Below are 57,671 nucleotides of genomic sequence, written 5' to 3'. Positions count from 1 at the left end.
CACCGGCCAGCTCGACGCCCGCACCGGCGACGAGGTCTTCGCCGCCCTCCGCGCGGTGAACGAGTCGCTCGGCTGCACGATCCTGATCGTCACCCACGACCCGACGGTCGCCGGCCAGGTGCAGCGCGCGGTCGCGATCCGCGACGGCCGGATCTCCTCCGAGACCCTCCGCCGCGACGAGCTCGACGCGAGCGGCGGCACCACCACCTCCGAGGAGGAGTTCGCCGTCCTCGACCGGGTCGGCCGGCTGCAACTGCCCGCCGAGTACCGCGACGCGCTGAAGCTCGAGGACCGGGTGCGGCTGACGCTCGAGGGCGACCACGTCGGCGTCTGGCCCGAGCGCCGCGAGATCCACCCGGCCGCCGACTCCGCCCCCGAGGAGCCCCCGCGATGACCGACGTGCTCGTGGTCGAGTCCCTCACCCGCACCTTCCGCACCCCGGCCGGCGACGTGACCGCCCTGCACGACGTCTCGTTCCGCATCCCGCGCGGCCAGATCGTCGCCCTCTCCGGCCGCTCCGGCTCCGGCAAGACGACGCTGCTGAACTGCATCAGCGGCCTCGACGTGCCCACCTCCGGCACCGTCCTGCTCGACGGCGAGCCGGTCACCGGCCTCGACGAAGCGGCCCGCACCCGCCTGCGCCGCGACTCCCTGGCCTTCGTCTTCCAGACCTTCGGGCTCCTGCCGCACCTGACGATCGCCGAGAACGTCGGCCTCCCGCTGCGCCTGCGCCGCGAGGAGCCGGCCCGCCGGGACGAGCGCGTCGCCCACCTCCTCGACCTGGTCGGGCTCGCCGGCCGCGGCCGCTCCCGCCCGGGTGAGCTCTCCGGCGGCCAGCAGCAGCGCGTCGCGATCGCCCGCGCCCTCGCCGCCTCGCCGCGGCTCCTGATCGCGGACGAGCCGACCGGCCAGCTCGACGCGGCGACGGGCGCGGCGATCATGGACCTCATCCGCGCGGTCGTGCACGCCGAGTCGGCGACCGCCCTGATCGCCACCCACGACGCCTCCGTCCAGGCCTCGGCCGACCGCGTCCTCCGCATCAGCGAGGGCGCGCTCGCCACCCGCGGCCGCCACGCCGCCCCCGGCACGGGCCCCGACGACGCGCCGACCCCGCCCGCCTGAGCCTCCGTCCGCGCCACCTCCGGCACGCGGAACCACCCCCGGCACGCGGGTACCCCGCGATCCGACGAGCCCGACTCCGTTCCGCGAGCCGAACCTCCGCCCGCCCCACCTCGGGCACGCGAAACCGCCTTCGGCACGCGGAAGCCGTGCACGTACGCGAGCCCGGCCCCGTCCCGCGAGCCGGACCTCCGCGCACCCCCGCGTCCCCCCTGAGAGGGGTTCCGCCCCGCGGGAGACGTAAGGTGTGCTCACACGCGCCCGCGGACGGGCGGGCCCCGCATCGCAGCGGCACCCGCGTCCCTGCGACGAAGCGCCGCCCGATCACAGGAAGCCACGGTGCCCGATGCCGGAAGACAAGCCCGCGCCGCGGGCCCCGAGCATCTACGACGTCGCCCGGGCCGCCGGAGTGTCGCACCAGACCGTCTCCCGGGTGCTCAACGACCACCCGAGCCTGCGCGCCGAGACCAAGAAGCGCGTGCTCGGCGTGATGGCCGAGCTCGACTACCGGCCCAATCTCGCCGCCCGCGCCCTGGTCACCAGCCGCACCCGCACCATCGGGGTGCTCTCCTCGCAGAGCCTGCAGTTCGGCCCCGCGTCGAGCATCCAGGCCATCGAGGTCGCCGCCCGCGACGCCGGCTACCTCGTCGTCACGGCCAACGTCGACGGCACCGACGGCGACTCCATCCAGGCCGGGATCCGGCACCTGCTGAACCAGGCGGTCGAGGGTCTCGTGGTCATCGCCCCGCAGATCCGCGTCTTCGACATCCTCTCCGGCGTCGCTCTGCGGATCCCGAACGTCACCCTGCAGACCACCGACGCCGAGCGCGGCGACGCGCTCTACGTCGACCAGATGGCCGGCGCGCGGATGGCGACCGCGCACCTGATCGAGCTCGGCCACACCGAGATCGTGCACCTCTCCGGTCCGCAGGACTGGATCGAGGCCGAGGCCAGGATGCGCGGCTACCTGGTGGAGCTCGGCGACCGGAACCTGCCGCTGCGCCCGCCGATCCTCGGCGACTGGAGCGCCGAGCGCGGCCACCACGTCGGCCTCGAGCTCAGCCGCCTCCTCGACGTCACCGCGGTCTTCGCCGCCAACGACCAGATGGCGCTCGGCGTGATGAGCGCGTTCCACGAGCGCGGGATCCGCGTCCCCGAGGACGTCAGCGTCATCGGCTTCGACGACATCCCCGAGGCCGCCTACTACTGGCCGCCGCTGACGAGCGTGCGGCAGGACTTCGCCGAGCTCGGCCGACGCTGCGTGGCCACGCTGCTGAGCCTGATCGAGGGCGAGCGCCCCGAGGCGTCTCCGCCGATCGACCCGCAGCTGATGGTCCGCGGCTCCACCGCCGTTCCCCGGTCGCTCGCGGCCGTCGTGCGCGCGGCGCACCGATGATCCGCGCCGTTATCGAGTCGAGACATCCGTGGTGGCACGATTGCCGCCAGCGGGTCTAGCATCACTCCATGTGATCGCTCACATGAGCGTCCCGCCGCCGCTGGCACCCCGCGGCAGCCCAGCACCCGCTGCATTCAATGACGAAGGAATCACAGTGACCACAATGAAGCGCGCTCTCATCGCCGGCCTCGCCGGCGGCGCGATGATCCTCTCCCTCGCGGCCTGCTCGAGCGGCTCCGGCGACTCGGGCTCCGGCTCGGGCGACGGCGGCCTCGTCGGCGTCGCGATGCCGACCAAGTCCTCCGAGCGCTGGATCGCCGACGGCAACAACGTCAAGTCGCAGCTCGAGGACGCCGGCTACCAGGTCGACCTGCAGTACGCCGAGGACGACATCCCCACCCAGGTCTCGCAGCTCGAGAACATGATCACCAAGGGCGCCAAGGCCCTGATCGTCGCCTCGATCGACGGCACCACCCTCACCAGCGTGCTGGAGGAGGCCAAGGCCAACGACATCCCCGTCATCGCCTACGACCGCCTCATCCGCGACTCGCCGAACGTCGACTACTACGCCACGTTCGACAACTACAAGGTCGGCGTCCAGCAGGCCACCTCGCTCCTCGCGGGCCTCGGCCTGACCGACCTCGAGGGCACTGCCGCGGCGAGCGCCCCGGCCGGCCCCTTCAACATCGAGCTCTTCGCCGGCAGCCCCGACGACAACAACGCCACGTTCTTCTTCAACGGCGCGATGGACACCCTCAAGCCGTTCATCGACGCGGGCACCCTCGTCGTGAAGTCGGGCGAGACCGAGTTCAACACCGTCGCCACGCTGCGCTGGGACCCCGAGGTCGCCCAGAGCCGCATGGAGGACATCATCACCAAGACGTACTCCGACGGCTCGAAGATCCAGGGCGTCCTCTCGCCCTACGACGGCCTCAGCCGCGGCATCATCTCCGCGCTGACGGACGCCGGCTACACCGTGGGCACCGACTTCCCGATCATCACCGGTCAGGACGCCGAGCTCGACTCGGTCAAGGCGATCATCTCGGGTGAGCAGTACGCGACCATCTACAAGGACACCCGCGAGCTCGCCAAGGAGGCCGTCTCCATGGCCCAGGCCGTCCTCGAGGGCACCGAGCCCGAGGTCAACGACACCGAGACCTACGACAACGGCGAGAAGGTCGTCCCCTCCTTCCTGCTCGAGCCGGTCATCGTCACCAAGGACCAGATCCAGTCCGTGCTGGTCGACGGCGGCTACTACACCGACGCGGAAGTCAACGGCTAAGCCTCACTTCCACTGACGACAGCACGACCCCGGGAGGGCGCCCATCGGGCGCCCTCCCCCACTACGAAGGAAGGGAGGCACGCGTGACCACGAACATCCTCGAGATGCGCGGCATCACCAAGACGTTCCCGGGCGTGAAGGCGCTCCAGGACGTCACGTTGAACGCCGAGCGCGGCGAAGTCCACGCGATCTGCGGAGAGAACGGCGCCGGCAAGTCGACGCTGATGAAGGTGCTGTCGGGCGTGTACCCGCACGGCACGTACGAGGGCGACATCGTCTTCGAGGACGAGGTGATGCAGTTCGCCAGCATCCGCGACTCGGAGGCGAAGGGCATCGTCATCATCCACCAGGAGCTGGCCCTCAGCCCCTACCTCTCCATCGCGGAGAACATCTTCCTCGGCAACGAGGTCCGCGGCTTCGCCGGTCTGATCGACTGGAACAAGACCAACCAGGAGGCGGCCTCGCTGCTCGCCCGGGTCGGCCTGAAGGAGAACCCCACCACCAAGATCCAGGACATCGGAGTCGGCAAGCAGCAGCTCGTCGAGATCGCCAAGGCGCTCTCCAAGCGGGTCAAGCTGCTCATCCTCGACGAGCCCACCGCGGCGCTCAACGACGAGGACTCCGACCACCTGCTCGACCTGATCCTGCACCTCAAGGAGCAGGGCATCACCTCGCTGATCATCAGCCACAAGCTCAACGAGATCAAGAAGATCGCCGACACCGTCACGGTCATCCGGGACGGCAAGACGATCGAGACGATCGCGCACGACGACGTGACCGAGGACCGGATCATCAAGGACATGGTCGGCCGCGACCTCGACCACCGCTACCCGGACCACACGCCGCACATCGGCGAGGAGATCCTCCGCGTCGTCGACTGGACCGCGCACCACCCGCAGGACCCGACCCGCGTCATGGTCGACAAGGTGAACCTCACCGTGCACCGCGGCGAGATCGTCGGCATCGCGGGCCTGATGGGCGCCGGCCGCACCGAGTTCGCGATGAGCCTCTTCGGCCGCTCCTACGGCAGCCGCATCTCCGGCCAGGTCTTCAAGGCCGGCAAGGAGATCAGGATGCGCAACGTGTCGGAGGCGATCGCCCACGGCCTCGCCTACGCCACCGAGGACCGCAAGCACTACGGCCTCAACCTGATCGACGACATCAAGCGGAACATCTCGCTCGCGTCGCTGCCCAAGGTGTCCAGCGCCGGACTCGTCGACGACAACCGCGAGTTCGAGGTCGCCAACGAGTACCGCGGCAGCATGAACATCAAGTCGCCGACCGTGCTCGCCAAGACCGGGAAGCTCTCCGGCGGCAACCAGCAGAAGGTCGTCCTCTCGAAGTGGATCTACTCCGACCCGGACGTCCTGATCCTCGACGAGCCCACCCGCGGCATCGACGTGGGTGCGAAGTACGAGATCTACACCATCATCAACAAGCTCGCGGCGGAGGGTAAGGGGATCATCGTCATCTCCTCCGAGCTGCCCGAGCTGCTCGGCATCTGCGACCGCGTCTACGCGCTGTCGGAGGGCCGCATCACGGGCGAGCTGCCCATCGCCGAGGCCACGCCCGAGGCCGTCCTCACCCTCATGACCCAGGAGAAGCAACGATGACCGATCTGCAGAACACCCCGCCGACGGCGGCGGGAGCGCAGGTGAACCCCACCGAGAACGCGTTCACCAAGCGCCTCAGCCACGTGCTGGGCGACCTGGGCAAGAACGGCATCTTCATCGCCCTGATCGTGGTGGTGCTGCTGTTCCAGATCATGACCAACGGGATCCTCCTGCGTCCGCAGAACATCTCGAACCTGATCGTCCAGAACGGCTACATCCTCATCCTCGCCATCGGCATGGTGATGGTCATCGTGGCCGGGCACATCGACCTCTCGGTCGGCTCGATCGCCGCGTTCGTCGGCGCCATGTCCGGCGTCTTCGCCGTCAACATGGGCCTGCCGTGGTTCGTCTCGATCGTGCTCTCGCTGCTCATCGGAGCTCTGGTGGGCGCCTGGCAGGGCTTCTGGATCGCGTTCGTGGGGATACCCGCGTTCATCGTGACCTTGGCGGGCATGCTGATCTTCCGCGGCCTGGCGCTCGTCGTCCTCGGTAACGCGAACATCGGCTCCTTCCCGATCGAGTACCGCGCCCTGGGCAACGGCTTCCTCACCGACCTGTTCGGCGAGACCACCGGTCTCGACCCGCTGTCGCTCGGTGTCGGCGCGCTCGCGATCGTCGCGTTCACCGTCCAGTCGGTGCGCACCCGCCGCGGCCGCCAGAAGTACAACCAGGGCGTCGAGCCCGGCGCCTGGTTCGTCACCAAGCTCGTCCTCATCGCCGTCGTCGTCGCCGCGTTCGCCTTCGCGCTCTCGTCGTTCAAGGGCATCCCGGTGACCCTGATCGTCCTGGCCGTCCTCGTCCTCGTCTACGGCGTCGTGATGAACCGCTCGGTCTTCGGCCGCCACGTCTACGCCATCGGCGGCAACCTGCACGCCGCGGAGCTCTCGGGCATCAAGACGCGCAACGTCACCTTCTGGCTGTTCGTCAACATGGGCGTCCTCGCGGCGCTGGCCGGCCTCGTCTTCACCGCCCGCCTCAACCTGGCGGGCCCGAAGGCCGGCGACGGCTTCGAGCTCGAGGCCATCTCGGCCGCGTTCATCGGCGGCGCGGCCGTCCAGGGCGGCGTCGGCACCATCGGCGGCGCGATCCTCGGTGGTCTGATCATCGGCGTCCTGAACAACGGCATGTCGATCATGGGCATCGGCATCGAGTGGCAGCAGGCGGTCAAGGGCCTCGTGCTCCTGCTCGCGGTCGCCTTCGACGTCTACAACAAGCGCCGCTCCGGCGGACGCTAGCCGCTCCGGTCGTGGCCGACTGGTCGCGGTTCCTGCCGCTCAGCTCCGGAGCCTCGGTCGACGAGTCGGGGGTCAGCAACGACTGGCGCCCGCTCGTCGCGGATCGGCTCGACCGGCTCGCCGTCCTGGCCGCCTCCCCCTCCTTCGCGGAGGGCGGGGCGGCCAGTGCCGTCTCCACCCCTCTTCTCGGCGCCCTCGTCGTGCGGCTCTCCAGCAGCACGACGCAGCGGCTCGCCTCCCGCCTCGGCGCTCGCGAGGCCGCCGATCCCCCCGCCCCGGCAGCGCTGCCGGCGGCGCTCACCGCCCTCGCCACCGCCCGCCGCGCCGGTCGCGGCCCCACCGGCGTCGCCGAGCTGGTCGAAGCGGTCCGGGTCGAGCTCGCCCTCGCCCCCGAGACCGTGCTCCCCGAGAAAGTGAGCGGCGCCGTGGCGCTGGACCGCTCCCTCCGCGCCCCGCTGGCCATCCGCGCCGCGGCCCGCGGCAGCTCCCTCGTGCCGACCGACGCCTCCTGGTCGCTCGGCTCCGGCCCCGCCGTCCGCGCCCCGGCCGGCGAGATCCTCCGCTTCCTGCTCGACCTCGGGCCGTTCCCCACCTCGGCCGGCTGAGAGGCGCGTCTCGCGCCACAGGGAACGACGGGCGCGATCCGGGTCGACAGCGGATGTGACAATGTTTCACATCCTCTGTTCACCCTCACGTCAAGGAGCGCCATGACCCCGCGACACAGTTCCCGCAGACCCACCTCCGGCCGCCGTCACACCGCACGGGCCCTCGACATGACGGTTTCGGCAGCGCTGTCCCTCGTCCTCCTCGGCGGCGCCGCGACCGCCGCGCACGCCGATGAGCCGTCGCCGGGGACGGCGACCGTCACCGCGCACACTGCGACCCCGTCGCCCGCGACCGTCCCGGTCCAGCACCCCGGCGTCAGCGCACGCCTCGTCGGCACCCTCGACAAGAAGGACGGCGAACCCGCCAGCACAAGCACCACGGTCACCTGGCGCATCGAGGCCACCAACACCGGCGACGTCACCCTCAAGGACTTGAACGGCAGCCACACCGACCTCGCTCCCGGCGAGACCACCACCCACCTGTTCTGGCAGACCAAGCTCACCCAGGAAGAGATCGACGCCGGCACCGCCACCTTCACCGCTGGCCTCTCCGCCACCACCCCCGACGGCGCCCCCTACACCTCACCCACCCTCCACGGCACCCTCACCCTCCCCGTCGAGCACCCCGGCGTCAGCGCACGCCTCGTCGGCACCCTCGACAAGAAGGACGGCGAACCCGCCACCACCAGCACCACGGTCACCTGGCGCATCGAGGCCACCAACACCGGCGACGTCACCCTCAAGGACTTGAACGGCAGCCACACCGACCTCGCTCCCGGCGAGACCACCACCCACCTGTTCTGGCAGACCAAGCTCACCCAGGAAGAGATCGACGCCGGCACCGCCACCTTCACCGCTGGCCTCTCCGCCACCACCCCCGACGGCGCCCCCTACACCTCACCCACCCTCCACGGCACCCTCACCCTCCCGGTACAGCACCCCGGCATCGACGGGCACTTCACCGGCGTCCTCGACACCAAGGACGGCGAACCCGTCACCGCCGGCGCCTGGATCACCTGGACCGCCGAGCTCGCCAACACCGGCGACGTCGAGCTGAGCACCATCGACGGCATCGACGTCGACCTCGCCCCCGGCGAGACCACCGACCACTTCTCCTGGAGGCGCCAGGTCACCCAGGCCGACCTCGACGCCGGCAGCGTCAGCTTCAGCAAGACCTACGACGCCACCACCATCGCCGGCACCCGTTACACCTCCGATGCCATCACCGGGACGATGGCCCTGCCCGCCCCCGCCGAGCGCCCCAGGCTCTCCGGAGAGTTCGAGGGACACCTCGAACTCAAGAACGACGAAACCGTGAAGGTGGGCACCCGGATCACCTGGATCGTCCGCCCCGTGAACACCGGCGACGTCGAACTCCGCGCCATCAACGACACGACCATGGTGCTCACCCCCGGCCAGCCCGCCCCCGCTTACCAGGTCCGAGCCCAGGTCACCCAGGCCGACCTCGACGCCGGGAGCATCACCTTCAGCCGCACCTTCTCCGGCACCACCCCCCTCGGCACCCGCTACTCCACCCCCTTCACCGGCACCCTCACCCTGCCGACGGGACCGGCAGCGGGCTGACACGAGCCCTGGAGGCGAAGGCCGCTGACGACGAGACCGTCGGCGGCAGCGACCCCGCCTCGGCGGTGAGCGCGCCTGCGTAGCATCGAGGCATGACGCGCTCACTGCCGAGAAGCTCCCCCTCCACCCACTCCCTCGACGCCGGTGGCGTCCTCGATCTGCTCGACGCGATCGAGGCCGCTCCCGGCGTCGAGCTGCACGGCCTGATGGTCGTGCACGCCGGCGCCGTGGTCGCCGAGGGCTGGTGGGCGCCGTACTCGGCCGAGCGGCTGCACCTGCTCTACTCGCTCAGCAAGAGCTTCACCGCCGCGGCGGTCGGCCTCGCGGTGGGCGAGGGGCTGGTCGATCTCGACGCGACCGTCCTCTCCTTCTTCCCCGAGCTCGACGCCGAGGTGACGGATGCGCGCTCGCGGGCCATCCGCGTCCGCGACGTCCTCGCGATGGCCAGCGGCCACTCCGCCGAGACCATCGACCGGGCGCGAGAGCTCGATCCCGTCGACATGGTGCGCGGCTTCCTGCTGCTGCCGCCGGAGCAGGAGCCGGGCAGCGTCTTCGCCTACAACCAGCCCTGCACCTTCGCCGCCGCGGCGATCGTGCAGCGCGTGAGCGGCCTGCCACTGACCGAGTACCTCCGTCCGCGGCTGCTCGACCCGCTCGGGATCGGCGAGGTCGCCTGGATCCGCGACGCCTCCGACCGCGAGATCGGCTTCAGCGGGCTGCACACCACGACGGAGGCGGCCGCCGCGCTCGGGCAGCTCTATCTGCAGGAGGGGCGCTGGGACGAGACCGCGGTCCTCTCACCGGAGTGGGTCGCCGAGGCGTCGACCGCCCACGTCGACACTCCCCCGGCCGACTCCCCCGACTGGGAGCAGGGCTACGGCTTCCAGTTCTGGCGCTCGCTGCACGGCTACCGCGCCGACGGCGCCTACGGGCAGTTCAGCCTGATCCTGCCCGAGCACGACCTCGTGGTCGCGATCACCGGGCAGAGCACCGACACGGGCGCACTCCTCGCCGCGGTCTGGGAGCACCTGCTGCCGGCGGTCGGCCGCGGCTCGACGGCCGAGGCCGACGCCCGGCTGCTCGAGCGCCTCGGCTCGCTCGGGCTCGCGCCGCTCCCCGCGCTGTCCGCGGCGCCGGAACCCGGGCGCTTCTCGCCCGCGCCCGGGTCGGCGATCCGCTCGCTGACCGCGCTGGAGATCGCGGGCGACACCGCCGGCTGGACCCTCGCGCTGATCGAGGGCGAGGAGCGGCTGCTGCTCGCCCCCGGCTCCGGCGAGTGGACCGTCACGGGCGCGTTCGCGGCGAGCGCCGGCGCCGGCGAGGGCGGGGCCCTCCTGGTCGACGTGATCTTCCTCGAGACGCCGCACCGCCTGCACCTCGCGCTCGACCCCACCGCCGGCACCTTCACGTCGCGCTGGAAGACGGAGCCGCTGCACGAAGGCCCGCTCGCGCAGCTGCGCGCCCCGCGCTCCCTGCTGATCGAGTAGCCCCGCAGGGGCGTATCGAGACCCACCATCCTCAGTAGGCCGGGCCTGCAGACCTGACTCCGAACGGTGGTGGATCTCGACACGCCCGCTCCGCGGCCTACTCGATCAGCATGGACTGCCCACCGCGCGACCGGCGGACCCCGAGACGCGCCCGCGTGCTGGTCGAGCAGCCCCGCAGCGGCGTCTCGAGACCCGCGTCGACCAGCGGAGCAGCACGGACCCCTCGCTTAATGTTGACGTCGCCATGTACGGTCGAGGTGCGATGTTTGCGTGAACATCGGTCCGGCGTGCAAAGGAGCACAGCATGAGTCCTCGACAGCGATCCGTGGCGGCGGGAGTGGCGGCCGTCCTCGCGGCCGTCCTCCTCGGAGCGGGAGTGTCGCCCGCGGCGGCCGCCCCCTCCGGCGTGGTCACCGACCCGAACGACGGCGTCCCGCGGACGAGTCCGCCGCCCGTCTACACCGACTACCCCGCGATCCAGGACCCGGGCCGCAGCGCGGCGGGCTACTTCCAGCCCTCCTGGTACGACACCGACGGGCGCCACATCCAGGCGCACGGCGGCCAGATCGTCACCACGCAGGAGAACGGCCAGGAGGTGCAGTACTGGTACGGCGAGGACCGCACCAAGGGCTACTGGAGCAGCCCCGGCGTCGCCGTCTACCGCTCGACCGACGGCCACAACTGGGAGAACAAGGGCGTCGCGCTGCGCAGCGTCGCCGCGCCCGAGGATCTGCAGGACCCTTACTTCGACGCCCTCTACGACACCGTCGACGACGCCGGCCAGCCCCGCGCCGACCGCATCGCCGAGCTCGACTACCACCTCGACACCACCCAGGCCTCGCCGAACACCGCGATCTTCGAGCGGCCCAAGGTGCTCTTCAACGAGAAGACCGGCAAGTGGGTCATGTGGTGGCACTCCGACGGCCGGATCACCCCCGGCGGCAGCACCTACGCCCGGTCGATGGCGGGAGTCGCGACCTCCGACAGCCCGACCGGCCCCTTCACGATGCAGGGCGTCTACCGCCTCTACAACCGGTCGAACTACCAGGCCTGCACCACCTCCGCGGTCCCCGGCCAGGCGCGCGACATGACCGTCTTCCAGGACGAGGACGGCACCGCCTACATCTCCTACTCCTCCGAGGAGAACTACTCCCTCTACATCGCGAAGCTCGACGCCGACTACACCAACGTCGAGCGCACGACCACGACGGACACGCTCGACGCCGGCCAGTACTCGGCCGACGGCACCTACCCCTACGTCTTCGCCGACGGCAAGGCCGGAGCGCCGGTCCGCGGCACCGACTTCCAGATCGTCAAGGAGTGCGGCCACCTCGAGGCGCCCGCGATCTTCGCGAACGGCGGGAAGTACTACACGATCGCCTCCGGAGCGACCGGCTGGGCGCCCAACCCGCAGACCTACTACACGGCCGACTCGATCCTCGGCTCGTGGATCCGCGGAGTGGAGAAGGGCGACGTCAACGAGAACGTCGCCTACAACGCGATCCCCGAGGGCGGCGACGGGCTCCTCTCCGTCGGCGACACCCGGAAGACCACCTTCGGCTCGCAGGCGACCAACGTGCTGACCCTCGCGCCCGGGAAGTACGTCTACATGGGCGACCGCTGGGCCGACGGCGAGTCGAACTCGAACTACGTCTGGCTGCCGATGACCATCGGCGAGAACGGCCGGCTCGAGATGCGGAACCCGGCCGTCGAGGACCCGGCGCGCTGGGCCGCGGGCTGGAACGAGTCGTACTGGGACGACAAGGGCGTCGGAGCCGGCACCTGGTCGGTCGTCGACGACCGCCTCCCCGCCGCGGTGCGCCGGAACGCCGACGTCGCCGCTGTCCTGCCCGCCACGGTCTCGGTGAAGACCGACACCGCCACCCTCGACGTCGCGGTCACCTGGGCACCGACCGCCCCCGCGCTCCTCGGCACGCTGACGGTGACGGGCACGCTCGCCGCCGACTCCGAGTTCGCGCGCGGCCGCACCTTCACCCGCACCATCGAGGTCGCGGAGCCCGGGATCGCCAACCTCGCGCCCGGCGCCTCACTGACGGTCTCAAGCCGCACCGACCTCGCGCCGACGCTGATCGACGGGAACGTGAAGGCGAAGGGCTGGGACGACTGGACCGGCACCGGCTACCCCCGCGACAGCCGGCTGGCCTTCTCCTGGAGCAGCCCGCAGAACCTCGACTCGGTGACGGTGCACGCCTTCAAGGACGGCGCGACGGCCACCTGGCCCTCGCGCATCGAGGTCGAGTACCAGGTGAACGGCGCCTGGACCACGAGCACCGTCGCCGCGACCCTCTCGCAGGCCGCGACCGACGCCGCACCGACGGTCGCGCTCGACCTGTCCTCGCTGCCGGACACCACCGGCCTCCGCCTGCACCTGACGAGCGCCGCGAACACCTGGCAGTCGATCGCCGAGGTGCAGATCTGGGGCACCGCGCCGCCGGTGAACGTCTGCCGGGTGAAGGGCGCCGCCGTCTCGGCGTCCTTCAGTCAGACGAAGTGGGCGACCCTGCCCGCCGGCAACGCCTGCGACGGGAACGTCGCGACGGCGTGGTCGACCTGGACCGACCAGGCGTTCGCCGGCAGTGCGGACTTCACGCTGACCAACACCGAGGCGCACCGCGTCGCCGGGCTGTCGTTCACGAACACCGAGGGCACGCTCGCCTCGGTGAGCATCGCCTACCGCGGCACCGACGGCGTCTGGCGCCCGACGTCCGCGCAGAACGTCGCTCCGGCGGCGAACGGCGCGCTGACGACGATCCCCTTCACCGCGGTCGACGCCACGGGGCTGAAGCTCAGCTTCTCGACGCCGAACTCGTACCTGAAGATCACCGAGATCGTCGTGCCCGAGGCGGCCGCTCCCGCTCTGAAGGTCCCGGCCGTCGTGTCCTCGCGCTGCATCGCCGGCAAGGCGGTGCTGTCGGCGACGGCCACCAACGGCGAGACCGCGCCGATCGGCGTCACCGTCTCGTCCGCATACGGGCAGAAGGCCTTCGCGAGCGTCGCGGCCGGCGCGAACGCCGCGCACAGCTGGACCACGCGCCAGGCGTCGATGCCGGCCGGCGAGGTGCTCGTCACCGCGACGTCCGGCCCGTCCACCCTCGAGCAGAAGGTGAGCTACCCGGCCCGCACCTGCTGACCCGGCCCCTCCATCCTGGTCGAGTAGCCGCGCAGCGGCCCCGTCCATGCTGGTCGAGTAGCCGCGCAGCGGCCCCGTCCATGCTGGTCGAGGAGCCGCGCAGCGGCGTATCGAGACCCACCGTCCTCAGCAGGCACGTCTGCAGACTCGTCCTTCTGACGCCGTGGATCTCGATACGCCCGCTGCGCGGGCTACTCGATCAGCATGAAGCGCAGCCGTCTCTGCATGCTGGTCGGGCCTCCGCGGAGCGGCGTCTCTGCATGCTGGTCGAGTAGCCCCGCAGGGGCGTATCGAGACCCACCGCCGTCAGCAGGCCAGGTCTGCAGACTCGGCCTGCTGGCCCGCGTGGATCTCGAGACGCCCGCTGCGCGGGCTACTCGATCAGCATGGAGCGCAGCCCTCGCCTGCCGAACCGCAGCCCCTCCTCTGCATGCTGGTCGAGTAGCCGCGGCACGCGGCGTATCGAGACCCACCCACCCACTGCACCCGGAAGCGGGGTCTCCCCCGCCCGCCCGCCACTGATAGGAATCTCAGGCCGGTGCATCGCCGCGTCCGGCAGAACGGGAACCTCAGTGATCCGCACCACCCGCGCCGTCCTCGCGACCGCGGTCCCCACCGCCGCCCTCGCGCTGAGTGTCCTCCTCGCCTCGGCGGCCGTCGCTCCGGAGGCGGTCACCGCACCGGAGAGGACGCCGACGGCCGCGCCCGTCCCCGTCGCCACGTCGTCCGCCTCGCCGACGGCGCTGACCTGGCCGTCGTCCGCGACGCGCAGCGGTCGCGGCTCCGACACCGACCCCGCGACCGCCTGCTGCACGGTCCCCCCGGCGGAGTCCGCCGCCGCCGCACCTCCGGAGGACGACAGCGCGGACGTCTCCCCCGACGGCACCACCCCGGCCGCGACTCCCGCACCCCAGGACCCCGAGCGCCTCCCCGAGCAACAGGACGCCGGCGGCGTCGACGTGGGCGTCAGCATCGACCCGCCGACCGCCCCCGGAGCCCTGTCGATGACCGTCGCCGGATCGGCGTCCACTCTGGTCGAGTCCGGCTCCACCGCGGTGCGCCGGCAGTTCCTCGGCGCCCTGCCCACCGTCACGGTCGCGGACACCCGCGGCTCCGCGGCGGGCCCGGCCGTCTCCGGCTGGTACGTGCTCGGCTCCGCGAGCGACTTCACCAGGGCGAGCGGCGGCTCGATCGGCGCCGCGCACCTCGGCTGGACCCCGGAGCTCACCGGCCCCGGCGGTGCGGTCTCCGCGGGCCCCCGCGTCGCAGGTGTCCTCGACGGCGGCTCGGGCGTGCACGACGCGGTGCTCCTCAGTGCCGCCGACGACTCCCCCGCGGGATCGGGATCCTGGTCCGCCACCGCGGACCTGCTCCTCGCCACCGAGCCGACCGTCGCCGCCGGCTCCTACCGCTCGACGCTCACCCTCTCGCTCTTCGAGTGAGCCGGGGCTCGCGCTCCGCGTCCAGCACCGCGCAGGACGACGCGCCCTCAGTCCTGCGCGACCGCGACCGTGACGACGAGCGCCGAGTGCACCACCGGCTCCGAGACGGCGAGGTAGCCCTCGGAGCCCTCGATCCACGCCTCCGTCGCCCCCTCGCGAGTGCGGAAGAGGACCGGATCGCCGCTCGACGCCCCGCGTCCGTCGGCCTTCCTCACGGCGCGGGTCCGCAGCTCCTGCAGCACCTGCTCCGCGCTCGCGCTCCCCGAGGCGATCCGCTCGCGCACCGCGCGGCTCCGGGCGGCGGCGATGCCGATCTCGCGACCGGTGGCGAGCGCGGCCACGACCGCGCCGTCGCAGTGGGCGATGCTGATCCGCATCCGCTCGAGCGCCGGGTGGTCGCCGCCCAGCACCGGGCGGCCGTGCGGTCCGCTGCACTGCCCGCAGCGCGCGTCGACGCGGACGTCGAGCGGATCGATCCCGAGCGTCTCGGCGGCCAGCTCGCGGACCAGCACCCGGCCGAGGAGGAAGCCGTCGCGCACCTCGCGGCGGCCGGTCGCCTCGTAGCGCAGGCGCTCGGCGAGGGTGAGCAGCCGGAGCATCCGGTGCCGGGCGGAGTCGAGCACCTCGGGGCGCGCCCAGCGCAGCTGGACGTCGTCGGTGGCGAGGAGGGGGAGACCGGTCATGCGCCGCACGGTACGCCGCGCAGGCGACATCGGCGTGACGGTCCGGTGACCGGGCGGCGTCCGGACGGACTCAGCCGGGGAGCATCCGCGTCGTCTTGGATGGGGCGGGTGCAGACCTTCCTCCCCGTCCCTGACCTCCGCGCGAGCGCCCGGGCCCTCGACAGCAAGCGGCTCGGGAAGCAGCGGATCGAGACGCTGCAGATCATGCGCGCGCTCACCGTGCCCGGCTACGGCTGGCAGCACCACCCCGCCGTGCGGATGTGGCGCGGCTACCGGCCGGCGGTGATGGCCTACCAGCGCGAGACCTGCGACGCCTGGACCGACCGCGGCTACGCCGACACCTGCCTCGAGAAGACCGAGGCGGCGCTGGCGACGCAGCGCGCCGACCTGGCGCTGTATCGCGCCGGAGAGATCGAGCTGCCGCCCTGGTTCGGCCGCGACGACGTGCATCTCTCGCACCGCTCGAAGCTGGTGGAGAAGGACCCGGAGCACTACGCGCCGCTCTTCCCGGACACCCCGCCCGGGCTCGACTACGTCTGGCCGGTCACCGGCTGACGTCCGCAATCGGAGCACCGATCCGGGCGTCCGCGCGGGCTCCGGTGACGCTCCGCACCGTCGTCGCCCGCGCACAGGCCCTTTTCAGGCCCCGGACCGGCCCTTCGTCATTCCGGGGTCTCGGGTTAGTCTGTCGGGGTTGACCCGGCGCAGATGGGCGTCCGGGGCGTCGGTGGCGGCCGTCGCGATGATCGGGGGTGACCCGAAGGAGAAGGTTTGGCGTCCGACAGCAGGACAACCGGTGGCGTGATCAAGGCGGTCGTGGGCTTCCTCGGCATGAGTGTCGTGGCAGGAGTCCTCGTGACCGCCACCGTCACTCCTGCCGTGGCGATCGCCGGCGTCGCCGCGAACCAGTCCATCGGAGTGTTCGACGGCCTCCCCGAGTACCTCGAGGTCGACAAGCTCTCCGAGAAGAGCAACATCTACGCGACCCGTGCGGACGGCTCCCCGCAGCTGCTCGCCTCCTTCTACGTCGAGAACCGCATCGAGGTCCCGCTGGACCAGATCTCGCAATTCGCCAAGGACGCCGCCGTCTCCGGCGAGGACCCCCGCTTCTACGAGCACGGCGGAGTCGACCTCCCCGGCACCCTGCGCGCCGTCGCGCAGACCTACGTCCTCGGCAACGACACCCAGGGCGGCTCCTCCATCACCCAGCAGTACGTGAAGAACGTGCTGGTCGAGAAGGCCGTCCGCAACATCACCGACGAGGCCGAGCGCGCCGCCGCCATCGACGCCGCGACGCGCACCTCCCCCGAGCGCAAGCTCCGCGAGATGAAGCTCGCGATCGGCCTCGAGAAGGAGTACTCGAAGGACCAGATCCTTCAGGGCTACCTGAACATCGCCTTCTTCGGCGGCACCACCTACGGCATCGAGACCGCCGCCAACTACTACTACAACACCACCGCCGCGAACCTCACCGTCGCCCAGGCCGCGAGCCTCATCGCGATCGTGAACAACCCGGCCGTGCTCCGCCTCGACCAGCCGGACAACCCCGACAACGGCGCCGCGAACGGCTACCTGCGCAACAAGGACCGCCGCGACTACATCATCGGCAAGATGCTGGAGGAGGGGAAGATCTCGCAGGAGGATCACGACGCCGCCATCGCGTCGCCGATCGAGCCGCAGATCACCGAGCCGAGCACCGGCTGCTCCACCGCCGGCGACGCGGGCTACTTCTGCGACTACGTCACCAACATCCTCAAGAACGACCCGGTGTTCGGCGACGACGAGGACACCCGCTGGACGAACTTCCGCCGCGGTGGCCTCGACGTCTACACGACGCTCGACGTCGACCTGCAGAACGCGGCCGTCGCCGCCGTCGATGCGCAGGTCCCGCAGACCTGGAACTTCGATGTCGGAGCGGTCTCCGTCAGCGTCGAGGTCGGCTCCGGCCGCGTCCTCGCGATGACGCAGAACAAGAAGTACTCGCAGGACCCTGACGTCCTCGCGGCCGACCCCTCCTACAGCGCGATCAATCTCAGCACCGATCAGGCCTACGGCGGTTCCTCGGGCATCCAGCCCGGCTCGACCTACAAGCTCTTCACCCTGGTGGAATGGCTGAAGGAGGGGCACAGCATCAACGAGTCCGTGGACGGGACGCGGAAGGCGATCTGGGGCAGCTTCGAGGACTCGTGCGCACCCGGCGGCACCAACTACGCAGGCTCGACCAGCGCCAAGAACGACGAGGGCGGTAACGGCCAGGTCGGCACCGCCGTCGACTTCACCAAGACCTCGCTCAACACGGGCTTCGTCGGCATGGCCCGCGAGCTCGACCTGTGCGCCATCCGCAACACGGCGGCGGACATGGGCGTGAAGCGGGGCAACGGCGAGGAGCTCGAGCACAACCCGTCGTCCGTGCTCGGGACCAACTACGTGTCCCCGCTCTCGATGGCCGGCGCCTTCGCCACCATTGCGTCCGGCGGATCGACCTGCGACTCGATCGCGATCGACAAGATCGTCGACGCGACCGGAGCCGAGCAGCCCGTCCCTGCAGCGAACTGCCGCCAGTCGATCGACCGCAACGTCGCCGCGACGGCGGCGATCGCCCTGCAGTCGACGTTCTCCGGCGGTGGCACGGCGGTCGCCTCGCGCACCGGTGACGGCGTCCCGCTGATCGGCAAGACCGGTACGACCGATGACGCGATGGCCACCTGGATGACCGGTGCCAGCACACGCGTCGCGACCGCGGTCGGCGTCTTCAACATCAAGGGCGACGCGAACCTCCGCCTCGGCCGCTTCTCGTTCGACTCCGGCTCCGCGGCGACGGCTCGCCACCGCATCTGGCCGGTCGTGATGCGCGCCGCCGATGCTCGCTACGGCGGCACGGCCTTCCCCGAGGCAGACGGCTCGCTGCAGGTCGTGCCGCGCGTCAACGTCCCCGACGTGACCGGCCTCTCGGTCGGTGACGCCCGGGCGAAGCTCGAGTCGGCCGGCTTCAGCGTGAGCGAGGGCGCCGCCGAGGCGAACTCCGCCGCGTCGGGCACCGTCGTCCGCCAGAGCCCCTCCGGCACCGCGACCCGCGGCACCACGGTGACGATCGTCCCGAGCTCGGGCCCGGCGCCCGCCCCCGCCCCGACCGCGGAACCCGCCGCTCCGGCCGCCCCCGCGGCTGGTCAGCAGACGGTGCCGAACGTCGTCGGCCAGGACCTCGAGACCGCCAAGGCCGCGTTCGCCTCAGCCGGCTTCTCGAAGATCACCCTGTCCTGCACCGAGAACGGCAACGCCCCCGACGCCGGCCAGGTCACCGGCCAGGACCCCGCGGGCGGCACCGGCGTCTCCCCCGACGCCACCCTCCGTGTCGCCATCACCGCCAAGAAGTGCCCTTAGCCCCCACCTCCGGCACGTGAATCCGCCTCCGGCTCGCAGAACCCCTCGGTTCCCGCGAGCCGGAGCCGTTTCCGCGTGCCCCCTGCTGGTCGAGTAGCCCCGCAGGGGCGTATCGAGACCCACCGTCGTCAGCAGGGCGGGTCTGCAGACTCAGCTTCTGACGCTGGTCGATCTCGAGGCACCCGCTGCGCGGGCTACTCGATCGGCAGAGGAGGGGGCGTCACCCGCGGCCGCGCAGCGCGCCGACGATGGCGACCGTCGCGTAGTGCACGATCAGCGCCGCGATCCCGAAGCAGGCCAGGCCGCCGCTCGCCTCCGACCAGGGGCGGTGCGCGTCGGTCATGCTGCCGGGCATCACGATGTCGAGGGCGAAGAAGCCGACCGCGAGCCCGAAGCAGACGAAGCTGATGACCAGGAGCGCGCGGACCGCCTTGCCGACCGGGTCGTAGTAGCGCGGGTTCGTCATCGTGCCTCCGGTTCTCGTCCCTCGTGTCTACCCACCCGCGCCACCCCCCGCAACCACTCGACAGCCGCCCCCGCACCGCCCCCGGACGCACGAAACCCCCGGCCTCACCTCCGCGAGATGCCACTTGTGCACGCGACACGCCGTGAAAAGCGTGCACAAGTGGCATCTCGCGGGAGGGACGCCGGGGGCGTCCGCTCACCAGACGGTGCGGGGTCAGGCCGCCAGGGGGAGGGTCGCCTTCGAGGTCACGACGAGGTCGTCGGCGAGGGCGTCGACGCGGACGGCGCCGCCGTCGGTCACGTCGCCGGAGACGAACAGGTCGGCGATGCGGTCGTCGACCCAGCGCTGCACCAGGCGGCGGAGCGGCCGGGCGCCGTACTGCGGCTCGTAGCCGTGCTCGGCGAGCCAGTCGACCGCGGCCTCGGTGACCTCGAGCGAGACGTCGCGCGAGGCGAGGCGCGCACGGCTGGCCTCGAGCACCAGCCCGACGATCTCACGCAGCTGCGCGCGGCCGAGCCGGCGGAACAGCACGATCTCGTCGATCCGGTTGAGGAACTCCGGCCGCATCGCCTCGCGGAGCCGGCCCATCACGCGGTCGTGCAGGTCCTTCTCCGAGGCGAAGCCCTCGGCCGACTCGTCGCTCTGCGCGACGAAGCCGAGCGCACCGGAGCGCGAGGCGAGGAACTCCGACCCCAGGTTCGAGGTCATGATGATCACCGTGTTCCGGAAGTCGACCGTGCGGCCCTGACCGTCGGTCAGGCGACCGTCGTCGAGAACCTGCAGCAGCAGGTTGAAGACGTCCGGGTGGGCCTTCTCGATCTCGTCGAAGAGCACGACCGAGTACGGGTTCCGGCGCACGCGCTCGGTCAGCTGACCGGCCTCGTCGTAGCCGACGTACCCGGGAGGGGAGCCGACCAGCCGCGAGACGGTGTGCCGCTCGCCGAACTCGCTCATGTCGAACCGGATCACCGACTGCTCGTCGGCGAAGAGCGAGCCCGCGAGGGTGCGGGCCAGCTCGGTCTTGCCGACGCCGGTCGGGCCGAGGAAGAGGAACGAGCCGACGGGCCGCGAGGAGTCGCCCATCCCGGTCCGGCTGCGGCGGACGGCGCGGGCGACCGCGGCGACCGCGGCGTCCTGGCCGATGACGCGCCGGTGCAGCTCGGTCTCGAGCTGCGCGAGACGGTCGCGCTCCCCCTCGGTCAGCCGCGACACCGGGATGCCGGTGGCACGGGCGACGACCGCGGCGATCTCGGCCTCGCCGACGACCGCCTCCTGCGAGACGGCTCCGTCGGCGGTCGCCGCGTCGAGCGACGCCTGGACCGCGGTGATCTCGTCGCGCAGGCGCGACGCCTCCTCGTAGTGCTCGGCCGAGACGGCCGCGTTCTTGTCGCCCTCGAGGGTGGCGAGCCGCGCGAGCAGCGCGTCGGTGTCGACCCCCGCGCCGAGCTTCAGGCGCAGCCGCGCGCCGGCCTGGTCGATCAGGTCGATCGCCTTGTCGGGCAGCACCCGGTCGGGCAGGTAGCGGGCGGAGAGCTCGACGGAGGCGCGCAGGGCGTCGTCGGTGAAGGCGACGCGGTGGTGCTCCTCGTAGGCGCCGCGGAGTCCGTGCAGGATCGCCACGGCGTCCTCGATGCTCGGCTCGCCGATGCGCACCGGCTGGAAGCGGCGCTCGAGGGCCGGGTCCTTCTCGATGGTGCGGTACTCCTTGAGCGTGGTCGCACCGATCAGGTGCAGCTCGCCGCGGGCCAGCCGGGGCTTGAGGATGTTCCCCGCGTCCATGCCGCCCTCGCCCGCGCCACCGGCGCCGACGACGGTGTGCACCTCGTCGATGAAGACGATCAGCTCGCCCGAGTGGGCCGCGATCTCGTCCATCGTCGTGGTGAGGCGCTCCTCGAAGTCGCCGCGGTAGCGGGTGCCCGCGAGCATGGCGGGCAGGTCGAGCGAGACGACGCGCTTGTCGCGCAGCTGCTCCGGGACCTCGCCGGCCACGATCGCGCGGGCCAAGCCCTCGACGACCGCGGTCTTGCCGACGCCGGCCTCGCCGACGAGCACCGGGTTGTTCTTGGTGCGGCGGCTGAGGATCTCGACGGCCTGCTCGATCTCGTCGGAGCGGCCGATCACCGGGTCGAGCCGGCCCTCGCGGGCGAGCTCGGTGAGGTCGGTGCCGAACTTGTCGAGCATCGGGGTCTCGGACGCGGGCGCCCCCTGCTCGGGGACGGTCTGCTCGCCGGCGACGGTCTCGCGCAGGCCCTGGGTGAGCGCCTCCGCGGTCACGCCTGCACGGGCGAGGACCTGCCCGGCGGGCGCGTCCTGGCCGAGCACGAGCGCGAAGAAGAGGTGCTCGGGGTCGATGTAGGTCGAGCCGCTGGAGCGGGCGACCTGGTAGGAGTGGAAGAGCGCGCGCTGGGCGCTCGGGGTGATGGTCGCCGCGTTCTGCGAGGCCGGGGCCTCGCTCGCCTGCGGCAGGCGCGCCTCCGTGGCGGTCGCGATGGCGCCGGGGTCGACGCCGATGCGGCGGACCGCCTGCGACACGGCCTCGTCGTCGACGAGGACCCGCAGCACGTGCAGGGCGTCGAGCTCGGTCTGGCCGCGCTCGAGGGCGAAGCGCCCTGCGGACTGCAGGATGCTCTGGGTGCGTGCGCTGAGGAAGCGGCTGAGGTCGATGGACCGCGCCGCGCGGGCGCGCTCACCGTCGAGGTAGCGGGCGAGGAAGTCGTCGAACGAGCTCGCTCCGGCCTCGTTGAAGTTGTCGGGCACCAGTCCTCCTGAAAGAGTTGAGTCACTTGCACTCAAGTTCAACGCAGGGGCCCCTCCCCCATTCCCTCCCGCGAGATGCCACTTGTGCACGCCTTCTGCGGCGTGTCGCGTGCACAAGTGGCATCTCGCGGAGGGGGCAGACGAAGAGGAGGCACGGACCCTGTCCGGTCCGTGCCTCCCTGTGCGCCGACGCGCGTTTCTCCGGGGTGGGAGCTCTAGGGGACGATGTGGCCCGCGGCGCGGAACAGCTCGTACCACTCCGGCCGCGTGAGCGGCAGGTCGGAGCCGAGGGCTGCATCGCGCACGCGCTGCTCGTTCGTCGTGCCGAGGACGACCTGCATCTTCGCCGGGTGGCGGGTGATCCAGGCGGTCGCGACGGCGAGGGGCGGGACGTCGTACTGGGCGGCGAGGCGGTCGAGGACCGCGTTCAGCTCGCCGTACTCGGGGTTGTCGAGGAAGACGCCGGTGAAGAAGCCGCTCTGGAACGGCGACCAGGCCTGCACGGTGATGTCGTTGAGGCGGCAGTAGTCGAGGATGCCCGCGTCGCGCATCACCGACTGGTCCTCGGCGATCATGTTCGAGGCCACGCCCTGCGCGATCATCGGCGAGTGCGTGATCGACAGCTGCAGCTGGTTCGCGACGATCGGCTGGTTCAGTGACTTCTTCAGCAGCTCGATCTGGTACGGCGTCTGGTTGGAGACACCGAAGTGCTTGACCTTGCCGGCGGCGTGCAGCTCGTCGAAGGCGCGGGCGACCTCGTCGGGCTCGACCAGCGCGTCGGGACGGTGCAGCAGGAGCACGTCGATGTAGTCGGTGCGCAGCGCCTTCAGCGAGCCCTCGACCGACTGCATCAGGTGCTCGTAGGAGAAGTCGAAGTACGGGCCGTCGCCGACGATGCCTGCCTTGGTCTGCAGCACCACCTGCTCGCGCTCGGAGGGGGTGAGCGCCAGCGCCTCGGCGAAGCGCTCCTCGCAGCGGTGCAGCTCGCCGCCGTAGACGTCGGCGTGATCGAAGAAGTCGATGCCGGAGTCACGGGCGGTGCGGACGAGGTCGCGGATGGCGTCGTCGGTCATGTCGGGGATGCGCATGAGGCCGAGGACGACGTTCGGGGAGTCGAGGCCGGAGGCGCCGAGGGGGACGTGCTTCAAGGGAGTGCTCCTTCGTTGGATACCTCGACCACGGTACGGGCGCCGCCTGTGCGCCGTCCAACAGGGGGTGCTGGTGCGATTCATGCGCCGGAGTGGTGAATCGCGCGCCTTGCCGGGGAGAGGCCGCGGTGGGAGGCTGCCGCCATGACGATCGAGGTGCGTCCGGCCACCGTCTTCGACGACCTGGTGACGATGAACGGCCCGAAGCGGCCCGACGCGAGTGTGTGCTGGTGCCTGAGCTACCAGCTGCTCTCCTCCACCGAGAACAACGCCTTGCGGGGCACGGCCCGCGGCGAGCGGATGCGCGAGCTCGTCGCCGAGGATCCCCCGCCCGGCGTCCTCGCCTACGACGGCGGCGAGGTGGCGGGCTGGGCCGCCGTGCACCGCCGCGCCGACACCAGCTACGCGAAGAACCGCAGGATCCCGCACGTCGACGACCTCGACGTCTGGAGCGTCTGGTGCATCCGGGTCCGCCCCGGCTTCCGCAGGCGCGGGATCTCGCACGCCCTGCTCGCGGGCGCCGTCGACTTCGTTCGCGCGCACGGCGCCCCGGCGATCGAGGGCTACCCCGTCGACAACGCCGACGCGAAGGTCGAGCAGACGATGGCCTACGTCGGCACCCGCGCCCTCTTCGAGAAGGCCGGCTTCTCGCAGGCGGCGGACACCACCTCCGTGCTGAACGGCTTCCCGCGCGTGCTGATGCGGCTGCCGCTCGATTGACGCGACGTGATATCAGAGTGATATCGCTTTGCTAGCATCACCTCGTGCAGACGAACTCGCTCGACACCGCCTCCGTGGTCCGCCGCGCCCGCGAGGACATCGGCATGTCGCAGAGCGCGCTCGCGCGAGCCTCAGGGCTCCAGCAGTCGAATCTCGCCGCGATCGAGACAGGTGCGCGGCGTGCCGGCCCGGAACTGCTCGCCCGCATCCTGCAGGCCGCCCAGCTGCGTCCTTCGCTGGCTCTCGAGCTGCTCGCGGACCAGGTCCGGGACCTCGCCGGCGAGCACGGACTGCACGACGTCCGCGTCTTCGGCTCCACGGTCCGCGGCACCGATCACGAGCGCAGCGACGTCGACCTGCTCGTCACCGCCGATCTCGCGGTCGACTACCTCGGACTCGCAGCTTTCCGCGGCCGGGCGGAGGAGCTGCTCGGCTTCCCCGTCGACGTGGTCGTCGACGACTCCGACAACGACGTCGTCCGGGCGATCCGAGAAGAGGCGGTAGCGCTGTGAGCGGCTTCAGCGCACGTCCGCGACGTCCCGACGACGACGACGGAAAGACTCAGCGCCTGGTCGCCGAAGTCGATCGCCTCAGCTCCAGGATGGAGAGGGCCGCACGCGACGGCCGTGACGAGTTCCTCGCGGCGGACTCGGACGGACGCGACATCGGCGCTCTAGCGCTGATCAATCTCGCCGATCTCGTCCACCGCGATCTGCCCTCGGAGGTTATCGGGCAGCTGCCCGCGCAGGACGTCGCAGGCCTGCGAGCGACGAGGAACATCGCCGCACACAACTACGCCGCCCTCGACAACGATCGCCTCTGGGCGACGATCACCGTCCACGCCCCCGCACTGCTCACCGCGATCCGCTCGGCGCTCCTCAAGCTCTGACCACTGAGTGATCCCGGGAACGAGGAACGGCTCCTCACCCGGGAGGGGAGGAGCCGTTCGCCGTGGAGGCCGGGACGTGGTGTCGACGCCTAGAAGTCCCAGTCCTCGTCCTCGGTGTTCACGGCCTTGCCGATCACGTAGGAGGAGCCGGAGCCCGAGAAGAAGTCGTGGTTCTCGTCCGCGTTGGGCGAGAGGGCCGACAGGATCGCGGGGTTCACATCGGTGACCTGCTTGGGGAACATCGGCTCGTAGCCGAGGTTCATCAGGGCCTTGTTGGCGTTGTAGTGCAGGAACTTCTTGACGTCCTCGGTCAGGCCGAGCTGGTCGTAGAGGTCCTGGGTGTACTGCGCCTCGTTGTCGTAGAGCTCGTAGAGCAGCGAGAACGTGTAGTCCTTGATCTCGTCGCGCTTGGCCTGGTCGACCAGCTCGAGTCCCTTCTGGAACTTGTAGCCGATGTAGTAGCCGTGCACGGCCTCGTCGCGGATGATCAGGCGCACCAGGTCCGCGGTGTTGGTGAGCTTGGCGCGCGAGGACCAGTACATCGGCAGGTAGAAGCCCGAGTAGAAGAGGAACGACTCGAGCAGCGTCGAGGCGACCTTCCGCTTCAGCGGGTCGTCGCCGCGGTAGTAGTCCATGACGATGGACGCCTTCTTCTGCAGGTTCGGGTTCTCGACCGACCAGCGGAACGCCTCGTCGATGTCCTGGGTGTTCGACAGGGTCGAGAACACCGAGGAGTACGACTTCGCGTGCACCGACTCCATGAACGCGATGTTCGTGTAGACGGCCTCCTCGTGCGGGGTGAGCGCATCGGGGATCAGCGAGACGGCGCCGACCGTGCCCTGGATGGTGTCGAGCAGGGTCAGGCCCGTGAACACGCGCATCGTGAGCTGCTGCTCGTCGTGGGTCAGCGTGTTCCACGACTGGATGTCGTTGGACAGCGGGACCTTCTCGGGCAGCCAGAAGTTGCTCGTCAGGCGGTTCCAGACCTCCACGTCCTTGTCGTCCTGGATGCGGTTCCAGTTGATGGCGTCGACGTGGCTGACCAGCTTGAGCTTCTCAGGGGGAGTCATGATCTCTTCTTCGTGCGGATAGGTCGTTCGAGACTGTCGGGGGATCGACGGGGGACGTTACAGCATGCAGCTGACGCAGCCGTCGACCTCCGTGCCCTCCAGCGCGAGCTGGCGGAGACGGATGTAGTAGATCGTCTTGATGCCCTTGCGCCAGGCGTAGATCTGCGCGCGGTTGATGTCGCGGGTGGTCGCGGTGTCCTTGAAGAACAGCGTCAGCGAGAGGCCCTGGTCGACGTGCTGCGTCGCCGCGGCGTAGGTGTCGATGATCTTCTCGTAGCCGATCTCGTACGCGTCCTGGTAGTACTCCAGGTTGTCGTTCGTCATGAACGGCGCCGGGTAGTAGACGCGGCCGAGCTTGCCCTCCTTGCGGATCTCGATCTTCGACGCGATCGGGTGGATCGAGGACGTCGAGTTGTTGATGTACGAGATCGAGCCGGTCGGCGGGACGGCCTGCAGGTTCTGGTTGTAGATGCCGTGCTCCATGACCGAGGCCTTGAGCGCGCGCCAGTCGTCCTGGGTGGGCACGGCGATGCCGGCCTCGGAGAAGAGGCGGGAGACGCGCTCGGTGGCGGGCGCCCACTCCTTCTCGGTGTAGGTGTCGAAGAACTCGCCCGACGCGTACTTCGAGTCGGCGAAGCCCTCGAAGGTCGTGCCGCGCTCGATCGAGATGCTGTTCGACGCGCGCAGGGCGTGGAAGAGCACCGAGTAGAAGTAGATGTTGGTGAAGTCGATGCCCTCCTCGGATCCGTAGTGGATCCGCTCGCGGGCGAGGTAGCCGTGCAGGTTCATCTGGCCGAGGCCGATGGCGTGCGACTTGTCGTTGCCGTCCTCGATGGAGCGCACCGAGGTGATGTGCGACTGGTCGGACACCGAGGTGAGGCCGCGGATCGCGGTCTCGATGGTGCGGCCGAAGTCGGGCGAGTCCATCGTCAGCGCGATGTTCAGCGAGCCGAGGTTGCAGGAGATGTCCTTGCCGATGCTGTTGTAGGAGAGGTCCTCGTTGTAGGTCGTGGGGGTGTTGACCTGAAGGATCTCGGAGCACAGGTTGGACATGTTGATGCGGCCCTTGATCGGGTTCGCCTTGTTCACCGTGTCCTCGAACACGATGTAGGGGTAGCCCGACTCGAACTGGATCTCCGCGATGGTCTGGAAGAACTCGCGCGCCGAGATCTTGGTCTTCTTGATGCGCGGGTCGTCGACCATCTCGCGGTACTTCTCGGAGATCGAGATGTCGCCGAAGGGCAGGCCGTAGACGCGCTCGACGTCGTACGGGGAGAAGAGGTACATGTCCTCGTTGTTCTTCGCGAGCTCGAACGTGATGTCGGGCACGACGACGCCGAGGGAGAGCGTCTTGATGCGGATCTTCTCGTCGGCGTTCTCGCGCTTGGTGTCGAGGAAGCGCAGGATGTCCGGGTGGTGCGCCGAGAGGTACACCGCTCCCGCACCCTGGCGGGCGCCGAGCTGGTTCGCGTAGCTGAAGCTGTCCTCGAGGAGCTTCATCACGGGGATGATGCCCGAGGACTGGTTCTCGATCTGCTTGATCGGCGCGCCGGCCTCGCGGATGTTGGAGAGCGAGAGGGCGACGCCGCCGCCGCGCTTGGAGAGCTGCAGCGCGGAGTTGATGCCGCGGGCGATCGACTCCATGTTGTCCTCGATGCGGAGGAGGAAGCAGGAGACGAGCTCGCCGCGCTGCGCCTTGCCCGTGTTGAGGAAGGTGGGGGTCGCGGGCTGGAAGCGGCCGGCGACGATCTCCTCGACGAGGGCGATCGCGAGCTTCTCGTCACCCTGGGCGAGGCCGAGGGCGGACATGACGACGCGGTCCTCGAAGCGCTCGAGGTAGCGCTTCCCGTCGAAGGTCTTCAGCGTGTACGACGTGTAGTACTTGAAGGCGCCGAGGAAGGTCGCGAAGCGGAACTTCTTCGAGTAGGCGAGGTCGTTCAGCTCCTGGATGAAGTCGAACGAGTACTGGTCGAGGACGGCCTTCTCGTAGTACTCCTTCTCGACCAGGTAGTCGAGGCGCTCCTTGAGGGAGTGGAAGAAGACGGTGTTCTGGTTGACGTGCTGCAGGAAGTACTCGCGCGCCGCCTCGCGGTCCTTGTCGAACTGGATCTCCCCGTTCGGGCCGTACAGGTTCAGCATCGCGTTGAGCGAGTGGTAGTCCATCTGCGCGGCGTCCCGGGGGGCGTCGATCACTGCTGCGTCCAAAACGAGTCCAATCCTTCGTCGACGGCGCGGACGTCGTCGGGTGTGCCGAATACTTCGAAACGGTAGAGATGCGGCACCTCGCACTTGCGGGCGATGATGTCGCCGGCGAGGCAGTAGGCCTCGCCGAAGTTGGTGTTGCCGGCGCCGATGACCCCGCGGAGCAGGGCGCGGTTGCGCGGGACGTTCAGGAAGCGGATGACCTGCTTGGGGACCGCTCCCCCGCCGTTGCCCCCGCCGTAGGTAGGGAGGACGAGCACGTACGGCTCGTCGACGTGGAGCGTGTCGACCGCGGCGCCGTCCCGCCGGGAGTGCAGGGGGATCTGCTGTGCGGGCCGCCCGAGCTTCTGCATGAAGCGGTGGGTGTTGCCCGAGCTGCTCGAGAAGTACACGAGTCCGCTCATCGCGCGCCTCCCCCGTCCTTCCGTCGTCCGCCCTCGCGGGCGCTTGCGGACCCGCTCCCGCGGATCCTCCGCCGGCCCGGGGCAGAACCTGCGCACCCGGACCGGCGAAGCTGTGTGCTCCTGACCAGCTCAGCCCTCACTCCACCGGACCTCTCTGAGGTCCACGGGTGGTGAGTCGCAAGGCGGAGGAAGGAGCCGTAGCGGCGCTACGGCGACTGACGACAACGCCGCGAATCGCCGCCCGTGGGCCTCAGAGAGCGGAGATCTTGTCGGGGCGGAAGCCGGACCAGTGATCGTCGTCCGTGATGACGACCGGCGCCTGGAGGTAGCCGAGGGCCTTGACGGCGTCGAGGGCCTTCTCGTCGACGGAGAGGTCGAAGATCTCGTAGTCGATGCCCTTGCTGTCGAGGGCCCGGTAGGTCGCGGTGCACTGCACGCAGGAGGGCTTGGTGTAGACCGTCACAGCCATGGGTGTCGTCCTTTCGGAAGGAGGTGTCCCGAGGGCCGGATCCGGTGCCGCGCCGGGGGTCCGGGCGGGCGGGGAGGCGGTCGTGGGGAGTTCTGATGTGGAGTGGTGCGGGGCGCTCGGAGACCGGGCGGCGGTGCCGGTGGGCCTCTCGGCCCGACCTGCTCAGCAATACTACATATAGTGGGCGGCCCGGCGGCAGCCCACTAGGAGTAGTAGTTACATCCGTGTAGTTATCCACCGGTCCTCCCCCGATCCATCCACAGGCCGGGGCCCGCGGACCCGCGGAAGGACGCGGATCTTCCCGAGTTATCCACCGCTGTGGACAGTCGCGATCCGTTCCCTGGGTACAACGCTCCCCGGCGTGTCGGCATGCCCGACATGCGGGTGCCGGAGCGCACGTCGACCACTACATCTAGGGGTCGGCGTGCTGCGAGGTCCATGGCTCGACGCTACGGCCGACCACCGACACCCGCGGGTGCGGACAGGCGCCGCCGGGGCGGCCTCGGCGGGGCCTCCGCGCAGCCCTCACGCACCACCACGGGCACTCGGGCAGCCGCACCGGCAGGGCCGACACCCGCCGCCGCGCGCCGTCAAGACGCGCGGCGCGCCAGCTCCGCCGCAACAGTCCGCAGGTGCGGCAGCGGGTCGGCGATCGCGGCGGCCGCCGACCCCGCCGCCTCGGTGAGCGAGCCCGCCGCGGCGAACGCGGCGGTCGGCGCCTGGATCGCCCCGGCGACCAGCATCGTGCGGGCGCCCGCCGCCTCCGCGAGCCCGAGCAGATAGGAGGGGACCTTGCCCGCCATCGACTGCGCGTCGAAGCGCCCTTCACCGGTGAGGACCACGTCCGCGCCCGCGACGAGGGCCGGGAGCCCGAGCGCCTCGCCGACCGCGGCCGAGCCGGGGGCCAGGCGCGCGCCCCAGGCGAGCAGGCCGAAGCCGGTGCCGCCCGCCGCGCCGGTGCCGGCCTCTTCTGGATCGGCGTCGAGGTGCGCCGCGAGGTGGCGGAGCCCGTCGTCGAGGCGGAGCACGTCGTCGACGGTCGCGCCCTTCTGCGGCCCGAAGACGTGCGCGGCTCCGGAGTCGCCGAGCAGCGGGTTGGTGACGTCGCTGAGGATGCGGGCGCCGCCCGCGGGGACGGGCCGCAGGGCGTGCCGGTCGACGACCGCGAGCTCGTGCAGCGCGCCGCCGCCGTCGCCGAGGTCGTGCCCGGAGACGGTGAGGAAGCGCGCGCCGAGCTCGCGCAGCGCCCCGACGCCGCCGTCGGTCGACGAGCTGCCGCCGATCGCCAGCAGCAGCGCGCGGGCGCCGGCGTCGAGCGCGGCGGCGATCGCCCGGCCGAAGCCGCGGGTGTGCGCGGTGAGCGGGCGCAGCGGATCGAGCAGCGTGATGCCGCTCGCGGAGGCGAGTTCGACCACAGCGGTGCCGTCCGGCAGCAGCAGCCAGGCCGTCTCGACGGGGCGGTCGTCGGGCCCGACCACGGTGAGCGCGTGGCGCTCCGCCTCCGGCACCGCGACCGCGAACGCGTCGACCGTGCCCTCGCCGCCGTCGGCCATCGGAGCGAGCACCAGCTCGTCGTCCGGCCGCACGCCGCGCCAGCCCTCTGCGAGCGCCTCCGCCACCTCGACGGCGGTCGCCGACCCCTTGAAGGAGTCGGGCGCGATGATCACTCTGCGGGCTCCGCTGCTCATGCGCTCCAGTCTGGCAGCGGCGCGCCCGGCCCCGAACAGACCGCGAATGGACGCTCGATGGGGTCTGCGCGTGACCCAGGACCCCTTCCGCGGCCATTCGCTCGCCTCCTGTGGAGAACGAGAGCGGGTATCTCCAGCCCTCGGGCAGGATGGCGCGATGCCGCGGCCCGCACCCCTCCCTCCCGCGCTCGCGGGGCGGGCGTTCTCGGTGCAGGAAGCGCTGGCCGCAGGGGTCGGGATCGAGCGACTGCGCGCGAGTGATCTCGAGGCGCCGTTCCGGGGAGTCCGCGTTCCCCGAGGCCAGGCCGTGACCGTGGCGCAGCGCGCTCGCGCCTACGCGACCGTCATGGACGGATCGGTCTTCTGCGGCATCACCGCTGCCCGGCTGTGGCCGCTCGATCTGCCGCGGGAACCGCCCGGCGAGCCGCTGCACGTCGCGGTGCGGCCGCCGGCCCATGCGCCGCGCGGACGCGGTCTCGTCGGCCACTCCCTCGGCGACCCCCGGCTGCGCGCCGTCCGCCGCGGCGGGCTCCTCCTCGCGGACGGAGCGAGTCTCTTCCTCCAGCTCGCCTCGGTGCTGTCGCTGGAGGACCTCGTCGCCGTCGGGGACGCGCTGGTGCTGGCCCCCGTCCGGCCTCAGCCGGGGCGGCCGTGGGTTCCGCTGCGCGAGCTGCGGAGGCGGGTCGAGGGTCACGAGGGACGCGGAGCCCGCGCGGTCCGACATGCGCTGGAGCTCGTCCGCGAGGGTGCGGAGTCGCGCCGCGAGACCCTCCTGCGCCTCGCGCTCGCGGCCGCCGGTCTCCCCGAGCCCGAGCTGCAGGCGGAGCTCGTCGACGCCGACGGGAGGATCGGGCGGGTCGATCTGCTGTTCCGCCGATGGCGGGTGGTCGTCGAGTACGAGGGCGACCACCATCGCACCGACCGCGCGCAGTGGGACCGCGATCTGATCCGCTACGAGCGCCTCGCCGCCGTGGGGTGGACCGTCGTGCGCGTCGCCTCCGCCTCCTTCGACGCGGACCTCTCCGGCTGCACGGACCGCGTCCGCCGCGCCCTGGTGGCCGGCGGCTGGCGCCCGTCGCGCTGACTGCACTCGTCGCGCCGCCTCCACTCGCAGACCGACTCGCCAGCGGCTTCACGAACAGACGCCGAACGGGCTCCGGCTCGCGCGCACAGCCCGTTCCGCGTCCATTCGACGTCCACACGCCGCACGAACAGACGCGAATAGGGGGCCGGCACCCGCGCACGCCCCGGCATGCGTCCACTCGCGGATCGATCCGCAGCCGCCTCCTCGAAGAGACGCGACATGGGGTCCGCCTCGTTCGCACACCCCCGCACGCGTCCACTCGACGGACCCGGCCCGCGCGAATGGACCCGAACGGGGCGAAGGTAGACGTGCAGACCCCATCGCGCGTCCGATGGTTCCCACGACAACGCCGCAGGCGGCCGTGCGGAGGCCGAACCGCCCGCGGGTCTCCGCGCGGTGAGCCGCAAGGCGGAGGAGGGCGCGATACCGGCGGTATCGCAACCGACGACAACGCCGCAGGCGGCCGTGCGGAAGCCGAACCGCCCGCGGGCCTCCGCGCGGTGAGCCGCAAGGCGGAGGAGGGCGCGATACCGGCGGTATCGCAACCGACGACAACGCCGCGGATCGCCGTGCGGAGACCCGCGGGCCTACGTGGGGGTGGACAGGCGGAAGCCGCGCTTGATCACGGTGGCGACCAGGCGCGGCTCGGGCAGGGCCTGGCGGAGGCGGCTGATGGCGACGTCGACGGCGTGGTCGTCGAGGGGCTCGGGGGCAGCGGCGGCGAGGACGGAGCGCGCGACGGTGGCGCCCTCGGCGGCGACCAGGGTGCGGAAGAGGGCGAGGGCGACGGGGGTGAGGGCGACGCGCGTTCCGGCGAGCACCGCATGCCGGCCGCGCAGCTCGAGGGGGCCGTAGTCGGTGTCGATGCGGGGGGCGGACTGCTCGAGGTGCTCGCAGGTGAGGCGGATGAGCGCGCCCATCCGGAAGCGATCGGGGACGATCGGCAGGATCTGCGCCTCGACGAGGGGCGCGGCGGTGACCGGGCCGACGGCGGCCGCGACGACGGTCTCGCGGAAGGCGGCCTGGAGCTCGTCGAGCCGGCCGGCCGCCTCCGCGACGGTGAACAGCGCCTCGACGGCGGGCGCGCTGGTGAAGGTGACGGCGTCGAGGCCGCCGCAGCAGATCGCCTCGATCAGGCGGAGGACGCGGGCCGAGTCCTCGTGCGCGCTCCAGCGGTAGGGGGCGGCGGTGAGGACGGTCGCGCCGGCGTCGGTGAGGCGCTGCAGCTGCGCCGGGTCGGTGAAGCCGTGCAGCTGGACGGCGACGGTGCGGCCGGCGGCGCCCTCGCGCAGGGCGAGGTCGACGAGGGAGGTGGTGGTCTCGCGCTCGCTCATGCCGTGGTCGTCGAGGCCGGCGGCGCGGACGGCCCCGCGCGCCTTCGGGCCGCGGACGAGGATCCGGGCGTCCGAGAGCGCGTCGGTCAGGTCGTCGCCGAGGCCGGCGGCGTCGGCCGCCTCGAGCCAGCGGCGCATGCCGTAGGAGGTGGTCGCGAGCAGGACGTCGGGGCGCGCGGCGACGATCGCGCGGGTCTCCGCCTCGAGGACGCCCTCGGTGTCGACGCCGCGCATACGGATGGTGGGGGCGTGGGTGACGTCGGCGCCGCGGCGCTCGAAGGCGGCGATCAGGTCCTCGGAGCGGCGGTCGGAGGTGACGCCGATGCGGAAGCCGACGAGCTGGTCGGGCCGGAAGCCGGGCGATGCGGCGTCGGCGTCGGGTCCGTCGGCGCCGGGGGCGGCGCTCGCGACAGCACCGGTCGCCTCGCCGCTCGCCTCGGTGCCGGTCATCAGCGGCCCCCTCGGGCGGTCACAGGGTGAGCGCATCGACCGCGCGGGCGATGCTCTCGGGATCCTGAGCATCATCGCACGCCGCCTGGCGCACGACTTCGCCGATGACGATGACCGCGGGCGAGCGCGGCGCCAGCTCGGCGAGCAGGCCGAGCACCCCGCCGACCGAGGAGATCGTGGTGCGCTGGGCGTGCGACCAGCCGCGCTCGACGATCGCCAGCGGCATGCCGGCGGCCATCCCGGCGCGCTGCAGCCCCGCGACGAGGTGCGGGAGCGTGTTCACGCCCATCAGCACGACCAGGGTCCCGCCGAGCCCGGCCAGGTGCCCGAGCTCCTCCTCGCTGAAGGGCGCGTGGCCCGAGACCACGGTGAACGCGCGGCTGACCTCGCGGTGGGTGACCGGGATGCCGGCGGCGGCGGGGACCGAGATCGCGCTCGTGACACCGGGGACGATCGTGAACGGCACGCCGGCGACGCGGCAGGCGCGCACCTCCTCCGACCCGCGGCCGAAGACGAACGGGTCGCCGCCCTTCAGCCGGACGACGTCGAGCCCGTCGAGCGCGCGGGAGACCATCAGCCGCTCGATCTCGTGCTGCGGCACGGCGTGGTGGCCGGGGGTCTTGCCGACGTCGATCAGCTCGGCGCCGGGCGCCCAGTCGGCGAGGCCGTCGTGCGGGCCGAGGCGGTCGAAGAGCACGACGTCGGCCTCGCGGAGGGCCCGGTGCGCGGCGAGTGTCATCAGCTCGGGGTCGCCGGGTCCGCCGCCGACGATGCTCACGTGCCCGACGCCGCGGTGCGCGGCGGGCGCCTCGTCGACGACCCAGACGCCGTGCCGGGCGGCCTCCGCGGCCGCGGCCGCGCGGAGGGACGCTGCGCCCTCGACCCAGGCGAGCAGGGCGGGGCGGGCCGCGGGCAGGAGCGACGCGGAGGCGAGGCGCAGGCACAGCGCGTCGTCCGCGTCCCAGCGCTCCACGAGGGCGCCGGCCGCGCGGTAGCGGGCGAGGACGCGGCGGGTGCCGACGACGCTGCCGACGACGAGGACGCGGCGGCCGGTGAGATCGACGGAGAGCTGCATCACGCCTCCGATCCGGGCATCGCGGAGGCGGCGGAGGCGGCGGAGGCGGCGGACCCGGAGGAGACGGAGGGAGCGAACGGCGCGAGCGTCGCGGGTGCCGGCACCGACGCCGACGGCCCCACGACCGACACCGCGCCCGGCCCGATCGGGATCGACGTCCCGGCCACGAGCACCGGCCCGTCCGAGCGCTCGTCGCGCCCCGCCGGACGGCTCTGCCCGCGCTCGCGCACGGTGCTCACCCGCGGATCCGCGGTGTCGGGCGCGTTGACGAAGGAGCGGAAGCGGCGCAGCCGGTCCGGGTCCGCGAGCGTCGCCGCCCACTCGTCCACGTAGGTGTCGACGTGGGTCGCCATCGCCGCCTCCAGCTCGGCCGCGATCCCGAGCGAGTCCTCGCAGACCACCTCCTTGACGTGGTCGAGGCCGCCGGGCAGGTCCTCCTGCCAGCGCGCCGTCCGCTGCAGGCGCTCGGCGGTGCGGACGTAGTACATGACGTAGCGGTCGATGTAGCGGACCAGGGTCTCGTCATCGAGGTCCTGCGCGAGCAGCTGCGCGTGGGCGGGCTGGTAGCCGCCGTTGCCGCCGACGTAGAGGTTCCAGCCGGTGTCGGTCGCGATCACGCCGATGTCCTTCCCGCGCGCCTCGGCGCACTCCCGGGCGCAGCCGCTGACCCCGAGCTTGAACTTGTGCGGCGAGCGCAGGCCGCGGTAGCGCTCCTCCAGGAAGATCGCCATGCCGACCGCGTCCTGCACGCCGTAGCGGCACCAGGTCGAGCCGACGCAGGACTTCACGGTGCGCAGCGACTTGCCGTAGGCCTGGCCCGACTCCATGCCGGCGTCGACGAGGATGCGCCAGATCTCGGGGAGCTGCTCGAGGCGGGCGCCGAACATGTCGATCCGCTGGCCGCCGGTGATCTTCGTGTAGAGGCCGTACTGCTCGGCGACCTCCGCGATCACTTTGAGCTTCGCCGGCGTGATCTCGCCGCCCGGCACCCGCGGGACGACGGAGTAGGTGCCGTCCTTCTGCATGTTGGCGAGCGCGCGGTCGTTGGTGTCCTGGAGCGGCGCCTGGCCGGCGTCGAGGATGTAGCCGTTGGTCTGGGTCGCGAGCACGGAGGCGATCACCGGCTTGCAGACGTCGCAGCCCAGGCCCGAGCCGAAGCGCTCCATCACCTGCTCGGCCGAGGACAGGCCGAGGATCCGGACGGACTCGAACAGCTCGCTCCGGCTGAGCGAGACGTGCTCGCAGAGCGCGCGCGACACCTCGACGCCGGCGCGGGTCAGCTCGGTGTCGAGCAGCTTCTTCACCAGCGGCACGCACGAGCCGCACTGGGTGCCGGCGCGGGTGCAGGCCTTCAGCGGGCCGAGCTCGGTGCAGCCCTCGCCGATCGCGTGACGGACGTCGCCCACCGAGACGTTGTTGCAGGAGCAGAGCTGCGCGTCGTCGGGCAGGTCGCCCGAGGGCGCCTCGCCGCCGGCCGCCGCGAGGTAGGCGCTGGGCTCCGCGGGCAGCTCGCGGCCGAGCAGCGGGCGGAGCGAGGAGTAGGGACCGGCGTCGCCGACGAACATGCCGCCGAGCAGGGTGCGCGCGTCGTCCGAGACGACGATCTTCTGGTAGAGCCCGCGGGCGGGGTCGGCGTAGACGACCTCGAGCGCCCCCTCCCCCGCGCCGAGCGCGTCGCCGAAGCTCGCGACCTCGACCCCGGAGAGCTTGAGCTTGGTCGCGTCGTCCACGCCCGGGAAGGTGGCGTCGCCGCCCAGCAGGCGGTCGGCGACGACCTCGGCCATCGCGTTGGCCGGGGCGACGAGGCCGACGGTGCGGCCGTCGATCGCGGCGACCTCGCCGATCGCCCAGACGTGCGGGCGGCTGGTGCGGCAGGCCTCGTCGACGACGACGCCGCCGCGGGGCGCGACCTCGATCCCGACCGCGCGGGCGAGCTCGTCGCGCGCCGTGATGCCGATCGAGAAGACGACCATGTCGGCGCCGATGCTGGTGCCGTCGGTCATCGTGACGCCGAGCACGGTGCCCTGCGGCGAGGTGAGGACGGCGGTGGGGCGGTTGCCGAGGTGCAGGGTGACGCCCTGCGCCGCGATGATGCGGCCGAGCGCCTGCCCCGCGCCCTCGTCGAGCTGGGCGCTCATCAGCCAGCGGCCGGAGTGGATCAGCGCGGTGCGCGCGCCGAGCCGGTGCGCGCCGCCCGCGGCCTCGAGGCCGAGCAGTCCGCCGCCGACGACGACCACGCTCGCCGGGCGGCCGCGGCGGGCGCGGAAGGCGGCGAGGTCGGCGACGAGGCCGTCGACGTCCTCGAGGGTGCGGTAGACGCGGCCGTGCTCGGCGCCCTCGATCGGCGGCACGGTGGCGGAGGAGCCGGTGGCCAGCACGATCTCGTCGCCCTCGAACCAGCGGCCGTCGGCGAGCTGCACCCGGCAGCGCTCCGGGTCGAGCGCCACGACGCGGGAGGAGGTGACGAGCGTCGCCGACTCCCAGAGCGCGCCGTCGCCGAGGGTGAGGTCGGTCATCCCCTCGAGGCGCTTGGAGAGGGCGACGCGGTCGTAGGGGTGGTGCGCCTCCTCCCCGAAGACGGTGATCTCGAGGGCGGTGGCGCCGGCCCGGGCGACGAGCGCGTCGACCAGGCGGTGGGCGGCGGGGCCGGCGCCGACGACGAGCACGCGTCGGGGGCCGGTGGGGAACGCACCTCGGGATGTCATGGGCTCCACCGTAGGCAGGCGCGGTTTCGCCCCCGTTGCCCCTGCGTAACGTCGTGTGACCGACCTCTCACGACAGCGGACCGGCATCGTGAGGGCTTCGTTACGCCCGTGACTCCGGAGGGGTGCTCCCGCGAAACGTGGGCTCTCTACCGTGGGCCTCACCGCCGCCGACCGGCCGCGGGCAGCACTCCTCCTCGGAAGGCGGGACGATGACCCTCCTCGATCAGCAGGTCACCGCCGGCCCCACGACGGCCCGCAGCGCTCCGGCCGGCACCGCGCCGGCCGCGACCTGGGTCCCCGTCTGCAACCGGCTCGAGCTGGAGCCGCTCTGGGGCGAGGCCGCGCTCGTCGGCGGCGTGCAGCTCGCGCTGTTCCTCCTCCCCGACGGCCGCGTCTTCGCCGTCTCGAACCTCGACCCGGCGACCGGCGCGGCCGTCCTCTCCCGCGGCATCGTCGGCTCCCGCGCGGTCGACGGCGTGCAGCGGGCGACGATCGCCTCGCCCCTGCACAAGGACGTCTTCGACCTCGAGACGGGCGTCTGCTACACCTCGCCGCGGCTTCACCTCGCCACCTGGAGCGTGCGGGAGACGGGCGGAGTGATCGAGGTCGCCCAGCGGACAGCGCTGGTCTGCGCCTCGCACGGCACCTCCGACGACGACGGCCGCACCGCGGTCGCCGCGCTGGTCCAGGCGGTCCGCGAGGCGAACCCCGCGGCCGAAGTCCTCGACTCCTTCGTCGACGTGCAGCAGCCCGACGTGCCGGCCTCCCTCGGCACGCTCGAGCCCGACCGCCCGGCCGTCGTCGTGCCGCTGCTGCTCTCGGCCGGCTACCACGTGCACGTCGACCTCGCCGAGGCCGCGGCGGAGGCGGACCGTCCCGTCCGCGTCACCGGCGCCCTCGGCCCGGACCCGCGGCTCGCCCGCGTCCTCGCCCGCCGCCTGCGCGAGGCCGGTCTCGCCGACGGCGACCGCGTCGTGCTGGCCGCGGCCGGCTCGAGCGATTCCGGCGCGGTCGCCGACTGCTGGGCCACCGGCCGCCTCCTGGCCGCCGAGCTCGGCCGCGACGTCGCCGTCTCCTTCATCTCGGCCGCCGAGCCGCGCGTCCCGGAGGCGGTGGCCGCCGAGCGCGCCGCCCACCCCGGCGCCCGCGTGCTCGTCTCCACCTACCTCCTCGCCCCCGGCTACTTCGCCTCGCTCGCCGCCTCGGCGGGAGCCGACCTCGCCACCGCCCCGCTGCTCACCGCCGTCGACCCGCCCGCGCGCGAGCTGGTCGACATCGTCTCCGAGCTCTTCGGCCGCAGCGCGTAAGCGCCCGGCCGCTCGACCTTCTCTCTGTCCTTCTCTCCCCGCACGCTCCCCGCTCTCTCGCCCCGCACTCTCTTCGGCGCGCCCGCGCCCACTCCCCGGAGGATCCGATGACTGCTGCACCGCCCACCACCGCCCCCGCCACCACCGGCCCCGCGACGACCGCCCCGTCGGGCCTCACCCGCCGCCCCGGCCGCTGGATCGACGGCTGGAACCCCGAGGACCCCGCGCAGTGGCAGGCGGAGGGGCGACAGGTCGCCGGCCGCAACCTGCGCTGGTCGATCTTCGCCGAGTTCCTCGGCTTCGTCGTCTGGCAGCTCTGGTCGGTCGTGGTCGTCCAGCTGCCCGCGGCGGGCTTCGACTTCAGCACCGGCGAGATCTTCTGGCTGATCTCGATGCCGAGCCTCGTCGGCGCGACGCTGCGGATCCCGTACACCTTCATGGTCCCCCGCTTCGGCGGGCGGAACTGGACGATCGTCTCGGCCGGCCTGCTGCTCATCCCGAGCATCGGACTCGCGGTCGCGGTGGGGAACCCGGACACGCCTTTCGGCGTGATGCTCCTGGTCGCGGCGCTGGCCGGCTTCGGCGGCGGCAACTTCGCCAGCTCGATGGCCAACATCACCTTCTTCTACCCGCACGCCCAGAAGGGCTACGCACTCGGCCTGAACGCCGCGGGCGGCAACCTCGGCGCCTCGGTGGCGCAGCTGATCGTCCCGATCGCCGTCACGATCGGCGCCGCGGCCACGGTGAACCTGCCGCTCGCCGGCCTCATCTGGGTGCCGCTGATCATCGTCGCGATGATCGGGGCCTGGAAGCGGATGGACAACCTCTCGACCGCGAAGGCCGACGTCGCCGCCTCCCTCGCCGCGCTGCGCGAGCCGCACCTCTGGCTGCTGGCGGTGCTCTACATCGGCACCTTCGGCTCGTTCATCGGCTTCGCGGGCGTCTTCCCGAAGCTCATCGCCGACACCTTCCCCGAGTTCTCGCAGTTCTCCGTCGGCTCCGCGACGCTGACGCTCGCCTTCCTCGGCGCCCTGGTCGGTTCGCTCTCGCGGCCCTACGGCGGCCGGCTCGCCGACCGCTTCGGCGGCGCACCCGTGACGATCGCCGCATTCGTCGCCATGGGCGCCGGCATCCTCTTCGTCATCGCGACGCTGCCGCTCGGCAGCTTCTGGCTCTTCCTCGTCGGCTTCCTCGTGCTGTTCGCCTCGGCGGGCATCGGCAACGGCGCGACCTACCGGATGATCCCGACCGTCTTCGCCCTGCGCGCCCGGCAGAAGGGCGACGACGGAGTCGGCGCACAGCGCACCGCGGCCGCGGCCCTCGGCCTGATCTCGGCGATCGGCGCCTACGGCGGCTTCGTCATCCCGCAGCTGCTCGGCTACTCGAAGACGACCTTCGGCGACTACACGACGGCGCTCGGCTGGTTCGTCGCGGCCTACGCCGTGATGCTCGCGATCACGGCGGGCGTCTACCTCCGCCTGGCCGCGAAGACCGGGACCCGGATCTGACGATGACCGCCGCTCCCGCCCCGACCGACTCGCACTGCCCGTACTGCGCCCTGCAGTGCGCGATGACGCTGACCCGGGTCGACGGCCCGACGCCGGTGAGCATCGCGGGGCGGGAGTTCCCGACCAACCGGGGCGGGCTCTGCGCGAAGGGCTGGACGGCCGCGGAGCTGCTCGCGAGCGGGCAGCGACTGCGCGCGCCGCTGATGCGCGGGTCGGACGGCACCTTCACCGAGGTCACCTGGGCGGAGGCGCTCGACGCGGTCGCAGCGGCCGTCACGAAGACCCAGGAACGGCACGGAGCGGACGCGGTCGCGGTCTTCGGCGGCGGCGGGCTGACCAACGAGAAGGCCTACCAGCTGGGGAAGTTCGCCCGGATCGCGCTCGGCACCTCGCGGATCGACTACAACGGCCGGTTCTGCATGTCCTCGGCCGCCGCCGCCGGCAACCGGGCCTTCGGCGTCGACCGCGGGCTGCCGTTCCCGGTGACCGACCTCGACGAGGCCGACTCGATCCTGCTGCTCGGCTCGAACGTCGCGGCGACCATGCCGCCGTTCCTGGCGCACCTGGCCGGGGCGCGCTCGCGCGGCGGGCTGATCGTCGTCGATCCGCGCCGCTCCGCCACCGCCCGGCTCACCGAGGACGGTGCCGGACTGCACCTGCAGCCCGCGCCCGGCACCGACCTCGCGCTGCTGCTCGGCCTCACCCACCTCGTCCTCGCTGAGGAGCTGGCCGACCGCGACTACCTCGCCGCGCGCACGACCGGGTTCGACGCGGTGCGCAGGAGCGTCGCGTCCTGGTGGCCGGAGCGCACCGCCTCCGTCACGGGCGTGCCGGCCGAGCTGCTCCGCCGCACCGCCCGCCGCCTCGCCACCGGTCGCGCCTTCGTGCTGACCGGCCGCGGGGTCGAGCAGCACGTGGACGGCACCGACACCGCGACCGCCGCGATCAACCTCGCGCTCGTGCTCGGGTTGGTCGGGCGGCCGGGCTCCGGCTACGGCACCCTCACCGGGCAGGGCAACGGCCAGGGCGGTCGCGAGCACGGGCAGAAGGCCGACCAGCTGCCCGGCTACCGCTCGATCCGCGATCCGGAGGCGCGGCGCCACGTCGCCGGCGTCTGGGGCGTGGATCCGTCGACGATCCCCGGGCCGGGGCTGCCGGCCGTCGCACTCCTCGCCGAGCTCGGCCGCTCGGTGCACTGCCTGCTCGTGCACGGCTCGAACGTGGTCGTCTCGGCGCCCGACGTCGACGCGGTGCGGGCCGGGCTCTCCGCGCTGGACACGCTGGTCGTCTGCGACTTCTTCCTCTCCGAGACCGCGGCGCTGGCCGACATCGTGCTGCCCGTGCCGCAGTGGGCCGAGGAGGAGGGGACGATGACCTCGCTCGAGGGCCGCGTCCTCCGCCGCCGCCGCGCGCTCGACCCGCCCGCCGGCGTCCGCGGCGAGCTGTGGATCCTGAGCGAGCTCGCCCGCCGCCTCGCCGCGCCGTCGACCTGGTCGACCGACCCGGCGGAGGTGTTCGACGAGCTGGCCCGCGCCTCGGCCGGCGGCGTCGCGGACTACTCCGGGCTCTCGCACGCGCTGCTCGACACCGGGATCGCCGCGTACTGGCCGTACCCCGCCGGCAGCACCGGCACTCCGCGGCTCTTCGGCGAGCACTTCGGCCACGCCGACGGCCGGGCCAGGATGGTCGCCGTCAGCACCGCTCCCCCGGCGCCGGTCGACGTCGGCGCCGAGCTGACGCTGATCACCGGCCGCTACCTGCAGCAGTACCAGTCGGGCACGCAGACCCGGCGGGTCGCCGAGCTCGACGCGGCGCGCCCCGAGGCGCGGCTGGAGATCCACCCGGCCACCGCCTCCCGGCTCGGCGTCCGCGACGGCGGACCGGTCTCGGTCGGCAACGCGCGCGGAGTGGTGCGGGCGCGCGCGAGCGTCACGGCCGACATCCGGCACGACACGGTCTTCCTGCCGTTCCACTACGCGGGCGAGCAGTGCGCCAACCTGCTGACCGAGGCGGTCGTCGATCCGATCTCCTCGATGCCGGAGTTCAAGCGGACGCGGGTCTGGATCCGAGCGGAAGGGGTGCTCGATGTCTGAGCCGATGAGGGCGGCAAGCGGAGCGGTCGCGCCCGAGCGGATCGTCCTGCTCGGCTACGGGCCGGTGGGCGCGCGCTTCGTCGAGGAGCTGCTGCCGGCCGTCCGCGCCGGGGCGGTCGCGCTGACCGTCGTCGGCGCGGAATCCGCCGACGCCTACAACCGCGTCCTGCTGGCCGAGTACGCCGTCGGGCGGGCGACCCGCGAGCGGCTCGACCTCGGCGACCGCGCCACGGCCGAGACGGCCGGCGTGGTCTTCCGGCTCGGGGCCGCCGCCGTCGGCCTCGACCGCGCGCGCGGGGTCGTCCGCCTGCACGACGACGAGCGCCTCCCCTACGACCGCCTGGTCTTCGCGACCGGGGCCCGGGCGAACGTGCCGACCCTCGCCGGGATGGAGCGCTCGCGGCGCGACCGGCGGGTGCGCTCGGCACTGCCCGAGACGCTCGATCAGGGCGCGAGCCCGCTGCCCGAGCGCGTCGTCGCGCTGCGCGACCTCGACGACGCGCGCGTCGTGCTCGACGCGGTGCGCGCCCGCTCCCGCATCGTGGTGCTCGGCGCCGGGGTGCTCGGGGTCGAGTTCGCGCTCGCCGCCGCCGAGCAGGGCGCCGATGTCGTCGTGGTGCATCACGGCGACATCCCGATGGGGCGGAACCTCGATCACGGCGGCGGGCGGATGCTCGCCGCGGCCGCCCGCGCCGCCGGCGTCGACATGGTGTCGCACGCCCGTTCCGAGAGCATCCTGCTCGCCCACGACGACCTGGGCCGCGCGCACTTCCAGGCGCTGGTCTGCGCGGACGGCAAGCAGATCGAGGGCGACCTGCTCGTGCTGTCCTGCGGCGTCGGGGCGCGCACCGAGCTCGCGGCGAGCGCCGACCTCGCGGTCTCGACCGGGATCCTCGTCGACGAGCACCAGCGCAGCTGGACGGACCCGTGCGTCTTCGCGATCGGCGACTGCGCCCACGTCGCGGCCCGGGGCTCGGCGCTGCCGGACGGCCGCGTGCCCGGCGGTCCGAGCGGGCTGATCGGGCCGGGCTGGCAGCAGGCCGACCGCCTCGCGGCCCGCATCGTCGCGGAGGCGGCGGGTCGCCTCGCCGACGAGCGCGTGCCGTCGGCGCGCCCCGCCGTGGTGATGCTGAAGGCCGAGGGCGTCGACCTGGTGGCGGGCGGCGATCCGACGGCCGAGCCCTGGGACGCCTGCGACGGCGCCCCGCACCCCGAGGTCACCGTCTGGGCGGATCCCGCCCGGGGCGGCTACGCCAAGCTCGTCACCGTCGGCGGAGTGCTGCGCGGCTTCGTCTCGGTCGGCCTGCCGCGCGTCGGCGCGGAGCTGACGCTGCTGTTCGAGCGCGGCTCCGAGCTGCCGGCCGACCGCTCGAGCCTGCTGCGGCTCGACGCTCCGGACGCGGGCGCGGCCCCGACCGGCGACCCGTTCGCTCCGGACGCGACGGTCTGCTGGTGCAACGGCGTCTCGGCCGGCACGATCGCGGACGCGGCGGCCGCGGGTCACGACACGGTCGCCTGCATCGGCTCGGCCACCCGGGCCGGCACCGGCTGCGGCGGCTGCACCGGCCGGATCGCGGAGCTCCTGGCCCGCACGGCCGTCCCGGCCTGACGGACGTCCACGAACACACCTGAATCGGGCCCCGGTTCCCGCATGCACCCCGACGCCTGATCCCTGAGGCTCGCGGACTCAGTCGGCGGCGTCCAGCGCCTCCGCCAGGCGGCGGGACACCGCGCGCAGCTCGAGCTCGGCGCCGCGGACGCGCTCCTCGAGGTCGGCCGTCCGCGACTCGCCGGCGGCGAGCAGCGGCGGAGTGACGGCCAGCGACTCCTCGGTCTCGCGGCGCAGCTCCGCCAGCGCGGCCCGGTCCTCGTCGAGGGCCGCGCGCAGCCCGGCCGTCTCCTCGCGCAGCGCCGCCGTCTCGGCGCGCACCGCCGCGAGCTCGTCCCGGAGCCCGGCCAGCTCGCCGCGGACCGCCGCGACCTCCTCGCGCACCTCCTCGGTGCGCAGCCGCGCCTGCTCGAAGTACGGCGCGACCATCCGGTGCACCGCCTCGCGCAGGGCGACGCCGCCCCGGCCGAAGCGGGTCGGTGCGGAGGCGGGGTCGGCCCTGAAGTCGTGGTCGTCGGTCATTCGTCGTCCCGTCCGGAGAAGCGGCGGTGGAGCACGTCCATCGCGCGGTGGTCCTTGTCCATGATCTCGGCCTCGAGGGCCGTATCGGCGGCGCGCTCGGCGAGGCCCGGTCGCGAGCGGCGCTCGAGCGACCGCTCGAGCAGCTCGATCGAGCGCCCGAACGAGAGCGGTCCGCGGGCCGCCGCGCGCCCCCGCCGGCCGAGGGCCTCGAGGTCGGTCGCGCCGCTCACCACGTCGCTCATCGCCTCGAGCAGCGCGGGCGCCGAGCGGCGGATCTTGACGCAGTCGACCCCGTCGACGAGGAACTCGGCGACTCCGCTCGCGGCGGTCACGATCGGCACGCAGCCGGCCGCGGCCGCCTCCACCGGCGCGACGCCGAACGGCTCGCCCGCCCAGGTCGGGAAGAGGAAGGCGTCGGCGCGCCCGTGCGCGGCGAGCACCTCGTCGCGGGGGCGCGGGCCGTGGAAGGTCACGACGCCCTCGAGCCCCTGCGCCTCGGCGCGGGCACGGTAGCCATCCACGTCGCCGTCGCCGTAGAGGTCGACCCGGAAGTCGCGGGTCCGCTCGGCGAGCGCGGCCGACGCCTCGAGCACGAGGTCGACGCCCTTGTGCTCGCCCAGCGACGCCGCGAAGGTGAAGCGCGTGACGCCGCCCTCGCGGTACGTCCGCGGGCCGTCGTCCTCGGGCACGACGACGCCGCGGCCGATCACCTCGACGTCGCCGAGCTGCAGCCCGCCCGCCTCGATCGTCTCGACGAGCGAGCGGCTCACGGCCACGATCTCGCCGCGGTCGAAGTGGTCGGCCCGGTCCGCGCCGTAGACCGCGAGCACCTTCTCCGGCAGGCCGTCGACGAGCGCGTTCGGCGTGCGGTCGCCGAGGTTCCACAGCCAGCCCGCCTCGACCCGGCGCAGCAGGTCGACGATCGCGAGCCCGCCGATGCCCAGCAGGTTGAAGGCCACCACCTGGGTCGGGGCGAAGTCGCGCAGCTCCTCGAGCAGGATGCGGGTGTTCTCGAACCGCGACACCGCGCTCTCGTGGTGCATCAGCCGGGCGATCTCGCCGCCGGTCTGCGGCAGCGGGAAGTAGGTGCGGAGGCTCAGGGTGCGGTGCACCTCGACGCCGGACGGCTCCGGCGGCAGGTAGGTCGGCGTGGTCAGCACCCGCACGTCGTGGCCGCGGGCGGCCATCGCCTCGGCGACGCGGGCGCAGGTCATCTCGTAGCCGCCGAGCACCTGCGGCGGGTAGAGGTTGCTGAGGAAGAGGAGTCTCATGCGCTCGCCCCCTGCCTGCCGGCGTCCGCGGCGATGCGGGCGGTGACCTCGGGCGTGTAGCTGGCGCCGGCCTGGCGGTCGTTGCCGCCGTCCCAGTAGTTGACGAGGTAGAGGCCGGTCTGCTGCGTCCGCGGGACGAACGGGAAGAGCTCGGCGGCCGGCTCGATCTGCGCGACGCGGTAGCCCGCGTCGACGGCGCGCACGTGCAGCCAGATGTCGTCGGCGTCGGGCGCGACCTCCCGGAAGGCGTCGCCGTGCTCGGCGATCGCGACCATCAGCTCGCTCGGGAACAGCTGCCCGGACACCGAGGTGCCGAAGACGTCGAAACCGGCCCGCGTGTCCGCGACGGGCGGCCAGCTCGTGTACGGAGCGACGACACCGTCGGCGACGAGCACCCTGTGCGCGCGGTAGCAGAGCACCGTCTCGCGCGGGTAGCGCGAGCGGGCGTCGAGCAGACCCCGGAGCCAGCTGCGCGGATAGACGATGTCGTCGTCGGAGGTGACCAGGTCGCGCTCCCCCGCCCGCCCGGAGAGCAGGTGCGGGTAGTACTTGGTGTGCACGCGGTAGCCGTCGACCAGCCGGATCTCGAGGCCGCGGCGGCGCAGGCGCTCGAGGCTCGCGGGCAGCGCGGTGAACAGCGCCGGGTCGTCCAGCCAGAGCACGAGCCGGGCCGGGCGGGCGGACCCGCGGGCGATCGACTCGATCGCCACGTGCACGCGCCGGATCCGCTCGCCGTGGGTCGTCATCGTGACGACGACCTCGCCGGCCGGGTCGACGACCGAGCGGCGCGAGACGCGGTTGGCGAGGTCGAGGCCGAGCAGCTCGCGCCGGAACGCGAGCGAGCGCGGGTGGTCGATCGGGCGGGCGGCCACGACCGCGGCGCGGCGCTCACGGAGGTTCTGCGGGGCGGATCGGGCGCGGTGCGCCAGGCGGAGCAGGCGGGTGCGGGGGCGGAGCCGGGCCCCCAGCGCGGCGAGGCGCGTGCGGGGCCGGAGACGTCGGCCGAGCGCGGCGAGGGCGGAGTGCATCGGTCCAGGATAACCAGGCACCCCTGGACGGCCGGTGGTCTCAGCGGCCGCCGAGGACCGCGTAGGCCCGCACCGGGAAGGTGCCGAAGCCGCTCACCTTGGGCGGCACCGCGGTGAAGCGGGCTCCGGTGGCGGGGAGCTGCTCGAGCCCGCGGAGGTGCTCCACGACGTGCACTCCCGCGGCGAGGAGGAGGCTGTGGGCGGGCCGCTCGCCCCCGCCCTCGACGTCGTCGATGTTCACGGAGTCGATGCCGACGAGCACCGCGCCGCCGGCGATCAGCGCCTCCGCCCCGGCGGCGGTGAGGAACGGCGCGCCGCTCGCGTACCCGGGCGTGGCGAAGTGCGCGTCCCAGCCGGTCGAGAGCAGCACCGCGGCCCCGGAGACGTCGAGTCCGCCGAGCGCGTCGAGGTCGATCCCGCGCCGTCCCGCCGCGCGCGCGTCGACGACGACGGCGGGGAGGTCGACCAGCGTCTCGAGGTCGAGCCCGGCCAGGTCGGTGCCGCCCTCGTAGCGGTGGAACGGGCTGTCGAGGTAGGTGCCGGTGTTGCCGATCATCTCGATGACGTCCAGCGCGAACTCCGTGCCCGGTGCGTAGGCCGCTCGCGACGCCTCCCGCGTGAGGTGCGGCCGGATCCGCGGCGCCGGCAGGCCCGGGTAGGTCACCAGCCCGTCCGCGACGGTGTGACTGAGATCGACGATGCGGCGCGCGGAGGAGGTCATGCCTCCGATGCTGACAGTGGCAGGATCACCGCGCCCCTCGAAGAACTGCCACGGGCCACCGGAGGAGCGCCAGTCCGCACGCTCCTCCGGCACCACCGCTACTTCTTCGGCAGCGCCGCCGCGAGGTCCGCGATCAGGTCGCTCGCGTCCTCGATGCCGACCGACAGCCGCACCAGCGACTCCGACACCTCGAGCGGCGTGCCCTTGACCGACGCGTGGGTCATCTCGCTGGGGTAGCCGATCAGCGACTCGACGCCGCCCAGCGACTCCGCCAGCTGGAACAGCTCGGTCGACTCCGCGAACTTGCGCGCCGCGCGCGGCGTCGCCAGCTCGACCGAGAGCATGCCGCCGAACCCCGACATCTGGCGCTTCGCCAGCTCGTGGCCCGGGTGCGAGGGCAGGCCCGGGTAGTGCACGGCCGTCACGGCGGAGTGCCCGGCCAGGAACTCGGCGACCGCCTGCGCGTTCTTCGAGTGCCGCTCCATCCGGATCGCGAGCGTCTTGATCCCGCGCACCGTCAGCCAGGCGTCCATCGGGCTCGAGATCGCGCCGACCGCGAACTGCAGGAAGGCGACCTTCTCGGCGAGCGGGCCGGAGCGCAGCGCGAGCGCCCCGCCGACCACGTCCGAGTGCCCGCCGAGGTACTTCGTCGTCGAGTGCACGACCACGTCGGCGCCGAGCGCGAGCGGCTGCTGCAGCGCCGAGGAGGCGAAGGTGTTGTCGACGACGACGATCAGGTCGTGCGCGTGCGCCAGGTCGGCCAGCTCCGCGATGTCGCTGATGGTCATCAGCGGGTTCGACGGCGTCTCGACCCAGAGCATCTTGGTCTCGCCGGGGCGGATGGCGTGCTGCACCTCGCGCAGGTTCGACATGTCGACCGCGGTGTTGGAGATGCCCCAGGCCGCGTGCACCCGGTCGATCAGCCGGTGGCTTCCGCCGTAGGCGTCGTTGCCGAGCACGATGTGGTCGCCGGGAGCGAGCGCCGCCCGGATCAGCGTGTCCTCGGCGGCGAGGCCGGAGGAGAACGAGTAGGCGACGTCCGCGCCCTCGAGCGAGGCGATCAGCTCCTGCAGCGAATCGCGGGTCGGGTTCGCCGAGCGGGCGTACTCGTAGCCGCCGCGGAAGCCGCCGATCCCGTCCTGGACGAAGGTCGACGTCATGTAGACGGGCGGAACGACCGCGCCGGTGGTCGGGTCGAACTCCTGACCGGCGTGGATGGCGCGGGTGTCGAAGTGCTGCTTCTTGGGCATGATCGCGGGGCTTTCCTGGTCGAGGGGGTGGAGAAGAAGGGGGAGGGCGGCGCTCAGGCCGTCGCGAACGACAGGAGGTCCTGCCGGGTGATCACGGCGACGGGCTTCCCCTCGTCGGTGACGAGCAGGGCGTTCGCCTCGCTCAGCGCGGCGCGGGCCGCCGTGATGCTCTCACCGAGGCCGATGAGCCGGAGCGCGTCGCCGGCGGAGGCGCCGATCGGATCGGTCATCGAGGTCGCGCCGCTGAAGACGCGGTCGAGCAGCTCGCGCTCGTCGACCGCTCCGACGACCTCGCCCATCACCACGGGCGGCTCGGCGGTGAGGACGGGCAGCTGCGAGACGCCGTAGGTCGTCATGATCTCGATCGCGTCCCGGACGGTGTCGCTGGGGTGCACGTGCACGAGGGCCGGCAGATCGCCGGTACTCGGGTTGGCGGCGCGGGCCGAGAGCACGTCGCGGACGGTGCCCTCCTCGCGGTGCTCGAGGAAGCCGTAGGAGCGCATCCAGCGGTCGTTGAAGATCTTGCCGAGGTAGCCGCGCCCGCCGTCGGGCAGCAGCACGACGACCACGTCGTCGGGTCCGAGCTCGGCGGCGGCCTTGAGCGCGACCGAGACGGCGAGGCCGCTCGAGCCGCCGACCAGCAGGCCCTCCTCGCGGGCGAGGCGGCGGGTCATCGCGAACGACTCCGCGTCGCTCGAGGCGATGATCCGGTCGACCACGCTCGGGTCGTAGGCGCTCGGCCAGAAGTCCTCGCCGACGCCCTCGGTCAGGTACGGGCGCCCGCCGCCGCCGGAGTAGACCGAGCCCTCCGGGTCGGCGCCGACGATCTGCACGCGGCCCTCCGACACCTCCTTGAGGTAGCGGCCGACGCCGCTGATGGTGCCGCCGGTGCCGACGCCCGCCACGAAGTGGGTGAGCTTGCCGGCGGTGTCGCGCCAGATCTCGGGGCCGGTGGTCTCGTAGTGGCTCAGCGGTCCGTTGAGGTTCGCGTACTGGTTGGGCTTGAAGGCGCCCGGGATCTCGCGCGCCAGCCGGTCGGAGACGGAGTAGTAGGAGTCCGGGTCCTCGGGAGCGACGGCCGTCGGGGTGACGACGATCTCGGCGCCGTACGCGGTGAGCACGTTCCGCTTGTCCTCGCCGACCTTGTCGGGCAGGACGAACACGCAGCGGTAGCCGCGCTGCTGCGCGACGAGGGCCAGGCCGATGCCGGTGTTGCCGCTGGTCGGCTCGACGATCGTGCCGCCGGGCTTCAGCAGGCCGTCGCGCTCGGCCGCGTCGATGATGCGGGTCGCGATGCGGTCCTTGGACGAGCCGCCGGGGTTGAGGTACTCCACCTTGACCAGGACGGTGGCCTGCACGCCGGAGGCGACCGGGCCGAGCTTCACGAGCGGGGTGTCGCCGATCAGGTCGAGCACCGAATCGGCGTACGCCATCCCGGTGTCCGGGCGTGCGGGAAGGGCTCGATCGAGGGTCATGTGGGCCAGCGTATCAACCGCGGATCGCCGGATGACGGGGGTCGCCGAGACCCCCGGACGCGGCCCCGGCACGGTCCGCGCGAGAGTGGTTCAGCGCAGAGGAGTGCCCTATCGTGGGGGTCCTCGCGTCACCGCCGACCGGAACGGACACCGCCTGCAATGACCCCTCCGATCACCGCCACGACGCGGGGTCCGGCCGATGCACGCCTGCTCAGACTGCTCGGCCCCGCCATGGTCGCCGGAGTGGCTTACCTCGATCCGGGCAATGTCGCCAGCAACATGACGGCGGGCGCCCGCTTCGGCTATCTGCTCGTCTGGGTCGTCGTCCTCGGCAATCTGATGGCCTGGCTGATCCAGTACCTCTCGGCCAAGCTCGGCCTGATGACGGGCAAGAGCCTGCCCGAGCTGCTCGGCGAGCGCCTCCGCGGCCGCTGGGGCCGGCGGGCGTACTGGCTGCAGGCCGAGACCGTCGCGATCGCCACCGACCTCGCCGAGGTCATCGGCGGCGCGATCGCGCTGAACCTGCTGTTCGGACTGCCGCTGCTCGCCGGCGGACTCGTCACCGGGGCCGTGTCGCTGGTGCTCCTGGTGATCCAGACCCGCGGCGGAGCGCAGCCGTTCGAGCGCGTGATCACGGCGCTGATGGTCGTCATCGCCGTCGGCTTCACCGTGGGCGTGGTCGTCGATCCGCCGGACGCGGGCGCGGCGGCGGCCGGGCTCCTCCCCCGCTTCGACGGCTCGGAGTCGGTGCTCCTCGCCGCGTCGATCCTCGGCGCCACCGTGATGCCGCACGCGATCTACGCGCACTCGGCTCTCGCGCGCGATCGCTTCGGCCGCGTCGACGGGGTGACCGCCCGCCGGAGGATCCTCACCGCTACCCGGATCGACGTCACCGTCGCCCTCGCGATCGCCGGCACCGTGAACCTCGCGATCCTGCTGCTCGCCGCGCACTCGCTGTCCGGCGTCGCCGGCACCGACAGCCTCGAGGGTGCGCACGCCGCGATCGGCGCGGCCCTCGGCCCGGTCGTCGCGACGCTCTTCGCGGTCGGGCTCCTCGCCTCCGGCCTCGCCTCGACCTCGGTCGGCGCCTACGCCGGCGCGGAGATCATGCACGGGCTGCTGAACCTGCGGGTGCCGCTCGTCGCCCGCCGCCTCGTCACGCTGATCCCGGCGCTGATCGTCCTCGGGATCGGCTTCGACCCCACCCGCGCGCTCGTGCTCAGCCAGGTCGTGCTCTCGTTCGGCATCCCGTTCGCACTCGTGCCGCTCGTCGCCCTCACCCGCGACCGCGCCCTGATGGGCGACCAGGCGAACCGCTGGTTCACCACCCTCGGCGCGATCCTCGCCGCCCTCTTCCTGATCGTCCTCAACGGCCTGCTCCTCTGGCTGACCTTCAGCGGCTGAGCGCGGCGCTGCATGCTCACCGGCTGACCCGCAGGCGCTGCATGCTGGTCGAGCAGCCCTGGTGGGGCGTATCGAGACCCGCCCACCCCGAGCACTCCCACCCCGCGTTGATCCGATCCGGAGCCTCGCTCGTTATCCTCTGAGAGCGCCTCTCAGGCGCCTGCGCCTCCCCCGGCGCGCCACCCCGCGATCAGAACGAGAGACGCCACCGTGCCCAAAGACACGATGTCCGCCAAGAACCGCGCCCGCCAGGACAAGGTCGAGGCCTACAAGCGCGAGCAGGCCAAGCGCAAGCGCAGCGGCCGGATCTGGATCTGGTCGCTCTCGGCCCTCGCCGTCGTCGCGATCGGCGGCATCGTCGCCGTCACCGTCTTCGGCAACCAGCAGATCGTCGAGGCCCGGCAGATCGATGGCCTGCAGACCTTCGAGAACGACGCGACCCACGTCGCCGGCACCGTCGACTACGCGCAGACCCCTCCCGCGGGCGGCCCGCACAACGCCGTCTGGATGAACTGCGGCGTGTACAACGAGCCCGTCCCGAACGAGAACGCCGTGCACGACCTCGAGCACGGCGCCGTCTGGGCGACCTACGACCCGTCCCTCCCGCAGAGCGAGGTCGACGCCCTGATCGCCGCGATGCCCGACACCTACGCGGTCGTCTCGCCCTACGAGGGCCTCGAGTCGCCGATCGTGCTCAGCGCCTGGGACGCCCAGGTCGCCATCGACTCCCCCGAGGACCCGCGCATCGACGCGTTCATCGAGCGCTTCTGGCAGTCCTCGACCGCGCCCGAGCCCGGTGCCCCGTGCACCGGAGGCATCGATGCGCCCGGCAAGCAGTAGGGGCCGCCTCCTCGTCGCGGCCGTCGCCGTCGTCGCCCTCCTCCTGGGCGCGGCGGGCGGCTACCTCTTCGGCGCCCTCGCCCCGTTCTCCTCCTCGGCCACCCCGTCGAGCACCAGCGCGGAGGCCGGCTTCGCCCGCGACATGCAGGTGCACCACCTCCAGGGCGCCGAGCTGGCGATGATCGCGCGGGACCGCAGCGCCGACGACGAGGTGCTCACCGTCTCGAAGGACATCCTGCTCACCCAGCAGCAGCAGGCCGGTCAGCTCTTCGGCTGGCTGAACTCCTGGGGCCTCCCGCAGGCGGCCCCCGAGCCGTCGATGACCTGGATGGGCCGGCCGACCCTCGCCGGCGCCGCCGACGAGCACTCCTCGATGGGCATGTCCACCGAGGAGGACGTCGTCCCCGAGAGCATGCCCGGCCTCGCGACGCCCGAGCAGATCGCCGAGCTGAGCACGCTGACCGGCCGCGACTTCGACCGCAGGTTCCTCGAGCTGATGATCGCCCACCACCGCGGCGCGATCGACATGGCCGAGGCGCTGCTCGCCCGCAGCCGCGCCACCGTCGCCACCGACTTCGCCTCCTCCGTCGTGAAGGCCCAGGAGGCCGAGATCTCGCTGATGGAGCAGATGCTCGCCGACCGCCCGGCGGCCTGACCGGCGTTCCGCGCGCACGACATCGGCTGAGAGCCGCCCGCATTCGCTCTCGCACGAAGGGGGCACGAAGATCGCGAAGGCGAAGGGGCGGCTGTGCGGGCGGGCGCCGAAGCTCTCGCCGAAGATCGAGGCGCACCTGGTCGCTGAGCATCGTGCCGGTGACTGCACCGTCGTGGAGCCTGCGACCGACTTCGAGGTCGCTCGATCGACCGCGTACCGGGCGGTGCAGCGTGCGCAGTTGAAGGACGCGCGGACCGTGGAGGTCGCGCCGGCCCTTGACGCGACCGGTTGCGGTGAGTCGTTTCGAGCTGTCGCCGACCGACCAGGCGACGCCGCCGGCGGAGGGGACGCTGTCCAGGATCGCGGCAGAGGTCGTGGCGACACGAACTCGACGGCCTTCTCACGGAGACGTCTGCGGAAGCGCGCGTGGAGCACCTGGCAATGCCGGAGCCCGGGACGGGAGTGCCGCTAGACGACGACGACCTTCCCGAGGGCGACGGTGTTGGTGCTGCCGTAGCTGCGCACGCTGTAGTCGTAGTTCTGGCCTGGGGAGGTGCCGGAGTCGAGCTCCGCGGTGAAGGTCGCCGAGCCGGTCTGGTCTGTGGTGGCGTAGGTGGTGGCGTCGAATTCACCGCCGCGGTATCCGGGGTGGGAGAACATCAGGGCGCCGTCACCATTGGCGATCATCAGGTTCGCGACGACGCCCTGGCCGGCCGCGTCGAGGAACCGGACCCGGATGGGGAAGGTCTGTCCGGGTTCCGCCTCGATCGTCGGATCGAGGATTCGAAGCCCGACGGTCTCAGTGGGCTGGCTGGTGGCTGCCGCCGGTGCTGCGACCGCGAGAGCGACGGCGGGAGCGCTCCATGCCAGGCCTGTGAGTGCTCGGCGCGTCAGCGGTGCAGAGGTGGACGGGTGCTGAGGGGCGGACTGCTCCACGGATCTCTTTCTGTTCAGGGGAAGCGCGGCGCCCGAGCGGCGTGCTGGGCGGGACATGCTCGGTCGGTCAACCGCGCGCAGCTCAGCAGACCACAGATGACTCGTCCCGGGTGCGGAGATCGCCGGAATGAGACGACGAACTCAGAAGCAGTGGCTGTCCGTGTCGGCGCGGGGGTGGTGTCGTCCGAGGTCGTGGAGGATCTGGTGCATTCGAGGTGCCACGGGCAGATGAGCGTCGGGTCGTGGCAGCACTGCGCTCTCCGCTCGACCGCCGCCACGCGTGCAGAACATCGGCTGGGAGCCGCTCTCATCGCTGATCGGCGATGAGGAGCCGTCTCGGCTGATGTTGTGCGCGCTCCTCAGGAGCTGAGGGCGGTCTCGACCTGCTGGGCGTAGAGGGAGGCGTAGAGGCCGCGGCGCTCGAGCAGCTCGAGGTGGGTGCCCGACTCGACGATGCGTCCACCGTCGACGACGTGGATGACGTCGGCCGAGACGACCGTCGAGAGGCGGTGCGCGATGGCGATGGTGGTGCGGCCGCGGGCGGCGTCGTCGAGGGCGGTCTGCACGATCCGCTCCGAGACGGTGTCCAGCGCGCTGGTCGCCTCGTCGAGGATGAGGACGGCCGGGTCCTTCAGCAGCACCCGCGCGATCGCGAGGCGCTGCTTCTCGCCGCCGGAGAGCCGGTAGCCGCGCTCGCCGACGAGGGTGTCGTAGCCGTCGGGGAAGGACGCGATCGTGTCGTGGATGTTCGCGGACCGGGCGGCCGCCTCCAGCTCCTCCTGCGTCGCGGCGGGGCGGGCGTACCGGAGGTTGTCGGCGATCGTCGCGTGGAAGAGGTAGGTCTCCTGGCTGACGATGCCGATGTGCGAGACGAGCGACTCCTGCCGCAGCTCCCGGACGTCCGTGCCGGCGAAGCGGACGGAGCCCTCGGTGACGTCGTAGAGCCGGGGCACGAGGTACGAGATGGTCGTCTTGCCGGCGCCGGAGGGGCCGACGAAGGCGACGAACTCGCCCGGCGCGATCGAGACCGAGACGTGGTCGAGGGTCGGCCGGACGTCGTCGGTCTGGTCGGGGTAGCGGAAGACGACCTCGTCCAGCTCGACGCGGCCGAGCTCACCGTCGACGTCGCGGGCGCTCGCGCGGTCGGCGATGGCGGGCCGCAGGTCCAGGTACTCGAAGATGCGGGCGAAGAGCGCGCCGGCGGTCTGCAGGTCGAGCGCGACGCGCATCAGCCCGAGCAGCGGCCACATCAGCCGCGCCTGCACGGTGGTGAAGGCGACGACGGTGCCCGCGGTGACGGTCGTCCCCCCGAGGATCAGCCAGGCGGCGACGAGGTAGACGACCACGGGGATCACCGAGAGGAAGATCTGCACGGTCGCGAAGAACCACTGCCCGGACATCTGCTGGCGGACCTGGAGGTCGATCTGCCGGCCGTTCTCATCGGCGTAGCGGGTCACCTCCGACTCCTGGCGGCCGAAGCTCTTGGCGAGCAGGATGCCCGAGACGCTCAGCGTCTCCTGCGTGATCGCCGTCATCTCGGACAGCGACTCCTGCGTCTTCGTGGCGATCCGGGCGCGGACCTGGCCGACCCGGCGCTGCGCGATCACGAGCACCGGTGTGAGCACCACCGCAACGATCGTCATCTGCCAGGAGAGCAGGAGCATCGCGACGACGGCCGCGATCACGGTGACGGTGTTGCCGAGCACGCTCGAGACGGTGTTGGTGAGGACGCTGGCCACGCCGCCGACGTCGTTGGCGAGGCGCGACTGGATGACGCCGGTGCGCGTGCGGGTGAAGAAGCCGAGCTCCATCGCCTGGAGGTGGCGGAACAGCCGGATGCGCAGCTCGCCCATCACGCTGTTGCCGACCGTGGCGGTGAGGAAGGTCTGCCAGACGCCGAGCACGGCGGAGACCACCCAGATCAGCACCATCACGCCGACGAGCTCGAGCAGCACGGGGAGGTTCGGGCGGCCGTCGGGCGGGAAGAGCCCGCGGTCGAAGGCCAGCTGGGTGAGCAGCGGCGGCACGACGGTGAGCGCGGCGCCGACGAGCACGAGGGCGACGGTGAGCGTGAGCTTCGTGCGGTGGGCGTGGAAGAGCGAGGCGATCCGGGAGAAGAGGTGATCGATCCGCGGGGCGTCGGAGTTCTTCCGCCGCTGGGCGTCGGGGTCGCTGCTGGAGATCTTCCCGCGCACCGCGCCCGCGCGCATCCCGCCGCCGCTCGCGACGTCACCCATCCTGCTCATCGCTCGACCATAACCCCGGCCGCCGACACCGCCCGCGGCTTCCGCCCACGGCGAAGATGTGCTCAGCGGCGGGGGATCCGCGACGGTCCGGTCGGCCCACGCGGGCCGCGTTCCGCGGACTCCGTTCTCCGGGTCTCGATACGCCGCGTCCCGCGGCTACTCGACCAGCATGGATCGCCGACCGTCCGCATCCCCTCTCGGTCCACCGCCTGGCCGGCGCCCTCATGCTGAGCGGCGCAGCGCCCTCACTCATGCTGGTCGAGTAGCCCCGGAGGGGCGTATCGAGACCCGACGTCACCAGCAGGGCGGGGCTGCAGACACAGGTTCTGACGGTGGTGGATCTCGATACGCCCGCTTTCGCGGGCTACTCGATCAGCATGAGCGGCCCGCGATGCGGGCTGCTCGATCAGCATGGGGGCACCCCGTACCGACGAGCCGGGGACGACAGAAGGCCCGGGCCCTGCGTGAGCAGGACCCGGGCCTTCCCTCGCACTCGCTGGCGGTTCGCGGCGCCGTCGGCTGCAAGGCGGAGGAGGAGAGCTGTAGCGGAGCTACTGCCGACGACGACAACGCCGCAGACGGCGGTGCCGCGGACCGCTAGCCCTTCGTGGCGCCGGCGAGCAGGCCGCGAACGAAGAAGCGCTGGAGGGCGAAGAACACGATCAGCGGGACGATGATCGAGATGAACGCGCCGGCCGTGAGGAGCTCCCACGACTGGCCGTACGAGCCCGACAGGTCCTGCAGAGCCTTCGTGATCGGCAAGCCCTGCCCGGAGGTGAAGACCGTCGCGACCAGCAGGTCGTTCCAGACCCAGAGGAACTGGAAGATGCCGAACGAGGCGATCGCCGGGACCGACAGCGGCAGCACGATGCGGAAGAAGATCTGGCCGTGGCCGGCTCCGTCCACGCGAGCCGCCTCGATGACCTCGCCGGGGATCTCCGAGATGAAGTTGTGGAGCATGAAGATCGCCAGCGGGAGCGCGAAGATCGTGTGCGCGATCCACACCTTCGCGTACGAGCCGTCCAACCCGTTCACCCCGAGCCCGGGGAGGATGTAGAGGTTGCCGATGCGGAGGCCGTCCGAGAACAGCTGCAGCAGCGGCACGAGGGCCATCTGGATCGGCACGATCTGCAGCGAGAACACGAGCACGAAGAGCGTGTTGCGGCCCTTGAAGTCGATCCACGCGAACGCGTAGGCCGCGAGGCTGGCGATCGTGATCGGGATGAGCGCCGCCGGCAGCGTGATGACCAGCGAGTTCACGAACGCCTTGCCCAGCGTCAGGCTGTCGCCGGAGTTGAGCGCGTTCGCGTAGTTGTCGAGGGTGAAGCCGGGGTTGGCGAAGATCGTCCACCAGCCGGTCGTCTTGA

45 protein-coding genes (2 of these 45 running past the window's edge) are annotated in these 57,671 nt (G+C 72.1%); 24 read left to right on the top strand and 21 right to left on the bottom strand.

From position 1 onward, the window contains the following. From MT355_RS02550 to MT355_RS02500, 11 genes are all read left to right on the top strand, one after another. Window positions 1–394 carry the end of an ABC transporter ATP-binding protein gene (locus MT355_RS02550; RefSeq protein ID WP_243598408.1) on the top strand. Its footprint begins 644 nt before the window's first position, so 394 of the gene's 1,038 nt are visible here — the last part of the coding sequence; the start codon falls outside the window, past its left edge; its stop codon occupies window positions 392–394. Then, window positions 391–1,122: an ABC transporter ATP-binding protein gene (locus MT355_RS02545; RefSeq protein ID WP_243598407.1), complete on the top strand. Its 732-nt coding sequence runs from the start codon at window positions 391–393 to the stop codon at window positions 1,120–1,122. The genes MT355_RS02550 and MT355_RS02545 overlap by 4 nt, the downstream gene beginning before the upstream one ends. Window positions 1,123–1,465: 343 nt before the next feature. Then, window positions 1,466–2,515: a LacI family DNA-binding transcriptional regulator gene (locus MT355_RS02540; RefSeq protein ID WP_123705241.1), complete on the top strand. Its 1,050-nt coding sequence runs from the start codon at window positions 1,466–1,468 to the stop codon at window positions 2,513–2,515. Window positions 2,516–2,678: 163 nt separating this feature from the next. After that, entirely contained in the window at window positions 2,679–3,797 is a 1,119-nt protein-coding gene (chvE, locus tag MT355_RS02535) for a multiple monosaccharide ABC transporter substrate-binding protein (RefSeq protein ID WP_132437646.1), read from the top strand. Between the two features lie 83 nt (window positions 3,798–3,880). Beyond that, window positions 3,881–5,410 (top strand): multiple monosaccharide ABC transporter ATP-binding protein, encoded by a 1,530-nt coding sequence (gene mmsA, locus MT355_RS02530; protein WP_123447755.1) that lies wholly within the window; start codon window positions 3,881–3,883, stop codon window positions 5,408–5,410. After that, a complete protein-coding gene (mmsB, locus tag MT355_RS02525) occupies window positions 5,407–6,645 on the top strand; it encodes a multiple monosaccharide ABC transporter permease (RefSeq protein ID WP_123447756.1) in 1,239 nt (412 codons plus the stop codon). Before mmsA ends, mmsB begins: the two co-directional genes overlap by 4 nt. Before the next feature lie 11 nt (window positions 6,646–6,656). Then, window positions 6,657–7,250 carry a hypothetical protein gene (locus tag MT355_RS02520; RefSeq protein ID WP_243598406.1) on the top strand — a complete coding sequence of 198 codons (594 nt, stop codon included), beginning with the start codon at window positions 6,657–6,659 and terminating at the stop codon, window positions 7,248–7,250. Between the two features lie 168 nt (window positions 7,251–7,418). Then, window positions 7,419–8,834 (top strand): hypothetical protein, encoded by a 1,416-nt coding sequence (locus tag MT355_RS02515; protein WP_243598405.1) that lies wholly within the window; start codon window positions 7,419–7,421, stop codon window positions 8,832–8,834. A 92-nt stretch (window positions 8,835–8,926) separates the two neighbouring features. Continuing rightward, window positions 8,927–10,321, top strand: coding sequence for a serine hydrolase (locus MT355_RS02510; protein WP_243598404.1), 1,395 nt, complete (start codon window positions 8,927–8,929; stop codon window positions 10,319–10,321). 304 nt (window positions 10,322–10,625) lie between these two features. Beyond that, window positions 10,626–13,472, top strand: coding sequence for a glycoside hydrolase family 43 protein (locus MT355_RS02505; RefSeq protein WP_243598403.1), 2,847 nt, complete (start codon window positions 10,626–10,628; stop codon window positions 13,470–13,472). A gap of 572 nt (window positions 13,473–14,044) precedes the next feature. After that, complete coding sequence (locus MT355_RS02500; RefSeq protein ID WP_243598402.1) at window positions 14,045–14,914, top strand: hypothetical protein; 870 nt, start codon at window positions 14,045–14,047, stop codon at window positions 14,912–14,914. Window positions 14,915–14,961: 47 nt separating this feature from the next. On the opposite strand, the gene MT355_RS02495 is transcribed toward MT355_RS02500, so the two are convergent. Beyond that, window positions 14,962–15,597, bottom strand: a complete 636-nt coding sequence (locus MT355_RS02495; protein WP_243598401.1) for a 4'-phosphopantetheinyl transferase superfamily protein — start codon at window positions 15,595–15,597, stop codon at window positions 14,962–14,964. A gap of 99 nt (window positions 15,598–15,696) precedes the next feature. Here MT355_RS02495 and MT355_RS02490 point away from each other — a divergent pair, with 99 nt between their 5' ends. Together MT355_RS02490 and MT355_RS02485 are read left to right on the top strand one after the other, a co-directional pair. Beyond that, window positions 15,697–16,152, top strand: coding sequence for an MSMEG_6728 family protein (locus MT355_RS02490; protein WP_243598400.1), 456 nt, complete (start codon window positions 15,697–15,699; stop codon window positions 16,150–16,152). A gap of 216 nt (window positions 16,153–16,368) precedes the next feature. Further along, on the top strand, window positions 16,369–18,978 hold the full coding sequence (locus tag MT355_RS02485) for a transglycosylase domain-containing protein (protein ID WP_243598399.1): 2,610 nt from the start codon (window positions 16,369–16,371) through the stop codon (window positions 18,976–18,978). 220 nt (window positions 18,979–19,198) lie between these two features. Here MT355_RS02485 and MT355_RS02480 read toward each other — a convergent pair whose 3' ends face one another. From MT355_RS02480 to MT355_RS02470, 3 genes are all read right to left on the bottom strand, one after another. Continuing rightward, entirely contained in the window at window positions 19,199–19,444 is a 246-nt protein-coding gene (locus MT355_RS02480) for a hypothetical protein (protein WP_123447765.1), read from the bottom strand. A 213-nt stretch (window positions 19,445–19,657) separates the two neighbouring features. Beyond that, window positions 19,658–22,201, bottom strand: a complete 2,544-nt coding sequence (locus tag MT355_RS02475) for an ATP-dependent Clp protease ATP-binding subunit (protein WP_243598398.1) — start codon at window positions 22,199–22,201, stop codon at window positions 19,658–19,660. 215 nt (window positions 22,202–22,416) lie between these two features. Beyond that, the gene (locus MT355_RS02470) at window positions 22,417–23,349 is read right to left on the bottom strand and encodes an aldo/keto reductase family oxidoreductase (RefSeq protein ID WP_260300739.1); all 933 of its coding nucleotides are present in this window, start codon (window positions 23,347–23,349) and stop codon (window positions 22,417–22,419) included. 144 nt (window positions 23,350–23,493) lie between these two features. Between MT355_RS02470 and MT355_RS02465 the strand changes: the two genes are divergently transcribed. The 3 genes from MT355_RS02465 (at window position 23,494) to MT355_RS02455 (ending at window position 24,958) form a co-directional block, all read left to right on the top strand. Continuing rightward, a complete protein-coding gene (locus MT355_RS02465; RefSeq protein WP_243598397.1) occupies window positions 23,494–24,069 on the top strand; it encodes a GNAT family N-acetyltransferase in 576 nt (191 codons plus the stop codon). A 44-nt stretch (window positions 24,070–24,113) separates the two neighbouring features. Further along, entirely contained in the window at window positions 24,114–24,581 is a 468-nt protein-coding gene (locus MT355_RS21505) for an XRE family transcriptional regulator (RefSeq protein WP_243598396.1), read from the top strand. Between the two features lie 89 nt (window positions 24,582–24,670). Then, window positions 24,671–24,958: a HepT-like ribonuclease domain-containing protein gene (locus MT355_RS02455; protein WP_243598395.1), complete on the top strand. Its 288-nt coding sequence runs from the start codon at window positions 24,671–24,673 to the stop codon at window positions 24,956–24,958. An 89-nt stretch (window positions 24,959–25,047) separates the two neighbouring features. On the opposite strand, the gene nrdF is transcribed toward MT355_RS02455, so the two are convergent. From nrdF to MT355_RS02430, 5 genes are all read right to left on the bottom strand, one after another. Next, entirely contained in the window at window positions 25,048–26,028 is a 981-nt protein-coding gene (gene nrdF, locus MT355_RS02450; protein ID WP_123447769.1) for a class 1b ribonucleoside-diphosphate reductase subunit beta, read from the bottom strand. A gap of 57 nt (window positions 26,029–26,085) precedes the next feature. After that, window positions 26,086–28,191, bottom strand: coding sequence for a class 1b ribonucleoside-diphosphate reductase subunit alpha (gene nrdE, locus MT355_RS02445; protein WP_123447869.1), 2,106 nt, complete (start codon window positions 28,189–28,191; stop codon window positions 26,086–26,088). Window positions 28,192–28,217: 26 nt separating this feature from the next. Continuing rightward, a complete protein-coding gene (gene nrdI / locus MT355_RS02440) occupies window positions 28,218–28,634 on the bottom strand; it encodes a class Ib ribonucleoside-diphosphate reductase assembly flavoprotein NrdI (RefSeq protein WP_123447770.1) in 417 nt (138 codons plus the stop codon). Window positions 28,635–28,884: 250 nt separating this feature from the next. Continuing rightward, complete coding sequence (nrdH, locus tag MT355_RS02435) at window positions 28,885–29,103, bottom strand: glutaredoxin-like protein NrdH (protein ID WP_123447771.1); 219 nt, start codon at window positions 29,101–29,103, stop codon at window positions 28,885–28,887. 590 nt (window positions 29,104–29,693) lie between these two features. After that, window positions 29,694–30,791, bottom strand: a complete 1,098-nt coding sequence (locus MT355_RS02430; RefSeq protein WP_243598394.1) for a glycerate kinase — start codon at window positions 30,789–30,791, stop codon at window positions 29,694–29,696. Between the two features lie 157 nt (window positions 30,792–30,948). Between MT355_RS02430 and MT355_RS02425 the strand changes: the two genes are divergently transcribed. Further along, entirely contained in the window at window positions 30,949–31,875 is a 927-nt protein-coding gene (locus tag MT355_RS02425) for an endonuclease domain-containing protein (protein WP_243598393.1), read from the top strand. A gap of 587 nt (window positions 31,876–32,462) precedes the next feature. Here MT355_RS02425 and MT355_RS02420 read toward each other — a convergent pair. From MT355_RS02420 to nirB, 3 genes are read right to left on the bottom strand one after another with little or no spacing between them, the layout of a single operon-like run. Continuing rightward, window positions 32,463–33,659, bottom strand: a complete 1,197-nt coding sequence (locus tag MT355_RS02420) for a uroporphyrinogen-III synthase (RefSeq protein ID WP_243598392.1) — start codon at window positions 33,657–33,659, stop codon at window positions 32,463–32,465. A 19-nt stretch (window positions 33,660–33,678) separates the two neighbouring features. Beyond that, entirely contained in the window at window positions 33,679–34,734 is a 1,056-nt protein-coding gene (cobA, locus tag MT355_RS02415) for a uroporphyrinogen-III C-methyltransferase (RefSeq protein ID WP_243598391.1), read from the bottom strand. Further along, window positions 34,734–37,439, bottom strand: coding sequence for a nitrite reductase large subunit NirB (gene nirB, locus MT355_RS02410; protein ID WP_243598390.1), 2,706 nt, complete (start codon window positions 37,437–37,439; stop codon window positions 34,734–34,736). The genes cobA and nirB overlap by 1 nt, the downstream gene beginning before the upstream one ends. A gap of 209 nt (window positions 37,440–37,648) precedes the next feature. Between nirB and nirD the strand changes: the two genes are divergently transcribed. The 4 genes from nirD to MT355_RS02390 all read left to right on the top strand — a co-directional run bounded on the left by nirD (window position 37,649) and on the right by MT355_RS02390 (window position 43,956). Then, complete coding sequence (gene nirD, locus MT355_RS02405) at window positions 37,649–38,746, top strand: nitrite reductase small subunit NirD (protein WP_243598389.1); 1,098 nt, start codon at window positions 37,649–37,651, stop codon at window positions 38,744–38,746. A 107-nt stretch (window positions 38,747–38,853) separates the two neighbouring features. Further along, the gene (locus tag MT355_RS02400) at window positions 38,854–40,254 is read left to right on the top strand and encodes an MFS transporter (protein WP_243598388.1); all 1,401 of its coding nucleotides are present in this window, start codon (window positions 38,854–38,856) and stop codon (window positions 40,252–40,254) included. 2 nt (window positions 40,255–40,256) lie between these two features. Next, window positions 40,257–42,347 (top strand): molybdopterin oxidoreductase family protein, encoded by a 2,091-nt coding sequence (locus MT355_RS02395; RefSeq protein WP_243598387.1) that lies wholly within the window; start codon window positions 40,257–40,259, stop codon window positions 42,345–42,347. After that, window positions 42,340–43,956 (top strand): NAD(P)/FAD-dependent oxidoreductase, encoded by a 1,617-nt coding sequence (locus tag MT355_RS02390; RefSeq protein ID WP_243598386.1) that lies wholly within the window; start codon window positions 42,340–42,342, stop codon window positions 43,954–43,956. Before MT355_RS02395 ends, MT355_RS02390 begins: the two co-directional genes overlap by 8 nt. 78 nt (window positions 43,957–44,034) lie before the next feature. On the opposite strand, the gene MT355_RS02385 is transcribed toward MT355_RS02390, so the two are convergent. From MT355_RS02385 to MT355_RS02360, 6 genes are all read right to left on the bottom strand, one after another. Beyond that, window positions 44,035–44,478: a hypothetical protein gene (locus MT355_RS02385; RefSeq protein WP_243598385.1), complete on the bottom strand. Its 444-nt coding sequence runs from the start codon at window positions 44,476–44,478 to the stop codon at window positions 44,035–44,037. Next, window positions 44,475–45,749 carry a glycosyltransferase family 4 protein gene (locus MT355_RS02380; protein ID WP_243598384.1) on the bottom strand — a complete coding sequence of 425 codons (1,275 nt, stop codon included), beginning with the start codon at window positions 45,747–45,749 and terminating at the stop codon, window positions 44,475–44,477. The genes MT355_RS02385 and MT355_RS02380 overlap by 4 nt, the downstream gene beginning before the upstream one ends. Further along, window positions 45,746–46,777 carry a hypothetical protein gene (locus MT355_RS02375; protein WP_243598383.1) on the bottom strand — a complete coding sequence of 344 codons (1,032 nt, stop codon included), beginning with the start codon at window positions 46,775–46,777 and terminating at the stop codon, window positions 45,746–45,748. The genes MT355_RS02380 and MT355_RS02375 overlap by 4 nt, the downstream gene beginning before the upstream one ends. A gap of 40 nt (window positions 46,778–46,817) precedes the next feature. Continuing rightward, window positions 46,818–47,498, bottom strand: coding sequence for a cyclase family protein (locus MT355_RS02370; RefSeq protein ID WP_243598382.1), 681 nt, complete (start codon window positions 47,496–47,498; stop codon window positions 46,818–46,820). A gap of 98 nt (window positions 47,499–47,596) precedes the next feature. Continuing rightward, entirely contained in the window at window positions 47,597–48,748 is a 1,152-nt protein-coding gene (locus MT355_RS02365; RefSeq protein ID WP_123447781.1) for a cystathionine gamma-synthase, read from the bottom strand. Between the two features lie 53 nt (window positions 48,749–48,801). Then, complete coding sequence (locus tag MT355_RS02360; RefSeq protein ID WP_123447782.1) at window positions 48,802–50,181, bottom strand: cystathionine beta-synthase; 1,380 nt, start codon at window positions 50,179–50,181, stop codon at window positions 48,802–48,804. Window positions 50,182–50,382: 201 nt separating this feature from the next. Here MT355_RS02360 and MT355_RS02355 point away from each other — a divergent pair, with 201 nt between their 5' ends. From MT355_RS02355 to MT355_RS02345, 3 genes are all read left to right on the top strand, one after another. Further along, a complete protein-coding gene (locus MT355_RS02355) occupies window positions 50,383–51,627 on the top strand; it encodes an Nramp family divalent metal transporter (protein ID WP_243598381.1) in 1,245 nt (414 codons plus the stop codon). A 210-nt stretch (window positions 51,628–51,837) separates the two neighbouring features. After that, window positions 51,838–52,467 carry a DUF3105 domain-containing protein gene (locus MT355_RS02350; protein ID WP_243598380.1) on the top strand — a complete coding sequence of 210 codons (630 nt, stop codon included), beginning with the start codon at window positions 51,838–51,840 and terminating at the stop codon, window positions 52,465–52,467. Continuing rightward, window positions 52,448–53,122 carry a DUF305 domain-containing protein gene (locus MT355_RS02345; protein WP_243598379.1) on the top strand — a complete coding sequence of 225 codons (675 nt, stop codon included), beginning with the start codon at window positions 52,448–52,450 and terminating at the stop codon, window positions 53,120–53,122. The genes MT355_RS02350 and MT355_RS02345 overlap by 20 nt, the downstream gene beginning before the upstream one ends. Before the next feature lie 468 nt (window positions 53,123–53,590). On the opposite strand, the gene MT355_RS02335 is transcribed toward MT355_RS02345, so the two are convergent. The 3 genes from MT355_RS02335 to MT355_RS02325 form a co-directional block, all read right to left on the bottom strand. Then, complete coding sequence (locus MT355_RS02335) at window positions 53,591–54,058, bottom strand: hypothetical protein (protein WP_243598378.1); 468 nt, start codon at window positions 54,056–54,058, stop codon at window positions 53,591–53,593. A gap of 359 nt (window positions 54,059–54,417) precedes the next feature. Then, window positions 54,418–56,295 carry an ABC transporter ATP-binding protein gene (locus MT355_RS02330; protein WP_243598700.1) on the bottom strand — a complete coding sequence of 626 codons (1,878 nt, stop codon included), beginning with the start codon at window positions 56,293–56,295 and terminating at the stop codon, window positions 54,418–54,420. 606 nt (window positions 56,296–56,901) lie between these two features. After that, window positions 56,902–57,671 carry the 3' portion of a carbohydrate ABC transporter permease gene (locus tag MT355_RS02325; protein ID WP_123447787.1) on the bottom strand. Its footprint extends 214 nt past the window's final position, so only the last 770 of its 984 coding nucleotides appear in the window; its start codon lies beyond the right edge, outside the window — the gene reads right to left on this strand; the stop codon is at window positions 56,902–56,904.

Source organism: Rathayibacter sp. VKM Ac-2929, assembly GCF_022815495.1.
Classification (GTDB): Bacteria; Actinomycetota; Actinomycetes; order Actinomycetales; family Microbacteriaceae; genus Rathayibacter; species Rathayibacter festucae.
Note: the sequence above shows the minus strand (reverse complement) of the source record. Positions and strands in the feature narration are given on the sequence as shown.

Bases quoted from the DNA above. Each gene is read 5' to 3' on its own strand.
- MT355_RS02545 (WP_243598407.1), top strand. From the start codon at position 391: ATGACCGACGTGCTCGTGGTCGAGTCCCTCACCCGCACCTTCCGCACC.
- MT355_RS02540 (WP_123705241.1), top strand. From the start codon at position 1,466: ATGCCGGAAGACAAGCCCGCGCCGCGGGCCCCGAGCATCTACGACGTC.
- chvE (WP_132437646.1), top strand. From the start codon at position 2,679: ATGAAGCGCGCTCTCATCGCCGGCCTCGCCGGCGGCGCGATGATCCTC.
- mmsB (WP_123447756.1), top strand. From the start codon at position 5,407: ATGACCGATCTGCAGAACACCCCGCCGACGGCGGCGGGAGCGCAGGTG.
- MT355_RS02515 (WP_243598405.1), top strand. From the start codon at position 7,419: ATGACGGTTTCGGCAGCGCTGTCCCTCGTCCTCCTCGGCGGCGCCGCG.
- MT355_RS02510 (WP_243598404.1), top strand. From the start codon at position 8,927: ATGACGCGCTCACTGCCGAGAAGCTCCCCCTCCACCCACTCCCTCGAC.
- MT355_RS02505 (WP_243598403.1), top strand. From the start codon at position 10,626: ATGAGTCCTCGACAGCGATCCGTGGCGGCGGGAGTGGCGGCCGTCCTC.
- MT355_RS02495 (WP_243598401.1), bottom strand. From the start codon at position 15,597: ATGACCGGTCTCCCCCTCCTCGCCACCGACGACGTCCAGCTGCGCTGG.
- MT355_RS02490 (WP_243598400.1), top strand. From the start codon at position 15,697: ATGGGGCGGGTGCAGACCTTCCTCCCCGTCCCTGACCTCCGCGCGAGC.
- MT355_RS02480 (WP_123447765.1), bottom strand. From the start codon at position 19,444: ATGACGAACCCGCGCTACTACGACCCGGTCGGCAAGGCGGTCCGCGCG.
- MT355_RS02465 (WP_243598397.1), top strand. From the start codon at position 23,494: ATGACGATCGAGGTGCGTCCGGCCACCGTCTTCGACGACCTGGTGACG.
- MT355_RS02455 (WP_243598395.1), top strand. From the start codon at position 24,671: ATGGAGAGGGCCGCACGCGACGGCCGTGACGAGTTCCTCGCGGCGGAC.
- nrdF (WP_123447769.1), bottom strand. From the start codon at position 26,028: ATGACTCCCCCTGAGAAGCTCAAGCTGGTCAGCCACGTCGACGCCATC.
- nrdE (WP_123447869.1), bottom strand. From the start codon at position 28,191: ATGGACTACCACTCGCTCAACGCGATGCTGAACCTGTACGGCCCGAAC.
- nrdI (WP_123447770.1), bottom strand. From the start codon at position 28,634: ATGAGCGGACTCGTGTACTTCTCGAGCAGCTCGGGCAACACCCACCGC.
- nrdH (WP_123447771.1), bottom strand. From the start codon at position 29,103: ATGGCTGTGACGGTCTACACCAAGCCCTCCTGCGTGCAGTGCACCGCG.
- MT355_RS02430 (WP_243598394.1), bottom strand. From the start codon at position 30,791: ATGAGCAGCGGAGCCCGCAGAGTGATCATCGCGCCCGACTCCTTCAAG.
- MT355_RS02425 (WP_243598393.1), top strand. From the start codon at position 30,949: ATGCCGCGGCCCGCACCCCTCCCTCCCGCGCTCGCGGGGCGGGCGTTC.
- MT355_RS02420 (WP_243598392.1), bottom strand. From the start codon at position 33,659: ATGACCGGCACCGAGGCGAGCGGCGAGGCGACCGGTGCTGTCGCGAGC.
- cobA (WP_243598391.1), bottom strand. From the start codon at position 34,734: ATGCAGCTCTCCGTCGATCTCACCGGCCGCCGCGTCCTCGTCGTCGGC.
- nirB (WP_243598390.1), bottom strand. From the start codon at position 37,439: ATGACATCCCGAGGTGCGTTCCCCACCGGCCCCCGACGCGTGCTCGTC.
- nirD (WP_243598389.1), top strand. From the start codon at position 37,649: ATGACCCTCCTCGATCAGCAGGTCACCGCCGGCCCCACGACGGCCCGC.
- MT355_RS02400 (WP_243598388.1), top strand. From the start codon at position 38,854: ATGACTGCTGCACCGCCCACCACCGCCCCCGCCACCACCGGCCCCGCG.
- MT355_RS02395 (WP_243598387.1), top strand. From the start codon at position 40,257: ATGACCGCCGCTCCCGCCCCGACCGACTCGCACTGCCCGTACTGCGCC.
- MT355_RS02390 (WP_243598386.1), top strand. From the start codon at position 42,340: ATGTCTGAGCCGATGAGGGCGGCAAGCGGAGCGGTCGCGCCCGAGCGG.
- MT355_RS02385 (WP_243598385.1), bottom strand. From the start codon at position 44,478: ATGACCGACGACCACGACTTCAGGGCCGACCCCGCCTCCGCACCGACC.
- MT355_RS02380 (WP_243598384.1), bottom strand. From the start codon at position 45,749: ATGAGACTCCTCTTCCTCAGCAACCTCTACCCGCCGCAGGTGCTCGGC.
- MT355_RS02375 (WP_243598383.1), bottom strand. From the start codon at position 46,777: ATGCACTCCGCCCTCGCCGCGCTCGGCCGACGTCTCCGGCCCCGCACG.
- MT355_RS02370 (WP_243598382.1), bottom strand. From the start codon at position 47,498: ATGACCTCCTCCGCGCGCCGCATCGTCGATCTCAGTCACACCGTCGCG.
- MT355_RS02365 (WP_123447781.1), bottom strand. From the start codon at position 48,748: ATGCCCAAGAAGCAGCACTTCGACACCCGCGCCATCCACGCCGGTCAG.
- MT355_RS02360 (WP_123447782.1), bottom strand. From the start codon at position 50,181: ATGGCGTACGCCGATTCGGTGCTCGACCTGATCGGCGACACCCCGCTC.
- MT355_RS02355 (WP_243598381.1), top strand. From the start codon at position 50,383: ATGACCCCTCCGATCACCGCCACGACGCGGGGTCCGGCCGATGCACGC.
- MT355_RS02345 (WP_243598379.1), top strand. From the start codon at position 52,448: ATGCGCCCGGCAAGCAGTAGGGGCCGCCTCCTCGTCGCGGCCGTCGCC.
- MT355_RS02330 (WP_243598700.1), bottom strand. From the start codon at position 56,295: ATGGGTGACGTCGCGAGCGGCGGCGGGATGCGCGCGGGCGCGGTGCGC.